The sequence below is a fragment of the Pedobacter changchengzhani genome, from assembly GCF_004354365.1.
GTDB lineage: Bacteria > Bacteroidota > Bacteroidia > Sphingobacteriales > Sphingobacteriaceae > Pedobacter > Pedobacter changchengzhani.
Genome location: NZ_SJCY01000007.1, coordinates 1 through 57,671, shown reverse-complemented (window position 1 = coordinate 57,671; position 57,671 = coordinate 1). Strand labels below are relative to the sequence as shown.

Below are 57,671 nucleotides of genomic sequence, written 5' to 3'. Positions count from 1 at the left end.
TCTCAATTCTCACATCTCATCACTCAACACTAAAAAAAATGGCTAAAATACTTTTAATCGAAACCGCTACCAAGGTGTGTTCTGTTGCTTTATCAGTTGATGGAAATGTTGTGGCACTTAAAGAAGAAAGCGGACAAAGCCTGCATGCCAGTAATTTAACGTTATTTATTGATGAGGTGATTAAAAATTCACTTTTGGAATATAAAGATCTGGATGCGGTTTGCGTAAGTAAGGGGCCAGGTTCTTACACAGGATTAAGAATTGGTGTGTCATCGGCTAAGGGTATTTGTTTCGCTTTAGATATTCCGTTAATTGCGATAGAAACCTTATTGATGATGGCTGCGGGCTTTTTGGAACAGCATACAGATTATAAAGGCTTGGTTACGCCGATGATTGATGCACGAAGGATGGAAGTTTACACTTCGGTTTTTGATGCAAAGTTGAATGTTTTGGAGCCAACAAGTGCAAAAATTATCGATGCAGAGAGTTATTCAAATTTCCTAACCGCAAGCGAGCTAACCTTTATTGGCGATGGAGCAGAAAAATGTGCCATTACATTGAATCACTCAAATTCAAAATTCAACCTAGATAATTTCAACTCGGCAACGAACATGAGCAAATTAGCCGAAAGCGCTTTTCATAATAATAAATTTGAAGACGTAGCCTACTTTGAGCCGTTTTATTTAAAGGATTTTGTAGTTACGCAACCTAAAGCTAAACTTGTTTAATTGTGCGCTAAAATAAAGATTTAAACCATCTGAATAAACTTCCGTTATCCTTATCATTTATTCCCGGGATCATATCGCTAAATTGTGGGTGATTAACCACATTACCAAATTTTATTCCAATACCCATATAGAAAGACGCTCCGTTATGGCCTGTCCCCGAAAGTCTATCGTTTAGCAAACCGTTTGCGAAGTAACCTGTTCCGATCAAATTTTCGGTACCCATAAAAAATTCAAAGTTTGGGGTTTGATATTTGCCCTGCAAACCTAACATAAAAATTTTATTGAAATTATAAGTGGGTGTTACACTTGCCGAAAGGTTGTCGTAATTAAATGTGTTTACAAAAGCTACATCGCCACCTTTGTAAAATAAGTTTTTCGAAATTGCTAATCCAGGTTTGTAAAAGCCAAATTGCTTTGAGAGATACACATCGATTTTTGCATTGGTTGGCGTTAAAAATTTCTTGGATGTGTTATTTAAAACAAAAATATCTTTAATTTCTTGATTGGTATTATCCTGATTGTAGTCGATATTTTCTATAACTTTATTGGCATTAAGTGTGTTCTGTTGTGGATTATTACGCCACCAGATAAACCCCAAATCTTTAATGTTTGCCATTAAAAATAAGCCTTTTTTAGTTTTGTAATTGGTGCCGAAACCAAACGACAGACCGGGATTTTTAAAATTCGGAATTACAGTGTTTTTGTTAAATTTTTCCGTGTCGGTTATTGTGCTTCGGTAATCACCATTTAAACCAATTCTAAGGTAATTGTCATCTCCATTAATGAATAAGCGAGAATTGTTGATATTTCCATCAATGTAAGATATTCCGGTTAATATGCTCAATTTAAGTCCAAAAGCTAATCTTTTATCCCAATTTTCGCGATAAGTAAAACTGAATTGGTGGTAGCTTTCTTGGTATCCGCTAGCATTAAAAATACCATTTAACTCAACGCCTTGTGGAAACCTAGTGTACGAATCAAAAATCGCTAAGTTTTCATTGGTATAATTTGCTTGTCCGTCGGTTCTAATCTGCCACGAAAAGCCCAATTCTTTTTGGTACTTATACGATTGAAAAATCCGAAAGGTTGCTACATAAATATTTGAATTTACAAAAGCGCGGTTTATATCCCCATGCCCAAGTGGTAAATTTCTTGTATCAAATGTGCCTTCTTGAATAAATCTTCGAACAACATTGTCGCTACTTCCGCTATTGGCCGCATTGATGTTAAAATAAGGAAGCAAAAAATTTGAAGAGAATTTTCGGGAAGAATCTAAAGTAAACGACTTTTGCGAAGGATTTTCGAAAGCATCGAACATAGATTGGGTACCGAACAATGCATATTGTTGTGCAAGGGTTGTGGTGTAAACAGAAATAAATGTCGCAATAAGTAAAAGTTTTTTCATCGAATCCGAGAATTGGGTTAATTATAGCTATAAACGATTGGTTAAGGTATCTGGTATTTGTGGTTTTACATATTTGTTTAAAAGCATGTTCGTCATAAATCTATTTTTATCGGCAGCCATTTGATAATAAAAAGTATCAAAAGATTTTAATGAAGCTTCTTTGCTTAAATTTCTATAAAATGAGTTTTGTACAGCATTTCTAAAAATTCCATCACTATTTTTTAAGTTAATGTAAAAACTAACGTTGGCTGTGGTCGAAATTTGGTTAAGTGCATCCAAATATTCAGCAGATTGTATAAGGAATCGGCTATTTTTGTAATCGTTTAAAAAGGACTGTAAAGTACTTGGATTGTTTGCCACAACCAAATTATTATCCACTATGGTGTAAAAAGGTTTGTTAAATTTCTTAAAAGGTTCGCCAAAATAGCTATATAAAATACCATCGGTTTTAAACGCTTTAATATCATCGTTGTAATTATTGCTAATGTCTAAAAGCAATTGTTTAACCTTATCGCCATTTGATAAAGAAATTGCACCTAGTTTTTCTCCAGTACTGAGTTGAAAAAGTATAAATTGGTTTTTCGCATATTGCGGAAAAATGGTGTTTAAATTTACACGGTATTGGTTTTGAATATTCGAAATATTTTTTTCGATTTTTTCGTTCTCATTTTTTTCGACAAACCAGTTCTTTAGTTTTTTGTGCCAATTGCTGTAATCGGCAAAGGCATAAAGCACGTAATTTGCCGAATTTTTTGGTAAAATATTGGTAATGGAAATAACTTGTGGCGAAATGTTTTCAAATAATTTTAAGTAATTATCAGCCGATTTTATATCAGTATTGCCATTAAATAGAATTTTCTCTTTACTGAAATTATAGTTTAAAACAGCGTAGCTATTCTGTTTGTTTAAAAAATTTAGTTCGCCATTAATATTACCCGCCAAAATAATTTTTAGCAAAGCGGGCGCCTCATTAAAATTGAGATAAGTTGTTGCTAAAACAGTTTTCTTATACTGATTATTGGCCTTAATGTAATCTGCAAAATCATTCCTTTTCGGATCCTTTAGCGCATTTTTTACGAGTTGTAAAGAAGAAGATGCGGTAACAACATTGTTTTTAAAACCAATATAAACCTCAACACTATCACTTAATTTAAGATCGTAAATTTCATTAGCCTGTGTTAATGGATTCTTTAACTTGCTTTTAAAATTTTCGATTTTTTTATGCGTTTCAATTTGAGCGGTAAAAAGAAAGTTTATATCCTTTTTTTCATCAGGTAGTACACTTAAATAAACTGGCTGATCATTTATAAACGAATTATATAAATCATTATCTACAATGGCTTTTTTGAAATTCATTAATAGTGCCATTTTATCTATACCCAAAAGTTGTTGTAGTAAAGTCTGACTTTCAGTAATTTGGTAAAAGCTTTTATCATTCTGGAAAGTGAAAATTATCGAAGCCTGATTGGTAGCTACCAATAAAGCAGTGTCATTTTTATCATTTTCGCTGTTCAGCCTCGAAAAGTAAAAGTACGTCAATCCGGCGATGCCGAAAACCAGTACAACCAATAAAATAATTATTTTTCTCATCTGTTTGTGCAACAAATTTAAATTATTACATCCATTTGTAAGAAGTTCTTTGTCATTTTATTAATTTAGCCATGCTTTAAGCATTAACTATGAATAAACGTATTATTTTAACGGCTTCCTTTTTTGGCGCTATAGCTGTTTTATTAGGTGCTTTCGGCGCTCACGGGCTAAAAAATTCGATAGACGCCCCTTCATTGGCAATTTGGCAGAAAGGTGTAGAGTATCAATTTTACCACACATTTGCCCTACTTTATCTCTCTACTTTTGCACGTTACCGAAATAAACTCATTAATATTGCCTATTTCTGTTTCACTTTTGGAATCATTTTATTTTCGGGCTCGTTATATTTATTGGCTACGCGTAGTATTTTGAATTTAAATTTTACAGAATTTATTGGTCCAATTACACCTATTGGTGGCTTGCTTTTTGTTTTGGGCTGGATTATGCTTTTCTTCGCCGCCTTTAAAGATAAATAATGGAGCATTTCGATTTGGATATTTTTACAGAAAGAGAAACACTTTTTGTTGAAGTGGTTTTGCCACTATCTTTAGCGAAAAACTATACGTACCGCGTTCCGTTTGATTTAAACGATCAAATTGAAATTGGTAAAAGGGTAGTTGTGCAGTTTGGAAAACATAAAATCTACACAGCGTTAATTCGATCTATTACCCAAACGCCGCCACAGCATTATGAGGCCAAATATATTATTGATGTTGTAGATGCTTCGCCAGTAATTACGCAAACCCAACTTAAATTTTGGAGCTGGATGATGCAATATTACATGTGTAACGAAGGCGATGTAATGTACGCTGCTTTGCCTGCAAGTTTAAAATTGGCCAGCGAAACCATTTTGATGTTGAGAGCTGATTTTGACGAAAGTATTGAGTGCTCAGAAAAAGAGCAAATTATTATCTCAGCATTAAAAAAACAACAAAAAATTACCGTAAATGATGTAGCTAAATTGTTGGGACAAAAAACAATTTATCCCATTATAAATCGCTTATTAGAAAAAGAAATTATTTTAGTTGCTGAAGAGGTAATTCAAAAATATAAACCCTTACTTAAATCTTATATTTTATTAAATGATTTTTACAAGGAGGAAGAAAATTTAAAGCAACTTTTTAGCGTTTTAGAAAGAGCACCAAAGCAATTGGATGCGTTGTTAGCTTATCTGAAATTAAATAAACTCGGATTACCAATTTCGAAAGAGCAACTTTTAGAAGAAAGCAACTGTGGCGTAGGTGCGTTAAAAGCATTAACAGATAAGGAAATATTTGCATTGGTTAAAAAACCCATTAGTAGGTTGGTAGCAAATGAGGATGATTTTAGCATAAACTTTCAGCTAAATGCCGAACAGCAGTCTGCTTTTGATAATATAAATTTACTTTTTAACCAAAAGGAAGTGGTGTTGTTGCACGGTGTAACGGCATCAGGAAAAACACAGGTTTACATTAAATTAATTGAGGCTATAATTGCTAAAACGGATGGGCAAGTTTTGTTTCTATTGCCAGAGATTGCACTTACTACGCAAATTGTAGAACGTATTAAGAAGTATTTTGGGAATACGATTGGTGTTTACCATTCAAAGTTTAACAACAGCGAACGTGTAGAAATTTGGAATAAAGTGCTTAACGGAACTTTTAAGGTGATTTTGGGCGCAAGATCGGCAGTGTTTCTTCCTTTTCAAAATTTGAAGTTAATTGTTGTTGATGAGGAGCACGAACCATCTTATAAGCAATACGACCCAGCGCCACGTTATCAAGCGCGAGACGCTGCAATTTACTTAGGTTTTTTACATCAAGCTAAAGTGGTTTTAGGCTCTGCAACGCCATCGCTAGAGAGTTATTACAATGCTTTGTCGGGCAAATACGGTTTAGTCGAAATGAAATCTCGTTTTGGTGGTGTACAGTTGCCCAATCAACAGGTAGTTAGTATAGCCGAAGAAACGAAGAAAAAGACCATGGTGTCATATTTTTCGAGCGTGCTGATGAAGGATATAGACCTCGCATTAGCAAAGAAAGAACAGATTGTACTTTTTCAAAATAGGAGAGGCTACGCCACCATTTTAATTTGCGCTACCTGTGGCTACACGCCAAAATGTATCAATTGTGATGTAAGTTTAACCTATCATAAAAGTAGCGGCAAATTGCATTGTCATTATTGTGGTTATCAACAAAGTAGTGTAAGTGTTTGTCCGGCTTGTGGCTCGGTACATGTAGAGCAAAAAGGTTTTGGCACAGAAAGGATTGAGGAAGAGTTGAAATTACTTTATCCGGATGTTACCATAGCCAGGCTAGATATGGACAGCACGCGGACTAAAAATGGTTTACAGCAAATTTTAACAGATTTTCAAGATAAGAAAACGGATATATTAATTGGCACACAAATGGTTGCCAAAGGTTTAGATTTTGATAACTTAAGTTTAATTGGCGTTATAAATGCCGATACATTATTGAGCTTCCCCGATTTTAGAGCTTACGAACGGAGTTTTCAACTATTGGCGCAAGTTGCAGGCAGGGCGGGTAGAAGAGCCGACCAAGGCAACGTGTGCATACAAACTTACGATGCCAACAACCGCATTATAAAGCAGGTAGTGGAAAACGATTATATCGGGATGTACAATGATGAGATTTTGGAGCGCGAAAAATTCTCCTATCCGCCTTTTTCTCGAATGATATTCTTGTACATTAAACACAAAGATGCCAATGTTTTAGATCGTGCTGCGTTGAGTTTAGCAAAAACCTTAAAAGCAAAATTTGGAGCCCGCGTTTTAGGTCCGGAGCAACCATTGGTAAGCAGGGTGAGAAACCTTTACATTAAACAAATTATTATTAAGGCCGATAAAAATACTGCAATACCAAAGGTTAAAATTGCACTTAAAGAAACCCTGCTTGAATTTAATGCAACCAAAGAGTTTAAAAGTGTTTACATTCAAATAGACGTAGATCCTTACTAATATAATAATCAGTATTAGCCATTACCTTTTTGGCAAAGCCACATAAAAAGTAGAACCCAAATTTCTACCACTACTTTCTGCCCATATTTTCCCTTTGTGTAAGTCTATTAGCATTTTTGCAATGGATAAGCCCAATCCGTTTGATTTTTGATAACCTGAACCAATAGCAGATAAACGCGCAAACTTGGTAAATAATGAGTCAAGCTCCTCTTTAATAATGCCCACACCTTCATCTATAATGGATACAGTTACATAATCTTCGTCTTCATTAGTAATAAGCCGAATTTTACCACCTTTTTTCGAAAACTTTATTGCGTTCTCAATTAAATGTTCGAAAGCTAAACTGAGCCTATATTCGTCCCCATAAACATAAATTTCATTTTGTGAGCTTAAAATTAAGCTTTGCGATTGTTGTTTAAGTTTACTTTCAAGGTTGCGTTTTACGTTTTCCAATACATCTCGTAAATCAAGTTTAATTTTCTGCATTTTAACAATCCCATTCTCTGTTCTCGAAGATGATAAAATCTCGTTCATGCTACTTACAACAGCCTTTGATTGTTTATTCATTTTTGCCGACATGCTAATTACCTTTTCTTGATTGGATGCAAACTTTCCTATCAATTCCGAGTGCAGGCATAAGGTTGTCATTGGGTTTTTCAGATCGTGAATAAGCATGTGCACACGTTCATCGCTTATTTTTATCCAATTTCTAAGAAAAACCCTGTTATTGAGTTTCTCCATAACAAGTTTTGCTAGTTTGGCTAAAATGCTTAATTGGGAATCAGAGACATTTTTAGGTTTTGTGTTTATTGCGCAAATGTTCCCGATTGTAAAACCATCTTCGGTAATTAACGGAGCAGATATATAACAATCTATTTGTTCATCATTTATATAAAATTTTTTGTGCTTGGTTAATTCATCCTCTAAAGTATCTTCAATCTTTAATGGCGCTGTTGAAAGCGAAAATAAGCTACCTTGAAATGTAATTTCCGCTTTGGGCGTATAACCCACAGCCGATTTAACGAATACCCGATCACCATCAAAAAACGAAATTAAAGCAATTGGAGCATTAAAAATTTGGGAAACAATTGCTGTAATTAAATCAAATTCTATTTCTGGTTCCGAATCTAAAATTTCAAAACTAGCTAATTTATCTAAAAAATTTTCTTCGTTATTCGACTTTTGGCTTGAATCTATCATTTGATTGAATCGTTTTAAATTTAAGTGTAAAATTTTTTAAATTAAATTGCTTAGTTAAAGTATTGATCTATAAAAAATTTTACTTTTATTAAAACAATGTAAACATTAGTTTGCGAAATGAGTTTTATTAAAGTACATATTTATAACCTTGATTAATTTCCAATGAGATTAGCAATTGAAAGAAAGTCAGTAAAAGTATATCCAGATTCGAAAAGAGTAATTGCACGTTTTTTTTTTAATGGAGAAGATAGAGCGCTCGAAGTTATTAGAAAAGTTTTAGAGTTTTCAGACGAAAAAGTGTTCTCATTAATTTCTCCAATTTTACAAGAATACTCTAAACGGCACCGAAACATTACTAAAATATTAACGCGTCATTGTAAAAAGCTAAAAAAGCAATTTGTAACCTTAAATGTAGATTACAACGATTTAAAAGAATACAAACAACTGTTAATAGGTGCGTACTTTACACACGAATATTCGATAGAATCGGCTGCGTTTTTTAATCCTTCTATTGTTGATGATCCCGATCAAACCGATTTAGTAGAGGGCGAAAAGAGGGTTATTATAAGTTTTAGAGCAGTTGGCGAAGGTCATATTTCTTCTATTGTATTTAGGAGAGCATTATTTGATGCCAATAATAACATACACGTTTTGCCGGTTGGAAATTATGTAGATGAAGCAGAAGTGGTTAAAAACGCCATTTACGTCAAAAAGCTTTTTCTAAAAAAGGCCGCTTATGCGCAAATAGATGCTTCGGTGTTAGAAGAAATTGAACCTTTGTTGGATGATAAGTTTGAGTACACCAGCTTGAGCAATATTATTAAGGATTCTAAAACGTTACATAAAGATAATCCTCAAAGAATCGTCGAATTTAATAAGGTACTTTGGCTGTCTGATACTTTTCATACAATCAGTTTTTCAAAAGATACAGATATTTCTGATCGCGTTATTTTTCCAATTTCGGAGTTTGAGCGAAAAGGAATAGAAGATGCCCGCTTTGTTAAGTTCACAAAAGATGATGGTTCTACAGTTTACTATGCAACTTACACAGCATTCGACGGTGCGCTTATCATACCAAAATTAGTACAAACCACAGATTTTTATGAGTTCAAGGTAATTCCCCTTTATGGAGAAGGTGCTCAGAATAAAAATTTGGCTTTGTTTCCGAGGAAAATTAATGGGAAATATGTGATGATGAGTAGAATTGATGGTTGGAATAATTACCTCATGTTTTCGGACAAAATTAATGTTTGGGAAAACCCGATTTTATTACAGGAACCTAAATTTTGCTGGGAACTGGTGCAAATTGGAAACTGCGGTTCGCCAATTGAAACGGAAAAAGGTTGGTTGGTAATTACCCACGGTGTAGGTCCGATGAGAAGATATTGCATTGGTGCGGTTTTGCTCGATTTGGAAGACCCGACAAAAGAAATTGGACATTTAATTGAACCTTTAATCATTCCGAACAATGATGAACGCGAAGGCTATGTACCAAATGTAGTGTATTCTTGTGGCTCTATCGTAAATAACGGCGAGTTGATTATTCCTTATGGATTGTCGGACTGGAGTTCATCTTTCGCAACCGTTAATTTAGAATTGCTTTTAAATAAACTAATTGAAGATAAAGAAAGTTTAAAGAATCAGTAAGCCTGGTTTTTGATATATAGGTGCATAAAAAAGCATGATTCTAATTAAGGAATCATGCTTTTTCTGCAAACGGCGATTAAGCTAACTTATTTGTCTCCATCAATGGCGATGACAAAGTTTCATATTCCATTTCTGCTGCTTTTAATACTGTTAAGTGCGATATGAAATAAGCCAACGTACTTTCTGCACCCTGATTTCTGTTCACGCTATTGCGTTGTAAACCGTCAGCACAGCCATTCGTTTCATTGTCGTACAACGGGATGTGTAAGCTGTTTTCACCCAAAAACCATTTGTAACTGGTGTGCATTTTTTGAAGATATTGCTCATCTTTAGTTACCTCAAATGCCTTGTAATAAAGTAAAACCATTGCCATGGTTTCTATAGCCTGTTGATCGTAAATTGGGTTTACACCGTTTTTCCGCATCCAACCGTCGTTGCCAATCGGACTTAAATAACCATGTTCGAAAGAAAAACCATCTAAAAATTTAATACTTTCCATTGCAATCTCATACGATTCTAAATTGCCCGTAGCTTGATAATGGTGTAGTAAAGCAAGCGGTAAAATTGCATTATCGTAAGTTAAAATATCTTCAAACCAATGCCAATCTCCATCTTTATTCGCCCTATATGCGTTTTTTAAAGACGCGGTTAAATTGTTCAGTTCATTCACTAAAAGTTCATCTCCACCATGCACCATTAAATATTCTGATACGCCGATAATTGTGTTTGCAATTCCTCTGATATATTTTAGCGTTTTAAAATGTGGTATTGCGTTAGAGAATAATTCTTTCCCAAATTCTCTATATGAATTATTAGCAACACTATTAATCAACTTTCCTAACGACCAAATCGTTCTTCCAAAAGAATCTTCAGATCCAATTTCATCTAAATAATTGCGGTTAAAACTCAAAAAATTTCTAAAATTCCCATCATCTTTTTGCATGTACTGAATGTAACTCAGGTATGTTGGAATTAATTCCCTCGCATTTTTGCTTTTATCATGCTCATAAGCCATTAAGGCCATTATTAACGCTCTAGCGTTATCGTCTATACAATACCCTTCTTTCAAATTCGGAATGCCAAAACGAGCATGTTGGATGATTCCCGTATCATCCGTTAAACGGAATATATGGTTAAGATTTAATTTTGGCATACTTTCCACATCAATAATAGGCGGTGAAGTCCGTTCAGCCAAAGGATTGTTTTTGGCATCATTTAATACGTCCATATAATTGTTGCCAATTGCCGGCCAACGCAATGTTTTACCATATTGATAAGCTTTTTCTCTTAACGCGCTATATTTTTCCGAATCGCCTAATAATGAATTTACAATATCTGCTAACTGATCATAATTTTTGAAGTCAAATAGCTTTCCTCTACCGTCGGCCAATAACTCTTGTGCGTGCCAATATGGTGTAGAAATTACGGCTGCACCTGCGCCAACTGCATAAGATAATGTTCCGCTTGTAATTTGCGCTTCATTTAAATATGGTGTTATATACAAAGTGGATGCCGTAAGGTAACTGTGAAGCTCTTCTTCTGACACAAATTTATTTACAAATGCGAGGTTTTTTTCCACGCCCAAATCAACCGCTAATTTTTTAAGGCTATCGCGATATTCTTCTCCATTGTGCCTAACAACTCCTGGGTGTGTGTTGCCTAAAATAACGTACAAAGCATCAGGATGCTGAGCTACAATTTTTGGCAACGCCTTAATAACCGTTTCTAAACCTTTATTTCTGCTAATTAACCCAAAAGTGAACAATACTTTTCTGTTTTGAAACAACTCGCTTTTCGATATTGGATTATCTATTTTAGGCTCTAAATTAGGCACTCCATGAGCTATTAATTGTATTTTAGTAGAAGGAATTTGGTAAATACTGTTTAAAAATAGAACAGCTTTTTTACTCATCACCACAATTTTAGATGCTTTTGCCGCAATTTCTTTAATAATGGTTTGTTGCATAAAATTCGGCTCTTTTAAAACCGTATGCAAAACTGTAATAAATGGCTTTTTTAAATTGTTAATTAACGAAAGCAAAAATACGCCACTATTTCCGCCATAAATACCAAATTCATGTTCGATAATGCAGGTGTCAACATCACTTTCATTAATAAATTTGGCAGCATCGATATAATCTTGTTGATTTTGTTGCCTAATTAAAAATTTAACTTCCTTCGGATACTTAAATTCATTTAAATCATCCGTTTCATTTAATGCTACAATAAAGCTCTTTATAGGATCATAATCGCTATTTAAGCTTAACGCATTTACTAAGTTCTGGTTGAAGGTAGCTAAGCCACATTCGCGAGGCGGATAAGTTGATAAAAAAGCAATTTTCATGTTTCTTAAAGTTTTTCAAAGGTTAGTACTATTATTAACAGCCGATTACGATAGAAATATCATTGCTATAAAAAGCTGTTTTGGCAAAGGGGATTGATATTAAAACAGACTTAAACGTAAAATGTTTCGGGTATTTTAGATACAGTAAATTTTTACAATAAAAAACAATATAGATTAGTGATTTGTTAATTTTTATAACAAAACTAATGCTTTATGAGATCTATTTGGAAAGGTTCGATTGGTTTCGGACTTGTAAATATTCCCGTTAAATTATATTCAGCTGTGCAAGATAGTAGGTTAGACCTAGATATGCTAGATGAGCGCGACCACGGTAAAATTAAATACTTAAAGGTGAATGAGCACACAAAAAAAGAAGTGCCTTTCGAAAAAATTGTACGTGGCTATTTTTTAAAGGATAGATATGTTATTCTAGATAAGCACGATTTTGAAGATGCATCACCAGAAAAAACAAAAATTATTGAGCTGGAGAATTTTGTAGATGTTACTTCTATCAATCCGATTTATTACGAAACCTCTTATTATAGCGAGCCCGAAAAGCAAGGTAAAAAAGCGTACGCACTCTTACTGCAAGCCCTTTTAAAATCGAAAAAAGCTGGTGTAGGGAGGTTTGTGTTGCGCAATACCGAAAATTTATGTGTTATTCACCCAATGGGAGGGGTAATTGTAATTACCAAAATACGCTTCCAACAAGAAATTCGAGATGCTTCGGAAATTGCATCCCCCGAAGGCGTTACCATTACAAAAAAAGAAATGGACGTGGGTATGGCGCTGATTAAACAGTATAGCTCAAAATTTGACCTCAGCAGTTTTAAAGATAATTATACCGCAGAACTTTTGAAAGTGATTAAAGCAAAAGCTAAAGGTAAACGGGCTACAGTTAAAAAAATGCAACCTCATAAAGCAACAAGTGATGATTTATACGACCAATTAATGCAGAGTTTAAGTGTTAAAAAGAGGGCTTAAAATACTTTTTTACCAATTACTAAAACAGCCAAATAACATTTCAAACAAAACTTTATTAAATCTTAATCTGTTGTTAAATTTTAAGATCATTTGAGTTTTTAACCAGAATAATCCATATTACTTAATTTAAAATTATGAAAACTTCAAAAACCACCGCCGAAGAAAACAAAGCAACTGCGCCAAAAGGTGCTAAAGCTAAAGGACCTGACGAGATGAATAGTACCACTGGTAAAGATGCAAAACCTTGCGAGGTAAGTAAAAAGGCAGGTCACGACAAAAAGAATTAGGTCCTAAAACTAGTTGTTTCCCTGTTTTTGTGAACGTTTTATAGCATAATACACAGATAACAATGGTATTTCATGGCTGAATCCAATTAACAAACTTGTTGTTTATTTCAGTAGCGCATAAACTTTGTCCATAAGTTCATCTATGTTAAATGGTTTTGCCATAAATCCATCGGCATGTAGGTTATCCAATGGATAATTGTTTTCGTTGTATCGTGCAGAAATCATTAGAACTGGAATGTGGCAAGTAGCTGGCGTTTCTTTAATCTGCTTTAATAGCATTCTTCCATCAATATCTGGCAGCATGATGTCCATAACAATTACATCAGGTTTGTACGATTCTACACGATTAAAAAACTCGGCACCTTTATTTAAACCCGCTACATTAAAGGCTTCACTTTCTAAAATGAGCGTAATTACGTCTAAAATTGCGTGGTTATCTTCTACAACCAATATATTTTTCTTCGCCAAACTTAAGAGATGATTAGTGGATTATTAGCAAAGATATGAGAATTAATAAATTAGAATAATTATTATTTTCACAAATTTTCGAGATGTTTTGATTCGGGCGCTATTGCCAATGCATTAAGGCGAACATTAGAAATATATTGGGTATTTACCGTTTTTAAGGAATATCCATCGAAAATGAAATATTTTTATCAACATCTAAAAATTTGGAAGGAATTTGTATCTTTTTTTTGAAAAATGGGATGAAATCAATCTAAATTACCTTGTTACAACATGTTTGATTTGGCATTTTTACATTTAATTCAAGTTGGCTCATTTCTTCTTGTAAAGTTTAAATTTTAAGTGATTTTATAAAAAATTTTTCCGGAAATGTGAGCTTGGTGTTAAGCTACAACAAACTGACTTGACGAAAAGACACCTTGCTACGAAATAGCAAGGTATATGCTTTTTTTGACTCGAAACCTTTATAATTGATTTGTTATGTTAGCTAAAAGGCATTTAGAACACTATTATGTTTTAAATCGCTTTTTTACGGAATTGCCCTTTAGTCGCAAATGCAAATTTTTAAAAAAGAGTACGCGAGTTTGACTTGCTAAATCTTTCAAGATTGTTTTACCTGCATAAATGTTTAGCAAGAAGCAACAATTCGGTATAATTAAGATTTCAGTCGTCCCAATTATTTTTTTGATGATCAGGATTTTAAAGGAAACAGTGAAGCTGTTAAAATTTAATTAAAAATGAAATTTACTTGGGTTAGGAGGTGATACACGCATAAAAATGTGCAAAACTTATTTAAAATAAATATTTCCAATTTGTTGATAATTCAACCTAAATATGTATAATTGAAAATAAATAAATTTTTAAACCCTAAAAACATCAATTAGCGATGGAAAAATTCTCAAAAGTTAAAGCTGCGGTTGCTGCTATCGAAGCAGATGTAGAAAAATTTTATAGTGCTGGCAATGCAGCTGCTGGTACACGTGTACGTAAAGCTATGCAAGACTTAAAAGTTTTAGCACAAGAAATTCGTGCAGAAGTTACTGAAAAGAAAAACTCTGAAAAATAGTATTTCGCGAGTATGAACAAGAAGGGGTTTAACTACGGTTAGGCCCCTTTTTGGTTTTACGACCATCGGTTTGCGATTAATTTTAGATATTATATATTTCAGCGCACAGCTGCCAACTCAGCATTAAAAGAATAAACTAAAAAATGATATTTGCGTTCGTCACTATTGCAATTTTGATTGTATTTTTCATCATTACCAACATACCGGTATTCGGTAAATTGCCAGCTGGTGAAAGGAAAAAGTTAATTTCTCAATTGCCAAATTATAAAAATGGCGCTTTACAAAATTTGAGCGTAACACCAATGCAACCGGAGGGTGTAAGTCTTTTTGATATTTTAAAATCATTTCTTTTTGGCAAGCATCCAAATAAAAAACCTAAATATTCTTTACCATCTGTAAAGCCTGATTTAACAAATTATAACAATCCAAAGCCAGAAATAATATGGTTCGGGCATTCGTCTTATTTGATAAAACTGCCGAACATGAATGTTTTAGTAGATCCGGTTTTCAGCGATACTCCGTCTCCATTCTCATTTGTAAGCACCAAAGCTTTTGCGGGTACCAATATTGTAAAGGCTGAGGATTTTGATAGTTTAGATGTAATTCTGATTACGCACGATCATTATGATCATCTCGATTACCCAACAATACTAAAACTGAGTAAAAAAACTAAAACTTTCGTTTGTTCATTGGGTGTTGGTGCTCATTTAGAAAAGTGGGGAATTAACAAAGATAAAATTATCGAAATTGCATGGCATCAAACTGCCGATTTAGGTAAACTTAAATTTACGGCAGTGCCAGCGAGGCATTTCACAGGAAGAAAGTTTAAAAGAAACCAAACCTTGTGGTCGGCATTTGTTATGGATTTTGGAAATTTTAAATTATTTTTAGGTGGAGATTCTGGTTACGATACGCACTTTAAAGAAATTGGTAAGCAACACGGTCCATTCGATTTGGCGTTCCTAGAATGTGGTCAGTATAATGCATATTGGCCATTTATACACATGTTCCCTGAAGAAACTATACAAGCGGCAATCGATCTTGGTGCAAAGGTGTTAATGCCCGTGCATTGGTGTAAATTTACTTTATCGATGCACCCTTGGAACGAACCTATACAAAGAGCAGTTGAAGAAGCAAAGCTTTTAAATGTAAAAATCACAACGCCCATGTTGGGAGAAACCGTAATAATTGATGAATGTTATCCATCTAAGCGTTGGTGGGAGAATATTTTCTAAACAATATTAAAGGCACAATGTTTATTATCTAAACCCATTGTTATGAAAACAGATGTTGTAGAAATCTTCCAAACACTAAGAGCATGTTTGCAACCTTATGCAACCCGTGGCTACACTGCTCATAAAAATTCTGAAAGTGATTTTGAGCTATGGAGCGAAAAAAACATGGTGGATGAAGGTGAAAAAGTTACTGAGCGATTTTTCGCAGGCTTAAGGATAGACGGAGATGCCGTAGTTGTAAAAACTGGCCTAGATATGGATGATAAAGATGCTGATGCATCAAGGTTAAAAATTGAAAACCTATCCAACGAAAAGGTTAAAGAAGTTGAAAATTTGATTGCAATTACACATAATCACTTCAAAGAAAAAAAATGGATTTGATAGGGAATATAAATTTATGTATTTTTAAATTTGTAAACGGAATAAGAAATTATTCCGTTTACTTTTTTACAAGCTTTTGGATAGGGACATTAAATCACAAATCGTACAACATGTAAACTGGCGGGAGGATGTACTTTCTGAATTGGTTAAATCTTGTATTGATTTTCATTTGGAGAATAATTCAACTTCCAGAATTTTCTTAACAAAATCTATTGTAATCATTCTACTTGATATTGGTACTGATTTTTTGCCCGAAAATTTGATTCAAATCCAAAAGGAAAATCAATTGAAGAACATTAAAACCATTTATTTGTGGGAAGATGTTTGGTTAACTAAACCAATATTGGTTATATCAAGACTCAGATCTTTATGTGGGATGAACATTCGTGTGCATGGTCGAAAAACAAAAGTTGTAAAAATTATTAAACCGCTTGCCGATCTTTTTTTAGATGAAAATCATTTACAGGGCGCAGTTAGTAGTCGGTATAAATTAGGGTTATTTTTTAAAGATGAATTGATTGCAGTGGCTACATTTTCGGCATTAAGAAAAATGAACCATACCGAGAATTACAAATCGGTGGAGTTGATTCGCTTTGTGGTAAAAATGGGTTACAGCGTAATCGGAGGTTTAAGTAAACTAATAAAGGCATTTTATTTAAGCTTCGGGCCGAATGATGTTATGACTTATGCTGATCGTGACTGGAGTGTTGGTGAGGGGTATTTAAAGTTAGGTTTCGAATGCACTTCTATTTTAGAACCACATTATTTTCTTTTGGATAAAAATTTTAGCAGGCAATTAAGTAGAATAGTTATTACACAAGAAGAAAATACCGTTTTTAACACTGGTAGTTTAAAGTTTGTATTAAAATTTTAGCAATGTTGGTAAATCCATTACTCGTAATATTAGGCGCCACTGCCTCGGGCAAAACAAAATTAGCGGTAAAGTTGGCTTCGCAGTTAAATGGCGAAGTGATTAGTGCAGACAGTAGGCAGGTTTTTAAACACATGGATATCGGCACTGGAAAAGACTTAAATGAGTTTACCCTAAACGGTATGGAGATCAACCGCCATTTAATTAATATTTTAGAGCCAGGGCAGCAATATAATGTCGATGCGTTTAAAAACGATTTTTATGATTCATTTTCTGCCATCACGAAAAAAAACAAACTTCCAATTTTGTGTGGTGGCACAGGTATGTACATACATAGTTTATTTCAAAACCAAACCTACACATCAATTCCTGCCGACATACAGTTACGAACAATGCTCTCAACTTTAACAAAAGAGGAGCTAGTTGCAAAACTTGAGTGCTATCCACAAAACCATATTAAGCATGTGGATGTATCTTCTAATAAAAGGTTAATTAGAGGTGTAGAAATAGCTGAATATTTGAGGTTTAATACATTGGAAGAGGTAAATAAGCCTAATATTAATTATTTAACTGTTGGTTTAAAGAATGAAGTTGAAAACACCCGAAAAAATATTTTGATACGATTAGATCAGCGCTTAAAAAACGGATTGATAGAAGAGGTTGAATCGCTTTTGGCTATGGGATTATCTCATGAGAAACTCGTTTTCTATGGGTTGGAATACAAGTTTCTTTCTAATTACTTAAATGGCTTTCTTAATTACGAAGAATTAAAGTCGAAGTTGGGCATAGCCATTTGCCAATTTGCAAAAAGACAGCACACTTTTTTTAGAAAAATGGAAAAAGACGGTGTTAAGATCCATTGGGTAGATGCTTCTAAACCAACGGATGCTTTGGTTGATGAAGTTATTCAATTGTCTCAAATTGAGGATAATTACAGTTTTTAAACTTATTTATAATCATTAAAGTTTGATTAACATCACTTTTTAAAAGCCTCTTTGGCACAGCATTTGCATATATGCAATTATAAATAAATCAGAAAAATAATTTCAAAATGAAAACAATTACTAAAATTCTAGCTACTTCAGCAGCTGTAGTGGCCTTATTCTTTACAACAAATGCAAATGCACAATCTACTCCAAAATTAGGAATTGGTTTAAATGTTGGTGTACCTACCCAAACTAATGGTAGCGTGGCAATTGGTGGTGATGTACGTTACCAATTTGATATTGATAAACAACTTTCAATCCCTGTTACTGCAGGTTATACCAATATTTCTTACAAAAATTCTATAGCTAGCTCAGGTTACATTCCAGTAAAAGTTGGCGCTAAATATTTCTTTAACGACACTGGTGCTGGTGTTTATGGCTTAGCAGAGGTTGGTGCAGCTTTTAATACAGGTAGCGAAACTGGTACATCACTGGTTTACTCACCTGCTTTGGGTTACGCTTGGAGTAACGGTTTAGACTTAGGTGTTAAGTATGAAGGTAAGAGCAAAAGTTCAAACAGTGTTATTAGCACAGGTTATGTTGGTTTGCGTTTAGCTTACGGTTTTACTTTGTAAAACATAAATGTTACAATTTAAGTGCCTTTAAATTATTTAAAGGCACTTTTTTTGTTTTATAATATCTACCTTTGTCATTCTCACAATTTTACAAACTAATTCTGTAGGCTAAAAAAAAATAATTTACTTGTAATAAAACGAATACTTTTTCGTCTATTTGATGTGATTAACTATTTAGTGTTAAATTAAAATTAATGAAAGACAATATTAAAATTCTTATTGCAGACGATAACCAATTATTACGGGTTGTAATGAAGAATTTTTTTCTTGAAGTCTGTTCATCATCTAAAATACTGGAAACCGGTGATTTGGAACAGACTTATAATACGCTAAAAACAGGTCATTTGGATTTTTTATTATTGGATATTAACATGCCGACTGGGGATGCAACGCCAGAAGTTGTAAAAGGTATTTTGGCTAATTATCCAAGTTTAAGAATATGCATGTTTTCGGGGAACGAAAAAAGCAAATTAGAGCAAATTTATCTTGAGGCTGGCGCAATGGGATTTATCCAAAAAGACGAAAAAATGAAAAAATCTTTAAAGGATTTTATTGATAAATTTTTAGTTAATTAAGCAATCCTGTTAGTTATTTAAGTCAATTTACCCGCAATTGAGGCACCCGCCAAAAGAAGTTCATTCGTTATTGTTTTTGTATATTCTGTAATTTCTGCTTTGAAGTCTGATACGGATGACCCCGATCGTATTTCTTCCAACCTTTTTTCCCACTGTCCGGTTAATTCCGCCTGCGCAATTTGTTTATCTTTAACAACATCATACACTGCTAAACCTTTATTGGTAGGGATTAAATTTCGTTTTTCTCTACTAATATATTCCCTCGTGATTAATGTTTCTATAATAGAAGCTCGTGTAGCCGGTGTGCCTAAGCCACTGTCTTTCATCGCGTAGCGCAATTCTTCATCCTCAATTTCTTTACCAGATGTTTCTAAAGCTTTTAAAAGTGAAGCTTCATTGTACATAGGTTTAGCTTTAGTTTGCTTTTCGAGTAAACTTTTTTCGATAATGGGCAATTGCTCATTTACAACAACTTTGGGTAAGCTAGCGTTTTCTTCATCTTTTTTATCGTCTTCAGTTTCGTTAAAAACAGTACGCCATCCGGCAGAACGTATAACCGTACCGCTTGCAACAAATGTTAAGCCAGACTGAACAGTTATTTTAGTAATCTCTTTTATACATTCCTGATGAAAGGCTTCTAACATTCTACCCACAACCATGTCATAAATTGCCTGTTTATCGCTACTTAAACCATAAGCGTCTTCGCCTGTTGGTAAAATTGCATGGTGATCGGTTACTTTCTTGGCATTTACACTACGCTTATTTAATGGTACAGTTTGTAAAAAAGTTGCTTGTTTGCCAAAATCTTTATGGGTTGTAAGCTTTGCAATTAAGCTAGGTACACCGGCAAAAACATCATCGCCAATATATCTAGATCCCGTACGGGGATAAGAAACCAATTTACTTTCGTAAAGATTTTGCAAAAGACCGAGCGTTTGATCTGCAGTAAATCCTTTTTTCTTGTTGGCTTCTTGCTGTAAACTACTTAAATCATGTAAAAGTGGTGGTGGTTCCTTTCTAGGTTTTGCTTCAACGGCGGTAATATTTCCTCCATTTGGGAAACCAGAAGGTACATCTTCTACTAAGACAAATAATTTTTCTGCGTCTTCTTTGCTTTTATAATTGGATGTGGATACGGCCTTAAAAGTTTGTTCATCTTTTACCAACTGAATACTCATTTGATAGTAAATCTGCGGAACGAAATTCTTGATTTCTAAAAAACGCGAGCAAATCATTGCTAACGTTGGTGTTTGCACCCTTCCAAGTGAGAGTACGGTTCGGTTACCTGCCGATATACTGAGCGCCTGCGTTGCATTCATGCCAACTAGCCAGTCTGATTCAGAGCGACAGTGTGCAGAATTGAACAATGTATCGTAATCACTCCCGGGTTTTAAATTTCTAAATCCATCCTTTATGGCTTCGTCCGTTTGCGATGAAATCCATAATCGTTTAAAAGGTTTTTTGCATTTTAGAAAATAATAAATGTATCTAAAAATTAGTTCACCCTCACGTCCGGCATCCGTAGCCACAATGATTTCGGTTGCCTCATCAAAAAGTTTTTTTATGGTATTAAGTTGTTTCCGCACCGCAGGATCTTCAACAAAACCATCTTTTGTTTTAATTTTCCTAATCGCTAATTTGAATTTTGCGGGCAACATGGGTAAATGTTGTTTTCTCCAGCCAATAAAACCATAATCTTGTGGAGGTGCCAATTGCAACAAATGCCCAAACGCCCAAGTAAATGAATAGCCTTTTCCTTCAATATATCCATCTTTTTTTGTGGTTGCTCCAAATACTTTAGCAAGTTCACGTCCAACAGATGGTTTTTCTGCGATTACAATCTTCATTTACTAACCCTTTTGTTAACCTCAAATATCACAAAAATTATCTGCGTAACAATCAAAATTTTACTCACACTATAAAGGTTTGAAAGCCAAACCCTTTAGTGTTTTACGGGAAAAGTTTGACATAGAAAAGCTCAATTTAAATTAATCCATAACTGCTGCCAGAACGCTATTTTCACTTAAGATCAAACTGGCAGCCAACTGCTCATTTAAAAACTGTGATTGATAATGTTGGGCTGAATTGTTGATAAATAACACTGTATGCTCAGAAATGGTATTGATAACCTGGTTTGCTAAATTTGCAGGCACAGCAGGGCAACCCTGACTTCTGCCTAACCTACCCAATTGATTAATGCTTTCTTGAGAAACGTAATCTGCGCCGTGCACTACAATTGATCTTTCTCTCGCATGATCGTTAAATCCTTCATCCATGCCATCTAATTTGAGCGATCTGCCGTGTTTACCGGTGTAGGTTTCACCAGTTAAGTAAAAACCTAAACTACTTTCATTCGAATCTTTTTCGTTAGAAAAATTTGTTGTTTGGTTTCCGCCACTATTTTGGCCATGCGCAACCCATGTATTTAAAATTAATTTCTTTTGGCATAAATCAATGATATAGAATCTTTTACAACTGCTTAACTGATCGAAATCTGCTATTGTTAATATTGCTTTATCGTTTAAAAGCCCCGAATATTTCATGTTGTAATAGCCCGTGAGTGCTTTTTCGAAAACAGATTTTTCTAAACCTGTACGGTCTAAACCAATGGCTTGGTAAAGTTTTGTGATGTATTGGTTGTATAAACTGTCTTTGGAGATTTTAATGACAGTTTCTTGTTGGGATTGTGGATGCTCCGCGACCTTCCAACTGATTCCTGCAATGCCGATACTCACTAAAATTATCATGACAAAGCCCCAATTGTTTTTATTCATTTATGAGATGTTTGGTTAAATAAGCTGCATTAAATACGCTGATAAGTTAATTTCATTGTGTCTAATTAAAAAGACAGCTTGTTTTTCTACTTCCTTTACAATGAAATGACTAAACTTGCAAAAATAGAGCTTTAAGGAATTTTCTATTTAATAATCAAATACTTATGTAGAGAGGGCTATGCTTTATAAAATAATGTTTACACTTACGAATTTTGTAAAAGCAAATGTTGTGAGGAGATTAATGAATGTAAATGCTTATTTTTGAAATCTAATTACACACAATGTCTGATAAAAATCAAGATTATTCCTTTTGGACAAAGTATAAAAGATTTGCCTCTACAGAAATTATTATGTATTTAATTATGGTTATTGGAATTGCATTAGGATTAATTATTTTGAGTTAAGAAATAGCCTCAAATAATCATTAAATATTTAATACAATTTGCAATTATATTTAAAAATCTTAAACGCATTTAAACAACTAATCAAACCTTTTTAGCACTTTTGAATAAAATCATATTTTTAGGTGCTTTCTTGTTATGGTTATTTAAGCATCAAACTCATATTAAAACGCATGAAATTAAATTTAAAACGCCCTTTGGCCTTTTTCGATCTTGAAGCTACCGGTATAAATGTTGGTGCCGATCGAATTGTAGAAATTGCAATTTTAAAAGCAATGCCCGACGGAAGTGAAGTGGTTAAAACCTGGCGTGTAAATCCAGAAATGCCAATTCCATTGGTAACATCGTTAATTCATGGTATTTACGATGAAGATATTGCCAATGAACCAACCTTTAAAATGCTTGCCGAAGAAATTGCAACTTTTATCGGCGAGGCAGATTTAGCAGGGTACAATTCTAATAAATTTGATATCCCGATGCTGTTAGAAGAGTTTTTGAGAGCTGATGTGGATTTTGATATGAGCAACAGAAAATTTGTTGATGTGCAAAATATTTTCCATCAAATGGAACAACGTACATTAAAAGCTGCTTACAAGTTTTACTGTAATGAAGATTTGGTTAACGCACACGCTGCAGAAGCTGATGTTATTGCAACTTATAAAGTATTGCTTGGACAGTTGGAAATGTACAAAGAAAAGGAATTTGAGAGTAAGCAAGGTGTAAAAAGTATTCCCGTTGTAAATGATGTAGATGCATTGCACATATTTACGAACATTAACAAACCTGTAGATTTTGCGGGGAGAATGGTTTATAATGATAACGATGAAGTTTGCTTTAATTTTGGTAAACATAAAGGTAAAACTGCGCAACAAGTTTTTGCTACAGAACCGAGTTACTACGCTTGGATGAAAAATGGTGATTTCCCTTTATATACCAAAAAGAAACTTGATGAAGAATGGGCAAAGTTTAATGCTAAGAAAAACGAAAATAAGGCACCAAGAGTAGTTACACAAGTTGCAAAACCTTATCAGCCAAAACCTCAGCCTAAAGTTGAGAAAACCGCAGAGCCGATAAATACAGATATGTTAGAGCAACTTAAAATGAAATTTGGGAAGTAAATTGAAATAAGAAATAATAAACTGAGTTTTTATTTATGACGACTACCAAATTTTTGAAACAAGCTTTTTTGATAAATTACTTAATTTCTGTAATCACTGGAATACTTAAAATAGCACACGTTTCTGGAGGACAACTATTATACGGCGTATTTGTAGTATCTACTGTAATCTATATTATAATCGCACTTTACGAAATTTATGTTGCTAATAGGCCTACACCAGCCGAAAAAGCCATGTGGACGGTTGCTTTTGTTGTGCTAAGTACGCTAGCAGGATTTCTATATCTTATTAATGGGCGTGCAAAAATGCAACGTGAGTATAAAATTTTAAAAAGGTAAGTGTAGTTATTATCATCCAAATTTGATGCATCGCTTGATAATGTTTTTTTGCAATTAAATCTGTGTTTATTTGTGTTCATTTGTAGTTAAATTATAATCAATGAAATTCTTTAAAATTCTTTTACCGTTTTTTATATTCTGCTCCATTTACGCGCAGGCGCAATTGCCAATTGAGCCTGTTTTTAAACAAGCTTATGAGAAACAAACCCGAGATGGAAATGGAAAACCGGGAAAAAACTATTGGCAAAATAGTTCTAAATACAAGCTTAAAATTAATTTCAACCCGGTAAGTAGGTTGCTAAATGGAAATGTAAACGTTGTTTATACAAATAATAGTCCCGATACATTAAAACAGATTTGGTTTAAGATTTACCCCAATCTTTATAAAAAAGGAACGCCTTATGAACAAGGAACGCCAAAAGTTGCGAAGATTTCTGAAAGCGATTTAGGAGCAGGCGTAAATATTAAAAACATTGCAACCGGTGGTAAAGACCTCACAGATTATGCAATAGACGGAACTAATATGACGGTAAATGTACCTGCCGTTTTGCCCGGTAAAACAATAACTTTTGCTATTAATTACAGTTATATATTAAATAAGGGCTCTCACATCCGCACAGGTCAGGTTGATGAAGGTTCATATTTCGTAGCCTATTTTTTCCCTAGGATAGCAGTTTACGATGACATTGATGGATGGAATAAGTTTCCATATACTGGTGATGCAGAATTTTACAACGATTTCGATCAGTTTAATGCAGAAATTACTGTTCCAAATGGTTATGGCGTGTGGGCAACTGGCGATTTGTTAAATGCCAGCGAAGTGTTTCAAAAGGAAATTGTAAAAAAATTAAATAGCGCAAGTGTTAATGATGGCGTTGTTGATGTGATTACCGAGCAAGAATTAAAAGATAAAAAAGTTACACAGATTAAGGGTTTTAATACCTTTAAATTTGAAGCTAAAAATGTTACTGATTTCGTTTTCGCACTAAGCGATCACTATATATGGAAATCGACAAGTGTGGTAGTGGATTCGACCACTAAAAGAAGAACTCGTGTGGATGCAGTATTTAATCCAATTCATAAAGATTATTACGAAGTGATTGATTTTGCCCGTAAAACTGTTGATATTATGAGTCATACTTTTCCTAAATGGCCTTATCCATACAACCATGAAACAGTTTTTGATGGTTTAGATCAAATGGAATACCCAATGATGGTAAACGATAATCCAGTAGAGGATAGAAATGGATGTATTACCCTTACCACACATGAAATTTTTCATACCATGTTTCCGTTTTACATGGGTATTAATGAAACTAAATATGGATGGATGGACGAAGGATGGGCATCGATGGGCGAGTGGGTACTTTCTACCATTATTGAACCAACTTTTACTGATGATTACGGTATTGAAGCAACAGCATCTGCTTCAGGTACAAAAAATGATGTGCCAATTATGACGCTTACGCCAGATTTAAAGGGCGCTGGTTCGTTTACAAATACTTACCCTAAGCCAGCTTTAGCCTACCATTTTGTTAAAGATTATTTAGGTAATGAACTTTTTACTAAAGCTTTGCATAACTACATAAACAATTGGAACGGTAAACATCCTATGCCTTATGATTTTTTTTACAGTATAAATGAAGGTTCGGGCAAGAATTTAGATTGGTTTTGGAAGAGATGGTTTTTTGAGGATGGAATTGTAGATATGGCGATAGAAAATGCCGTGAAAACGAATTCTGGCTACATCATAACAATCGAAAATACAGGAAAGAAACCAATGCCTATTGATTTAGAATTGATGTACGAAGATGGTTCAACAGAGAAAAACCACAGCACCATTGCAGCTTGGGAAAATGGAAATGATACCTATGATATCAATATAAAAACAACTAAAAAATTAAAGAAGATTGTTATGGGCGATGCTTTTACGCCTGATAAGGTAAAAAGCGATAACACTTTTAAAGTGAATTGAAATTTTTATTTGCTTTTGCCTTTTTGGATTAAATTAAATAATTTATCAAGCGATTAAGAAAGATTTCCAAAGATAATCCTCATAAAAATGTCCAATTAAAATCGTGAATCTTAAAAATTCAGATTCACGATTTTAAAAAATCAATATTTCTTTTTAATCCAGCAAATTTTGTCCGCTTTACTGCCGAGCCTTTAAAAACCTTTTTAAAAACCTCATCGGTTATTTCTGTTATTTCTTTCTCATTCAAGTCTAAAATGCCGTTTTCGGGTTTAAATGCATCTTCATCATGTGCTTTTGAAAACCTGTTCCACGGACAAACATCCTGACAAATATCGCAACCGAACATCCAGTTTTCCATCTTATTTTTGAACTCAGCGGGAATTTCATTTTTTAATTCGATGGTGAGGTAGGATATGCATTTACTGCCGTCAACCACTTGTGGTGCGAGTATTGCATCTGTTGGGCAAGCATCAATGCAACGGGTGCACGTACCACAATGATCTGTTTGGAAAGGACTGTCGTAATCTAACTCCAAATCGATAATTAATTCGGCCAGAAAGAAAAAAGATCCATTGGTTTTGCTAATTAGGTTTGCATTTTTCCCAATCCACCCAATGCCAGATTTTTTTGCCCAAGCTCGATCTAATACGGGTGCCGAATCTACAAATGCTCGTCCAGAAACTGCTCCAATATTACTTTCAATAAAAAATAATAGTTCTTTAAGTTTATCTTTAATTACAGCATGATAATCTTGCCCGAAAGCATATTTAGAAATTTTAGGCGCATTTGGATCCGATTGTTTATCATCCGTATAATAATTTAAGGATAAAGATATGACTGATTTTGCATCATCTACCAACAGCGTCGGGTCTAAACGCTTGTCGAAGTAATTTTCCATGTACTTCATTTCCCCATGGAAGTTGCCTTTAAGCCACTTTTCCAACCTTGGGGCTTCGTTTTCTAAAAATTCTGCTTTAGAAATGCCACAATCAATAAACCCTAAACGTAATGCTTCTTGCTTAATTAAATTACTATTTTTAGTGCTATTGTTGTACATCTATTTACAAAGATAACGGTTATCATTTAAAACCTTTTTATTTATAACGTGTTGTATTATTGAAAACTAAAAGAATTTAAAAAACAATCTCTACATGGAAAATACTGAGCCAAAAAATAATGATTTAGGGCAAGATGCACCGAAACCAATTGAAAACGATTATGAGTTACACAAGGCAAATCCGGGTCCGGCAGAGCCTGCCGTAACAGAAAAAAATGAAAATGGCGCAGGAAAAGCTTTAATTTGGGTTATCCCGATATTGGTGATAGCGCTGTTGATTTGGTGGTTTATATTTAGAAAATAATAGTAAGTTTTAGGTTAGTAAAATGCCGGTTAGTGATGTGACCGGCATTTTTTTTTATTTTCTTTAGTAGGGTTGACAACTTTGTTTCTCTAGCCCTATAAAGTTGTAAACCCTCAATTTTTTATTTCAAAAGTTTCACTTCGTATAAATCGGTACGCCTATCTTTCAAAACCTTAACCGTTCCGTAGTGGTGTAATTCATCTAAAAGGTGCAAATCAACATCAACTACCAAAACCATTTCCGTATTTGGCGTAGCTTCAGCTTTTACTGCATTGGTTGGGAAAGCAAAATCCGAAGGTGTAAACACAGCCGATTGTGCAAATTGAATGTCCATGTTATTAACTTTTGGCAAATTACCTACACATCCTGCAATTGCTACGTAACATTCGTTTTCTATGGCTCTTGCTTGTGCGCAATGTCTCACTCGTGTGTAACCATTTTGCGTATCTGTTAAAAATGGAACAAACAAAATCTGCATGCCTTGTTCTGCATAAATCCTACTCAATTCTGGAAATTCAACATCATAACAAATTAAAATACCGATTTTACCACAGTCGGTATCAAAAACCTGCACTTTATCTCCGCCAATCATTCCATAATATTTCTGCTCGTTCGGGGTGATGTGGATTTTTCTATACTCATCAATTTTACCAGTTCTATGGCATAAGTAGGTAACGTTATATAGTTTTCCATCTTCTAAAAGAGGCATACTTCCGGTAATAATATTCGCATTGTAGCTTAGGGCATATTCATGCATTTTATGTACAATTTCTGGGGTAATTTCTGCAAGCTTACGCATGGCCTCAATTTCTGGTAAATGATTATAAGGCTGTAAAAGCGGTGTGTTAAAAAGCTCAGGAAACATGACGAAATCTGATTTATAACCACTTAATGCATCTACGAAAAATTCTACTTGTTCATAAAATGTTTCTATACTTGGAAACAAACGCATTTCCCATTGCACTAAACCTAATCTAATGGTCATCGCAGAACGTGCTGATGCATCTATACCTTGATAATAAATGTTATTCCATTCAATCAAAGTGGCATATTCTTTCGATTCATGATCTCCCGGTAAATAGTTTTTTAATACTTTTCTTACGTGGAAATCATTCGAAATTTGAAATGTCAAAGTCGGATCGTAAATTTCTTTGGCTTTTACTTTATCAATATATTGTCGTGGAGATAATGTTTCTGAGTATTTGTGGTAGCCAGGAATTCTTCCTCCGGCAATTATACTTTTTAAGTTTTCGTTTTCACAAAGTTCTTTTCTAGCTTCATAAAGTCGGCGGCCTAAACGTAAGCCTCTAAATTCCGGACTTACAAAAATTTCAATTCCGTACAAGGTATCGCCGTTGGGATCGTGTGTGGTAAAAGAAAAATCTCCGGTAATTAATTTATAGGTGTGTTTATCGCCGTACTCATCATAATCTACAATAATGGCTAAAGAGCAAGCCACAACTTTATCGTCAACAGCAATACAAAGCTGACCATCAGGAAAAATTTTAATAAGCTTTTGAATGGTGGATTTCTGCCAAATTGAACCGCCCATTGTATCGTAAGCTTGGGTCATAGATTCTTTAAGATCGTCATAATCTTCGATCGTTAATTTACGCAATTCAATATTCATAATTTGTTGGTTTTACATTTATTCAACAGGAAATTCGCCCGAATGTTTGATGAGCGCAGATTTAAGGCCAATAATTTAGTGCATAAAAAAAATGGATTATCTATTTGAACTACAAAAGGCACAAAAAAGGTTGAATAAAAATGTATACCAGCTACATCTATCCGTGTATCCAATTTTTTCAAATCCAAAAATTTTGTGTGCTTTTTATCTTTTGTCGTTTATGTTTTTTGTTGTTGATTCAGTGACACTAGATATAATACTGCATTTTAAATCCGCGGGAACATGAAAGGAAGTTAAAATAGTTTCCCTGTTTGACCTGGATAGTTTTTCTTTAAATGTTTGTATGCAGCTTCGGTAACCTCTCGACCACGAGAAGTTCGCATAATATATCCTTCTTGAATTAAAAATGGCTCATAAACTTCTTCAATCGTACCCTCATCTTCTCCAACTGCAGTTGCGATTGTTTTTAATCCAACGGGCCCGCCTTTAAATTTATCAATGATGGTAACCAAAATTCTATTGTCCATTTCATCCAATCCATGCTCATCAACATTTAACGCATTTAGGGCATAACGTGCAATTTCGGTATCAATATTTCCGTTGCCTTTTATTTGCGCAAAATCTCTAGTTCTACGTAGAAGTGCATTTGCTATTCGGGGTGTTCCGCGACTTCTGCGAGCAATTTCGTAAGCGCCTTCATCGTTAATTGGTGTTTTTAGAATATCTGATGACCGTAGAACGATGGTTGTTAATAATTTTGCATCGTAATAAGCTAAACGTGCATTTATACCAAAACGAGCCCTTAGTGGCGCTGTAAGTAAGCCCGATCGGGTAGTAGCGCCCACTAATGTGAACGGATTTAAAGATATTTGCACCGAACGTGCATTTGGACCGGTTTCTAGCATGATGTCGATTTTGAAATCTTCCATTGCCGAATACAAATATTCTTCCACCAAAGGTGATAACCGGTGTATTTCATCAATAAAAAGAATATCACCAGTATCTAAACCAGTTAATAAACCCGCTAAATCGCCTGGTTTATCTAATACAGGACCAGAAGTAACTTTAATTCCGGCGCCCATTTCATTGGCAATAATATAGGAAAGGGTAGTTTTTCCTAATCCGGGAGGGCCATGCAAAAGAACATGATCTAACGCCTCACCACGAAGTTTTGCTGCTTGAACAAAAATCTTAAGATTTTCCATCACTTTCTCTTGTCCAGTAAAATCTTCGAAAGCTTGCGGACGCAAAACTCTTTCTATATCTCTATCGGTTGGTGAATAATGGCTTCCCTCGGGGTCAAGGTTTTCGTTCATTTCTCTTAGTATCTAGTAGCGGGTATCAAGTATCAAGATTTGATTCTATGATATACAAAATTACATTTTTAATATTTTAATAGTGTTGTTCTTCGGAAGATTATTAGAGCGCATCTGCTCGATACTCGATACTCAAATCTTGATACTTTAGGCGAATTTCTCAGATACAACCAATTCTTTCGATCCTGCTGTGTATTTATAAAAACCTTCTCCGCTTTTTACACCTTTTTTTCCAGCCATTACCATGTTAACTAATAACGGACAAGGCGCATATTTCGGATTTCCGAAGCCATCTTGCATCACTTTTAAAATCGCTAAACAAACATCTAAACCAATAAAGTCGGCTAATTGCAACGGTCCCATTGGGTGAGACATTCCAAGTTTCATCACGGTATCAATTTCATAAACACCTGCAACATTTTCATAAAGCGTATAAATTGCTTCATTAATCATCGGCATTAAAATACGATTGGCTACAAATCCCGGATAATCATTTACTTCAACTGGCACTTTTTCTAAACTTGCTGCAAGTTGCATAATGGTTTTTGTGGTTTCGTCGCTGGTTTGGTAGCCACGAATAACTTCAACCAATTTCATCACCGGTACGGGATTCATAAAATGCATACCAACCACTTTGTCGCCTCGATTGGTAACAGAAGCAATTTTAGTAATTGAAATAGAAGAAGTATTCGATGCTAAAATTGCATCAGCAGGTGCAGAACTATCAATTTCCCTAAAAATACTCAGTTTTAGATCTACATTTTCTGTGGCTGCTTCTACAACTAAATCTGCGTTTTTAACGCCTTCTTTTACGTTCGTAAAATTGGTAATGTTATTTAAGGCATCTGCTTTTTGATTTTCAGAAATCGAGCCTTTAGCAATCTGCCTATCTAAATTTTTAGTTATAGTTTGAATTGCTTTTTCTAAAGCGATTTCGTTAACATCAATTAAACTAACCTTATAACCAAATTGCGCAAAAGTATGGGCTATGCCATTACCCATTGTGCCTGAGCCAATTACTGAGATATTTTTAATCATCTAAATTTTTATTGAAACGAACTTACAACTTAACACGTAAAACTAATTATGGTGCCAATCTGGTTTTAATCCAGCTGCCTTTTACCAATTCAAAGTTTATTCTATCGTGCAAACGGCTTCTGCGTCCTTGCCAAAATTCTATTCTGGTTGGTTTAACAATATAGCCACCCCAATGTGCAGGCTTTACAATTGTTTTACCTTCACTTTTCGAATGTAAATCTTCAAATTTTTCTTCTAAAAATTTTCGATTTGGTATAACTTGACTTTGAGGAGAAGCTACTGCACCAATTTGACTTGCAAATGGGCGGGTAATAAAGTATTCTTCGGAAGTCTCTTTATTCAATTTTTCAACTGTTCCTTCAATCCGAATTTGTCTTTCTAAATCTCCCCAAAAAAATACCAAAGCCGCATAAGGATTTCTTTTTAACTCTTTTCCTTTTGCACTTAAATAATTGGTAAAAAATCTAAATCCATCGTCATCAACACCTTTTAAAAGTACAATTCTGGCATCAGGTCGGCCAGCCTTGTCGGCTGTGGCTAATGTCATGGCATTAGGTTCATATATTTCTGCTGCAACCGCTTGATCGAACCATTTTTTAAATTGGGTAATTGGATTATTATGTACGTCAGTTTCATCTAACGTTGCGCTTTTATAATCTTGGCGCAGGTTTTGTAGAATTTCATTTGTAACTTGCATGTACAAAAATAAGCAAATTTACGGCGCTTTAAACCATTATTATCATGCTAAACAATATAAGTCCAAAAATAGGAAGATTATTAATTTCAGAGCCCTTTATGGCTGACCCTAATTTTAAGCGCTCGGTGATTCTGATTACAGAACATAATGAAGATGGTACAGTTGGTTATATATTAAACCAAGCTGGTAATTTATTGGTTAAGGATGTTGTGGAGGGCTTAACTGAAGCCCATAATTTAATTCATTTTGGGGGGCCAGTCGCCACTGATACGATACATTTTATCCATCGCTGTTATGATAAACTTTTAAGTGGTGACCCAATTGGCGATGGCATTTATTGGGGTGGTAATTTTGAAACCCTTAGAATATTGATGGAAACTGGTGCGATAGAAGACAACGAAATCAAATTCTTTATGGGCTATTCTGGTTGGGATGTGGGGCAGTTAGATAGCGAAATTAAAGATAATGCATGGATGGTGAGCAATATACCTTACGTTGATATTTTATTTAACGATGATGATGAACAACTTTGGCGTGATGTGATTGTTAACCTTGGACCAAAATATGCCCATGTGAGCAATTTCCCAAGTGATCCGAGTTTGAATTAGTTTTTAGTCTGGGAAGTCAGAACGCACGTAAGTCGGGAAGTTTTGTTGTAAAATAAACGGACTTTCCGACTTTCGGACTATTCACTCTCCATCTCTTCCGCAGTTTCCGCTACTTTTCTTCTCAACTCATCTTTGTAGGCCTGCATTTTTTTGGAAAATATTATTACCAATTTACAAAGCTATTCTCTTTCGTAACCTTCGTAATAATAAGATTGCTCTATGCCCTTAAAGATAATTTCTCTATTGTTTATATCACCTGTTAAGTTAGCGGCAAGCAATGTCTTTAATTCTAGATCGTTAATCGGACTACGCTCCATGGCTTGTAAATAAAGTGTTTTATCTACAAACTGCCAGTTTACTAATTTTTGAAGTCTATTTTTAAGTATCATATCTAGCCAAATACGCATTGTTCTGCCATTGCCTTCCATAAACGGATGAGCTATGTTCATTTCTACATATTTTCCAATAATTTCTTCAAAAGTGTTTTCGGGCATTTGTTCAACTTTTATTAAAATTTCAGTCAAATACAATGCCGTTGCAAAACGAAAACCTCCTTTCGATATATTGAGTGTGCGTATTTTTCCTGAAAAGTTATATAAACAATTAAAAAGATATTTATGTAATTGCTGCAAACCTTTAGTTGTACCAATTTCTATCTTATTAATATCTCCTGTTTCAAACAAAAGATAAGCGTTTTCTAGGCTTTTCTTATCTATATTTTTCATCTTTAAAATTAGGTGATTACAGTTGCATCTGCTTTACTTCATCCAGTGAAAAAATCTATCAATTGTCCATATCTTGCGCACTTTCTTCTACTTTTCTTCTTAACTCATCCTTATATGCTTGCATTTTTATTGTCAAAGAATCATCAACGGTAGCTAAAATTTGTACCGCCAATAAACCAGCATTTTTTGCTGCGTTAAGCGCAACTGTTGCTACAGGAATACCGTTTGGCATTTGTAAAATGGATAAAATACTATCCCAACCATCTATAGAATTTGAAGATTTTACAGGCACGCCAATAACAGGAACTGTGGTGATAGAAGCAACCATACCCGGTAAATGTGCAGCGCCACCAGCGCCGGCAATAATTACTTTTATACCACGAGATGCAGCCTCTTTAGCATAAGTAAACATACGATCTGGCGTACGGTGAGCGGAAACCACAGTCATTTCAAATTCAACTCCAAATTCTTTAAAAACCTCGGCAGCATCATTCATAATGTGTAAATCAGACTTGCTTCCCATTATAATACCTACTAATGCCCCAACTCCTGAAGTCGCTTTTTCCTTTACAGTGTTTAACCCCTCCGCCCCTAAAGGGGGACTTGAATATCCAGTGTTCATATATGTTATTTAATCTGTTTTTCTAAAATTTCGCTATTTCCTCCATGTTTTTAGCTCCCCTTTAGGGGACTGGGGGGTTTAAGCGATCACCCTCAACGTCTTTTGCACATATCGGGCTTTTTCTATCGCCTTCTTTCTATCAATATCTACAATGGTAACGTGGCCCATTTTGCGGAAAGGCTTTGTGTATTTCTTGCCGTATAGATGAACAAAAACACCATCAATACCTAAAATTTTCTCTAAATTTTCATACTTAGCAATACCTTCTGATCCCTTTTCCCCAAGTAAATTAATCATCACTGCATTCGTAATACTGGTGGTATCGCCTAAAGGCAAGTTAAAAATCGAACGCAAATGTTGATCGAATTGTGAAACATAATTTCCTTCGATGGTTTGGTGCCCGCTATTATGCGGACGAGGAGCAACCTCATTCACCAAAATTTCTCCATCTCTACAAACAAACATTTCTACAGCTAAAATACCAGTAATGTTCATGCCTGCAGCAATATTTTTGGCAATAAGGTCTGCTTTCTCTTGTAAACTTTCTGCATAAGTAGATGGCGAAATTAAAAACTCTACCAAATTGGCTTCAGGATTAAATTCCATTTCTGCCATGGGGAAGGTTTTCATATCCCCGTTAGAATTTCGGGCAACAATTACTGCAATTTCTTTCTCAAAATCAACCAGTTTTTCGATAATGCAAGGCGCATCAAAAGCCTTATCTAAATCGTTGGCGTTGTTAATTTTCATTACGCCTTTGCCGTCGTAACCATCTTTGCGCAGTTTTAAAATGTAAGGAAAAGGGATTTGGCTGTTCTCCATATCCTCTTTCGTATTAACAATTTGAAAAGGAGCTGTAGGAATATCATTTTCTTTAAAAAACTGTTTTTGCACACCTTTATCTTGAATCAAACGAATAACTCTCGATTGCGGAAATACCTTTTTACCTTCTTTTTCAAGTTGTTCTAAGGCATCAATATTTACTTTTTCAATTTCTATGGTAATGATATCAGCTTTCTTCCCGAAATTATAAACCGTATCAAAATCGGTAATAGAACCAACTTCAAAATAGTTTGCAATGTGTTTGCAAGGTGCATCGGGGTCAGGATCTAAAACCAAAGAAGTAATATTATAGTTAATAGCTTGCTGAATAAGCATTCTACCCAATTGTCCGCCACCTAAAATACCTAATTTTAATTCACTTATCTGCTTTGCCATTTATTACTAATAGATTTTTGACTTGCAAAAATAACAAAAATTTAATGTTAAGGTGGTTTATAAATTTAAAGTATATCTTTTTTTTGAAGCACAAAGTAAGTGCTACTATTAAAAATTAGTCCCGCCATTTGCTTTACTCACCCGAAAAAAAATCGGGTTTCGTGCTCGCTACTGTCGGGGCTATTAATTTCGGCCAGTGCAGTAAACTTAAACTACAAACTTATAACTTTGCAAAATGGATGCAGATGCAATAATTATTGGTGCGGGTGCCTGTGGGCTAATGTGTGCGGTACAGGCAGGCTATCTCGGTAAAAAAGTTATTGTGCTCGAAAAAAATGAAAAGCCAGGCGCCAAAATCTTAATTTCTGGGGGTGGGCGATGTAATTACACCAATCAATTTACCACAGCAGAGCAGTTTATCTCCGAAAATCCACATTTCATAAAATCGGCATTTAATCAATGGACGGTTGGTGATACCATATCTTTTTTCGAAACTTATGGTATTGAAGGTAAAGAAAAAACGCTGGGACAATTGTTTCCTGATGATAAAAATGCGAAAGATGTGGTTGAAGTTTTTACTGCTACATGTGCTGATTTAGGGCAAGAAATTAGGACTAAGGCCGATGTTAAAGTCATTGAAATATTAGCTGATGGATTTAAAGTTACTTATGAAAAGAATGGAAAAACAATCACGTTAAAATCCGAAAAATTAGTCATCGCCAGTGGCGGTTTACCAATACCAAAAATGGGCGCGACTGATTTCGCTTTGCGTTTTGCCAGGAAAAATAATTTAAAAATTATAGAAACAGCGCCAGCTTTAGTGCCGTTAACTATTACAGGTAAAGATGAAGAGTGGTTTGCACAGCTTTCGGGCAATTCTGTTTTTTGCGAGGTTAGCAACGATGAAATTTCATTCGAAGAAAATATATTGTTTACACATTGGGGTTTAAGCGGACCAGCTATTTTACAGATTTCATCTTTTTGGCGTAGGGGCGAGGTGATTAATCTAAATCTTCTTCCAAATGAAAACATTGCTTCTTTGGTTGATGGTGAGCGTAAATCGAATGGAAAAACTTTATTGTCAACTTTGTTGAATAGATTTTATACTAAAAAATTAACCGATGCTTTAGGAAAGTTTTTACCATTAGAGAAACCTGTTGCATCACTAACTAAAACTGAAATAGAATCGATTTCAAAAACCATCCATGAGTTTAAAGTTAAACCTGCGGGCGATAAAGGATATGATAAAGCAGAGGTGATGCGCGGTGGAATTGATACAAACGAAATTTCATCTAAAACTTTGGAATGTAAGAAAATTCCAAACTTGTTTTTTGGCGGTGAATGTTTAGACGTTACCGGTTGGTTGGGTGGTTATAACTTTCAATGGGCGTGGGCAAGTGGCTTTGTTATTGCGCAGAATATTTAGGTTTTTTTGATTTTCCGTCTTTGCGAGGAACGAAGCAATCTTAAATCGTTTTGCGAACAAAGAGAGATTGCCACGTCGTTCCTCCTCGCAAGGACGCAGTGGGGAACGCATGCAGACTACAAATAAACATTTGGCAAAATTTCCCAAGCCCAAGGTTTTTTAAAAGTTTTGAAAGTTCTTAATTGGGTAAAAAACAAAATTTCGGTGCTTTTCCTGTTTCCAATATCTCGCCTGTGCAAATTGCCAACCGTTGTAAAAAGTTGTCGGGTATTAAAATCGTAAATCCTTTCTGTCATATCGCCTGTATTTTGGTTAAAATAAAGGTTTATTGCACTTGTTAAAAACCAATCGTCATTTTCAAATTTAAAAGTGTAACCCATTTCCCAGCGCCATTCTGCACCTCCTCTAAAACGTAAAAACAGCTGTTGGTCTTTTATTACTATTTGCTGTAGTGGGTCGCCAAGTCGGCCACCTTCTTCCGATCGCAAAATGAAATCGTTGTTTTGTACGGATAAGTGGTAAATCCCAGTAAATTTATCTTTAAAATAAATGACTAAAATTCGAGGTTTTTGAGTTTCTTTTATAATATCTGATTGGTTATCGCCATAAGCTCTTGTTTCATCAATAACTTTATCGGATTCAAAAATCAATGCTAAATCATCAACACCATCATTGTTTAAATCACCTTGGGCAGTTTCAATTACAGTCCAATTTTTTGGCGTAAACTGTTGTGTAGATGAACCTTCCTGCTTAACCTTTGGGAAAATAAAGGATTTTTGAGCAAAAGTATTTTGAGCAAAAGTATTTTGAACAAAGAGTATAGATAGTAAGAGAAGCAATAACCTCATTCAATAAAAGTAAATTAATGTTGATTTGTTTATACAACGTGATTTAAGCGTTTTTAGTTTGTTTAGGGTTTTTTTGCGTTATGAACAAGCCTGCGGTTAAGTAAACCTTATTGCAGCGAACACCGAACAGCAGCCTTTTTCGGCTGTTGTGGAGGTAAAGCGGAAAGAAGGACTGCAGAAGCCTTTATGAACTGACTTACGTTTTCATATAAAATAATTTCAAAAGCTAAAAGGCAACATATATCTTAAAAAATCACGTAATTTGTATTTTATAAAATTCCTTTTGAAGACAGATCTTTTTATTATTACGCCACCTTTTACACAACTAAATACTCCATATCCGGCTTCGGCTTACATAAAAGGGTTTTTAAATACAAAAGATATTAGCGCTACCCAAGCCGATTTAGGTATTGAAGTAATTATAGAATTATTTTGTAAAAAAGGTTTGACGCGGATGTTTTCCAAAACGAAGCCTCTCCTTACGCCAAATGCTAAGCGTATTTTTGCTTTACAGGAAGATTATATAAAAACAATAGATGCTGTTGTTGCTTTTCTACAAGGTAAAAACCCAACGTTAGCTTTACAAATTTGTGGCGATGATTTTTTGCCACAAGCATCGAGATTTGAGCAATTAGAAGAATTAGATTGGGCTTTTGGTGCAATGGGTACGCAAGATAAGGCCAAACATTTAGCAACGCTTTATCTCGAAGATATTTCGGATTTTATTGTAGAATGTGTTGATGAAAATTTCGGTTTTAGTAGATATGCAGAACGTTTGGGCAGAAGTGCAAATTCATTTAATGAGTTGTATAATGCTTTAAATCAAGAGCTAAGCTATATTGATGAGATTTTAATTGCCGTATTGAAACAGTATATTGAAACTGTGGAGCCTAAACTTTTTTTAATTTCAGTACCCTTTCCAGGGAATTTATACAGTGCTTTCCGTTCGGCACAATGGGTTAAAAAAAATCATCCCGAGATTAAAATTTCGATGGGTGGCGGTTTCCCGAATACCGAATTGCGCTCTCTTACTGATGCCCGTGTTTTTGAGTTTTTCGATTTTATTACTTTGGATGATGGCGAATTGCCAATAGAACTACTTGTTCAGAATATATTGGGCAACATTCCTAAAGAAATGCAAATGTACAAGCGTACGTTTATGCTCGAAAATGGAGTAGTTGTTTATAAAAATGATTCGTTTAGGAAGGATTATAAACAAGCTGATGTTGGCACGCCTGACTATGCCGGCTTGCCTTTGGATAAGTATATTTCGGTAATAGAAATTGTTAACCCCATGCACCGAATGTGGAGCGATGGACGTTGGAATAAATTAACGATGGCGCATGGTTGTTATTGGGGTAAATGTACTTTTTGCGATATTTCTTTAGATTATATTAAAATTTATGAACCTGTTGCAGCGAAACAAATTGTAGATCGGATTGAAGAATTATCAATTGCAACGGGCCAAAATGGCTTTCACTTTGTGGATGAAGCTGCACCGCCTGCTTTAATGCGTGAGGTGGCTTTAGAAATTCTCCGTAGAAGAATAGCCATTACCTGGTGGACAAATATTCGTTTTGAGAAAAGCTTTTCGGCTGATTTGTGTTTACTGCTAAAAGCTTCGGGATGTATTGCGGTTTCTGGTGGATTAGAAGTTGCTTCTGATAGGTTATTAAAACTGATTGATAAAGGCGTAACGGTTGAGCAAGTAGCTAAAGTGACTCGTAATTTTACCGAAGCTGGCATTATGGTGCATGCTTATTTAATGTACGGTTTCCCAACGCAAACGGTACAAGAAACGGTTGATAGCTTAGAAATGGTTCGCCAGTTATTTGAAAATGGTGTTTTGCAGTCGGGTTTTTGGCACCAATTTGCTATGACCGCGCATAGCCCAATTGGTTTATATCCCGAAAAATTTGATGTAAAAAAAGATACTGAGGTTATTGGAACATTTGCCAACAACGATTTGAATTATATTGATAAAACAGGGATTGATCACAATAAATTTAGCTATGGATTAAAAAAATCGTTATTTAATTTTATGCATGGCATCTGTTTCGATTATAAATTGCAAGATTGGTTCGACTTTAAAATTCCGAAAACTACTATTGTTGCTAATTTTATTGAGAATGCGCTTAAACCCTTAACCCCTGAAGGGGAATATTTTAATGTCAAACCAACAGCCAAAGTGGTTTGGTTAGGTGGTACGCCCGATGCTGAATATTTTACTAAGACTAAAAAGGGTAATTCTTGGGAAACTGCTTCGCTTACGTTTCATGATAAAAAACAAAGTTTTACCATCCAAACCAATAAAATAGAAGGTGAGTGGTTGTTGTCAATCTTGGATAAGATGTCGTTAAGTTCTTCACCTCTTCAAGGTAGCAAAGGGTTGACTTTCAATGAGGTTAAAGCAGATTTTGAAACCGAAATGGAAAACTTCGAATTATTTTGGTTTTCTAAGCCAATTAACACGCTGAGAGAATTTGGGTTGTTGGTTTTGTAGGTTTTTTAATTGTGGTTGGTTTTGTTAATCTGGATTTGCAATCCAGTTCTATAGAGAGGCGGATTTAAATCCGCAGATCGTAAAGTCGAGATTGCAAATCTCGACTAGCGAAAGCTTAGTTTCTGTTGGTTTTGTTGGTCTGGATTTGCAATCCAGATTAATGAGTAGCGGATTTCAAATCCGCAGATCGTAAAGTCAAGATTGCAAATCTCGACTAACGGGCACCCTTTTTTATTCCACCATCATAATTTAGTATATTTGTTAAATGCAAGATGCAGTTAAAAATAAAAGTGTATTGATAGCACGACTGAAAGATAATAATAAGCAATTGAAATCTTTCGGTGTTGTAAGCATGGGTATATTTGGCTCATTTATTACTGGAAAATTTAATTCAGATAGCGATGTAGATCTTTTGGTAGATTTTGATCCGAAGCAAAAAAGCTATGACAATTTTATGGATTTGTCTTTTTTTTTAGAAGACTTATTGGGACGAAAAGTAGAATTGGTAACTCCACAATCATTAAGTAAATATATTGGCTCACATATATTAAAGCAAACTGAATATGTTGCCATCTAATATTGAGCTATTAAAGCATATTCTTGAAGAAATTTCTTTTGTTCTTAATGCAGTACTAGATAAAGAGAAGGATTTGGTTATCAATGATCCAACTTTGTCAAGGGCCATTATCAGAAGTCTTGAAATTATTGGTGAAGCCAGTTCGAAAATTGATTCTGATTTTAAATTATTATATCCTCAAATTGAATGGAGGAAGTTATCCAATACTCGTAACCGATTAATTCATGATTATTTCGGAGTTGATTATGATATTGTTTGGGATATTATCGTTTCTAAATTACCCGATCTTGAAGAAGAAATTCGATTTATAATTTCTGGTAGAGTATAATTAACTTTTGTTGGTCTGGATTTGCAATCCCGATCTATACAGGCGGATTTCAAATCCGCAGATCGTAAAGTCGAGATTGCAAATCTCGACTAGCGAAAGCTTAGTTTTTGTTGGTTTTGTTGGTCTGGATTTGCAATCCACATTAATGAGTAGCGGATTTTAAATCCGCAGATAGCAAAGTCGAGATTGCAAATCTCGACTAGCGAAAGCTTAGTTTTTGTTGGTTTTGTTGGTCTGGATTTGCAATCCACATTAATGAGTAGCGGATTTTAAATCTGCAGATCGTAAAGTCAAGATTGCAAATCTCGACTAGCGAAAACTTAGTTTTTGTTGGTTTTGTTGATCTGGATTTGCAATCCCGATTTATACAGTCGGATTTTAAATCCGCAGATAGCAAAGTCAAGATTGCAAATCTCGACTAGCTGGATTTTGGCTGTATTATATGTTCAGTAACCAAGCGCACAATGAAAAGCCTAAAATTATTGTAGCATACCAGAGACAAAAGCAAATTCATTCATGTTATTTACCACCTAATCACATCCCGGCACAGTGTAAGTCCAAGTTTCTTCCCCACCAACCGGAACAGAATAGCCTAAACCTCTGCTGTTTTCAAACCATAATTTGCCTCTCAATTTCTCTCTTGTACCAACCTCGTTTAAGGTAGCACTATCGTATAATCGCCCGTTTATCATCACGTACTTTATCTTTTCTGAGTTTCTAATATCGCTTAAAGGGTTTGCATCCATAACCACTAAATCGGCTAATTTGCCAACCTCAAGCGATCCAATTTCTTTGCTCATGCCCAAATAACTGGCGCCATTTAAAGTTGCTACTCTCAAAGCCTGCATTGGTGTCATACCTCCTTGTACCATCATCCAAAGTTCCCAATGTGCGCCTAAACCTTGTATTTGTCCATGTGCACCTAAGTTTATTTTAGTGCCTGCATCGGCAATTTGTTTTGCTGCTTTTGCAACATCTATGTGGTTGTAATCTCCATATTCTGATGTGGTTCTTCTCCTTGCACGCTCATCAATTATTGCCCGTGGCGTATAAGTCATTAACTTTTCGTTTTCCCAAACGTTGGTTCTGTCGTACCAATAATTTTCGCCCCATTGGCCACCGTAGGCCACGATTAGCGTTGGCGTATAAGCAACGTCTGTATTCTTCCAAAAATCTACAACATCTTTATAAATAGGCACAACAGGAATACTGTGTTCAATTCCTGTATGTCCATCAGCAATCATGTTCATATTGGTAAAAAATGTCGATCCACCTTCGGGAACAACCTCCATTTTTAACTGTCTCGCCGCTTCTAAAATCTGTTGTCGTTGATCTCTTCGCGGTTGGTTGTACGATTTTACCGAGAAAGCTCCAACCGCTTTCAATCTACGAAGGTTAGACAATGCATCATCCAAACTATTAATCACCACTTTAAAATCTCCATCTGCACCATATAAAATAGAACCTGTTGAATAAACCCTTGGGCCAATCATTCTACCTGCTTTTAGCATTTCACTTTGGCTAAAAACCATTTCTGTATTGCTCGATGGATCATGAGAAGTGGTTACGCCAAAAGCCAAATTTGCCATGTAGCTCCAATCACTTTGTGGCGAAATACCATCAGGGCTTGTACGTAAATGTGCGTGCACATCAACAATTCCGGGGATTATCGTTTTGCCATTAACATCGATAATTTTTGCATCTGCAGGAATATTTACAGCGTCTGTTTTACCAATTGCTATTATTTTATTTCCTTCGGTGATGATGGTTCCATTCTCAATTACTTCATCACCTTTCATTGATATAATTCTTGCACCTTTTAAAGCGACAATACCGGTTGGTACATCGGTTTTTAAAACTAAATTAATATCAGCCGAAGTAACTTCAGGTTTAGGAGAAGCACCATCGAAGTTAAAAGCACTGTTCACATCAATCGTAAAATATTTTGGCCCCAATGTCCAATGTAATTTCTTACTATCGGTTGCCCATTGAATGTAAGTTCCACCGTCGTTGGTTATTTTAGCTACCGGGATTGATTTATTTCCTGCAGAAGCATCTTGGGCTGTACCAACATTAATCATTGGTGTGATATATACATTAAAAAGCTCTGTAAAAGCTAAGTATTTATTATCTGGACTGATTACGAACTGATTTGCATATTGAGAAGTGAAGTGCACCCGCTCGTTTCCGCCATTTAAATCTACACTCTTCAACGCTTTTTTTCCGTCGGCATAGCTTTGATAATAAATGCGAGAATCGGTATTATTAAATTGAGGTTTAATTCCATTATCAATAACTAAAGTTTTACTTCCGCCGGTAGCTGGCATGATGTAAATTCCAGTTCCTCTACCAAAATTGTAACCCAAAACGTCGTTTCCACTGCCTTTTCTAAAAACAATTTTATCGCCTTTGGTAGAATATTGCGGACTGTAATAAAAACCCTTTTCATCGGTTAAGGTAATCGTTTTCCCCGATTTTATTTCTGTTTTTTTAATCGCCCCTCTTAATTCATCATTCCATGTGGTGTAAATAACAGATTTTCCATCTGGACTAAAATTGGGTTCAAACTCGAAATCTAAACCAGTAGTTAACCGTTCTGGAGTTCCGTTGGGCATTTCTTTTTTATACAAAAAACCTGCTGCGTTAAAAATAACGGTATTCCCATCAGGAGATGTAGTTAATTGCCTCAACATTTTAGCTTTAAACTCGTTACTAAAAACTTGTTGTTCAAAATGTAGCGATTGTTGCACGGTTTGAACGCTATTTACTTGAAAAGGAATTTCGTCTGTTTGTAAGGTAGATAAGTCGGTTTTTCTAATCTTTCCTTTGGCGTAAAAAACTAACGATTTATTATCTGGTGTCCACGCAAAGTTTGGATATACACCAAATATTGCCCAAGTTTCTTGCTGATCGTGAGAAAGATCTTGATAAATAGGCCATTCTTCACCGGTTTTAATGTTCTGAACAAAAAGGGTCGATTTTAGTCTAACGCGTTTTACGTAAGCCATCAAACTTCCATCTGGAGAAATTTGCGGTCTGCAAGCACCGCCTTGTTCATCAATTAAATTTGTAAGTTTTCCGGTACTTAAATCTAGCTGTCTTATTGCGTAAATGGTGCCGTTTGGATCTTTACTATATTGAAAATTTGGACCCGGACTTACATCTTCGCTAAAATAAACATATTTCCCATCAGGCGAAATGTTCGGTTCTCCAGCATCTTGCTGATCATTTTTACGCTTGGTTAACTGTACACCATCGCCTCCGTTAATATTGTACATCCACATTTCGCCCGCACCTAAAGATCGGGTGCCTGTAAAATGCTTTCTAGCCACTAAATACTCGCTATTCGGCATCCAAGTTGCATTATTTAGCAACCTGAACGATTCTTTAGTAATTTGCTTTTTGCCAGAACCATCGCGGTTCATCATCCATATATTATCACCGCCACTTTTATCACTGGTGTAAGAAATGTATTTTCCATTGGGGCTAAAACGGGGTTGAACATCCCAAGCGATGCCACCACTTAATAATTTGGCACTGCCACCTGTAATTGGCATCGTGTAAATATCGCCCAATAAATCGAACACAATATCTTTACCATCAGCACTTACATCTAAATTCATCCATGTACCTTCAGTTAGGTTTAAGCTAAAGTTTTTTGTTTGGCCAATATATTTTTCTACATCCCACTTTTTATCTTGGGCTTTGGCCGATAAAAGGAGTAGAACTAAAGCAGAAAGAAAATAAATGTGTTTCATATTATGATATAATTAACGGAATAATTCGTGTATTTTTTGTTGTAACAGATTTTTGTCTGGCAATTGAGTTTTATATTCTGATACCATTGTTGGTGATAAGCTTCTGCTTAACGCATACTCAACAACTTGATTATCTTTATCCTTACACAGCAGAATACCTATACTTGGATTTTCATGATTTTTCTTCACATCTCTATCCAATGCTTCTAAATAGAAATTTAGTTGACCTAAATGTTGGGGCTGAAATTTGTCGGCTTTTAATTCAAAGGCAACTAAACACTGTAAACCACGATGATAGAAAAGTAAATCTATATAGAAATCGCTATTACCAACTTCAACTTTATATTCTTCTCCAATAAAGAGGAAATCCTTACCTAATTCAAGGATGAGGTTTTTCATCTGTTTTAATAATTCTTTCTGCAATTCACTTTCATTGAAAGGCACAGGTAGATTTAAGAATTCAAATACGTAGCTATCTCTAAATGTATTTTCTGCATTTGGGTGTAATTCTCTCACCAGTGGTGAGAATTTTGTATTACCAATCAAAGTTCTTTCGAAAAGGCTCGATGAAATTTGTCGCTCTAGCTCTCTTTTGCTGAGTTTTTCTGTTTTACAAATATTTAGATAAAATTCTTTTTCATTGATTTCTTTTGTTCTTGAAAGAATTATTAAATTATTCGTCCAACTAATTTCTCTCAACAATGTCGAGAGTTTTGGTAGATCCTGATAAGTCTCAAAAAACTGTTTCATTCTCCAAAGATTTTTATCAGAAAACCCTTTTAATTCAGGCTCAGTGCGTTGCAGATAATTAGCCAGTTGCTTTACAACAGATTGACCCCAATCAGAATTACTAATGCGTTTATTAATATATTCGCCAATATTCCAATATAAATCGATTAATTCTTTATTTACAGCTTTGATAGCACTGCTTCTCGATTTTTTAATTAAGCTTACTATTTCTGTAAATTGGACTTCAAGCATGCAATAGGTTTATTTAACAAAGTTAATAATCTTTTCTAAAGTTGAATTTCTATCAATTGTAATTATACTATTGCAATCCGTTAAAATTTTATAGTTTTGGTGTAGCCGATTTATGACAGCGACAGAGATTTTACAAAAATATTGGGGCCATCAAGCTTTCAGACCTTTGCAGGAAGATATTATTTCGTCGGTTTTAGATGGAAAAGATACCTTAGCGCTTTTGCCTACTGGCGGAGGAAAATCAGTCTGTTTTCAAGTTCCGGCATTGGTTAAAGAAGGTATTTGCATCGTAGTTTCGCCTCTTATCGCGCTAATGAAGGACCAGGTAGAGAACCTAAAAGCCAAAGGAATTGAAGCGATTGCCATTTACTCAGGCATGGGCAAAAGAGAAATTGATATTCTGTTGGATAACTGTATTTACGGCAAAATAAAATTCTTGTATTTATCGCCAGAACGTTTGCTTTCAGAATTGGTGCAAGTTCGGATTTCTTACATGAAAGTCAACTTAATTGCGGTTGATGAGGCGCATTGTATCTCGCAATGGGGTTACGATTTTCGTCCGCCGTACCAACAAATCCATAAACTCAGAACTATCCATCCTGATGTGCCTTTTTTGGCTTTAACGGCAACAGCTACAAATTTTGTTCGAAAAGACATTATTGAGAAACTCGAAATGGCAAATCCTGCTATTTTTGTAAAAAGTTTTGCTAGAGATAATTTAAGTTACTCTGTTTTTGCGCAAGAAGATAAGTACAAGAAACTGATTAGCGTTTGCAAAAATGTTAAAGGCACAGGTTTGGTGTACGTGCGGAACAGACGAGAAACCGCTGAAGTTTCTAATTTCTTAAACCGCAATCAAATTAAAGCTGATTTTTACCATGCGGGATTAGAAAGCAACATTCGTTTTGCCAAGCAAGCCGATTGGAAAGAAAATAGAACCCGAATAATGGTAGCTACAAATGCTTTTGGTATGGGGATAGACAAAGCCGAAGTTCGTTTTGTGGTGCATTTAGATTTGCCCGAAAGTTTAGAGGCTTACTATCAAGAGGCAGGAAGGGCAGGTAGAGACGAAAAAAAAGCTTACGCAGTGCTCTTGGCAAACCATTCGGATATTTTAAACATCGAAGCCCGATATATCAACAGCTTTCCATCGCCAGATGAAATTAGAAAAACCTACCATTATTTAGGCAATTACTTTCAACTTGCTTTCGGTGCAGGCGAAGGGTTAACCTTTACTTTTGATATAGCCGATTTTTGTAGGCGATTTAATATTGGTGTTTTGAAAACAATTTCGGCTTTAAAATTTTTAGAACATGATGGTTATTTAACTTTATCAGAAAGTATTTTTTTGCCATCAAGGCTGATGTTTATTGTTGGACATGAAGATGTTTACCGTTTCCAAATTGAAAATAAAGGATACGACAGCATTATAAAAACCATTTTAAGATCTTATGGTGGTGCTTTTGATGGTTATACAAAAATTAACGAAGCAGATTTAGCAAAAAAAATCGGTCTTTCGTATAACGAAACTGTTAAGCTTTTAAAAAAGCTCGAAGAAATAGAGATGGTATCTTACATCCAGCAAACCGATCAGCCTCAATTACAATATATTAGACCAAGAATTGATATGGATCATTTCGATTTGGATGTTAAATATTTATCCTTAAGAAAACAGATTTTATTAAAGCAAATTAATGCAGTAGTTGAGTATGCATCGACCAAAAAATGCCGAAATATTCAGTTATTAACTTATTTTGATGAGCATAATGCCCGCAAATGTGGTGTTTGCGATGTCTGTTTGGCTGAGAAAAGGATAGAAGATAGCGGAGAGTTATCAGGACGGATTGATTTTGAAGTAATATCTTTATTGCAAAAACAGCATTTCGATCTTGATGATTTGGTACAAAGCTTAAAAATCGGGACCGAAGAAAATAGGATAGATGCCATTAGAGAATTATTAGATGCAGGCAAAATAAAAACAGATGGTAAGAAATATTATCTTTAACCACTTAAACCGATACAAAGCTTAATGACAGAAAAAAATAACAAGAAAACCATTCGTTCATGGGCTTTCTTCGATTGGGCAAATTCTGCTTATAACTTAGTAATTACGTCAACAATTTTCCCGGCATATTATTCGGCAATAACCTCCGATAAGAATGATAAAACGATAGATTATGTAACTTTTTTGGGGATGAAGTTTGTAAATTCATCACTGTACAGTTATGCCATGGCTTTTGCTTTTTTAGTAATTGCAATCGCTTCGCCAATATTATCATCCATTGCAGATACCAGAGGTAACAAGAAAATATTTATGAAAATGTTTACTTACATCGGTGCTACTGCCTGTGGAATGTTAATATTTTTTAAATACGATTATGCTACCGGCGTTGGTAATTTAAACTTTAGCGTGCTTATGTTTATCATTGCTGCCATCGGTTTTTGGGGCAGTTTGGTTTTTTATAATTCATATCTGCCCGAAATTGCAACACCCGATAAACAAGATGCAGTAAGTGCTAAAGGTTTTACTTACGGTTATATCGGCAGTGTAATTTTACAAATTATCTGCTTTGTTTTTGTATTCTTTCCCAAGCAATTTGGCTTGGCCGATGAAGGTGCAGCTTCTAGATTATCGTTTCTTCTAGTAGGCGTGTGGTGGGTTGCTTTTGCACAAATACCATTTAAAAATTTGCCCAAAGGGAAACCAAATTTAAAAGCAAGTACAGGTAATGTTTTAACAAGTGGATTTAAAGAACTGCAAAAAGTGTGGAACCAAGTAAGAAAAATGAAACATATAAAAAGGTTACTTTATGCTTTTTTCTTTTACTCTATGGGCGTGCAAACAGTAATGTTAATGGCAACAATATTTGGCGAAAAAGAACTGCACTTGCCAACCGAAAAACTGATTGGAACGATATTGCTTTTACAAATTGTGGCCATACCGGGTGCAATGCTCATGTCATACTTGGCGAAAAACTTTTTTGGCAACGTTAAAGTGCTTATTGGCGTGGTAGTTATTTGGATTGGATGCTGTATTTACGGCTATTATATCCATACCGAAATGCAGTTTTATATTTTAGCCAGTGTTGTGGGTTTAATTATGGGTGGCATTCAGTCGTTATCACGTTCTACTTATTCCAAATTTTTACCGCAAGAAAGTCCAGATCATACTTCATATTTTAGCTTTTATGATGTGGCTGAAAAAGTGGCATTAGTGTTTGGGATGTTTAGTTTTGGTTTTATTGAAGAGTTAACCGGAAGCATGCGGAATTCTATCCTTGCAATAGCTGTTTTCTTTGTTGTTGGATTAATATTTCTTCTTTTTGTATTAAAAGTAGAGCCTAAAGAAAGTAAAGCCGTAAATTAGCAGTCTTAATTTTTACAAAAATCATCACCTCCGAATGAAAGTTGAATTGTTTATACCTTGTTTTGTTGATCAATTATATCCAGAAACTGCATTTAATACCCTTAGGTTATTAGAAAAATCAGGCTGCGAGGTGATCTATAATTCTAAGCAAACTTGTTGCGGTCAGCCGGCTTATAATGCGGGTTTTTGGGACGATGCAAAAGAAGTTGGGACAAAATTTTTAAATGATTTTTCGGAAAATACGTATGTCGTTGCACCATCAGCATCTTGTGTAGGAATGGTTAAAGGTGGTTTTAACGATTTATTTACAAATACCATCGTGCATAATAAATGTAGAAATTTACAGTCAAATATTTTCGAACTTTCTGATTTTTTAGTTAATGTAGTTAAGCGCGATTATTTTGGTGCAGAATTAGAAGGAAAAGCAGTTTACCACGATTCTTGCAGTGGTTTAAGAGAATGTAAGATTAAAGATGAACCTCGCCAATTGTTATCAAAAGTGCATGGTTTAGAAATGTTAGAAATGGTAGACACCGATATGTGCTGCGGTTTTGGTGGTACTTTTGCTGTTAAGTTTGATGCGATTTCTTCGGCAATGGCCGAACAAAAAGTTAATAATGCGCTCGATCAAAAAGCCGATTACATTATTTCAACTGATCTTTCTTGCCTTTTACATTTGCAGGGGTATATCGAAAAAAACAATTTACCGATAAAAACAATGCACATTGCCGATGTATTAACAAATGGCTGGTTAGAAACTACAGAATATTAGTCGTCATTACCCGTCTCCGCTACGCCTTATTCCATTATTTTGTTTAACATTATTTAACAAGTTTTAAAGTTAAACAGTAATACTTTTGTTTTGATAGATTAAACCAATTGCAATTTTTTTAATCTAAAATCTACATTTTAAAATATTAATGATGAAAAGAATTTTTGCCATATTTTTCCTTAGTTCGATTGCTTTGTGTGCAAGCGCACAGAAAAAATCGTCGGGTGCCATTCAGTTTGAAAGTACGATTGATCCTGCTGCAATGATGGCCGCAAGCGGTATAAAATTATCAGAACAAGTTGCAGCAAGAATACCTTCGAGCAGTAAATCTCAATTTGAATTGCTATTTACGGCAACAAACGCAAGTTATATGCCTGTAGAAGATAATGAAGATAGCAATGGCGCAGGTGGAGGAAATCGCGGTGGCTTTGGCAGAATGATGCGTTTTGCAGGAATGGGCGGTGCAAGAGAATATTATTATTCGTTTGCTGATAAAAAATTAACCGAAGTTTTTGATGTAAGCGATACCACTTACTATATGGCAAGTAAATTACAGCTTTCCACAAAAAATCAAATGCCTGCTTTTAGAGCAAATCCAAATGATTCAGGAAAGGTTAAACCAATGGTGCCACCTGTTATAGAGGTTGTGAAAACAGATTCTACCAGAAAAATTATTGGATTTAACTGTAAAGAAGTGATTGTAAAATCGACAAGAAAGGTGAAAATTTTAGATGTTGAGCGAAACGTTACCGATGAAACACATATTTGGTACACGACAGAATTGGGTTTTGATTTTTCTCCAAACCCAAACCTGTGGACGGAAGGAACCGTATTGGCAATTGATGCACGCGGAACCAGCACAACTGCGAAAAGTATCGAATATAGAAATGTATCTATCAAGGATGTAACGGCGCCTAAAAAAGCGAAGTTAATAACTGAAGAAGAATATCAGGCTAAATTAGAAGCGATGATGAAGCGTTTTAGAGGAAACAGAACTGGCGGTGGTGCAGTAAGAACCATTACCGTTAATTAATTTATCTTAAACACATCACAAAAGATACAAAGAACACAAAAGTTTTCTATTTAAAGGAATTGTATTAATGCATAGCTTGTAGCGTTTTGGTATTTTTATTCGCTATTTTTAGTGTTTTTTGTGGTTGAAATAAAAAAAATCTAATTTTTGTTAAGTTCTACTTTATATAAATTTTTTGAGGCTGTTTCTCAATTGAGCAGGCTTTTTCTATTTCAAACCGAATAGTTTTTTATATCTTTGCATCAAATAAAAAATCACTTTGTATGTGATTTAATTAACTTTTTTTATAAACAATTCCGACTTCTAAGTTAAAGATTTCGGGATAAATCATAGTTGTAGATGATTAATATTACTTTACCTGATGGCTCTTTCCGTCAGTATGAAAAGGGCACATCTGCCCATCAAATTGCATTGTCAATTTCCGAAGGTTTAGCGCGAAATGTATTGGCCGCCGAGGTTAATGGAGAAGTTTGGGATTCAACACGTCCGATCGAAACTGATTCGACTGTTAAACTCTTGACTTGGAATGATACTGAAGGTAAAACAACCTTTTGGCATTCTTCTGCCCACATTATGGCCGAAGCTTTAGAAGCTCTTTATCCAGGTACAAAATTTGGTATTGGCCCCGCTATCGAAACTGGCTTTTATTACGACGTAGATTTTGGTGAAAAAGAATTTTCTTCGGATGATTTCAAAGCCATCGAAACCAAAATAATTGAACTTTCTAAACAAAAAGAAGCTTTTACACGTACAAGTGTAGGCAAAGCCGATGCAATAAAATATTTTACCGAAAAAGGTGATGAATATAAATTGGATTTAATTGATGGCCTGGAAGATGGAAAAATTACTTTCTATAATCAAGGTCAATTTACCGACTTATGCCGTGGTCCACACATTCCACACACTGGTTTTATTAAAGCAGTAAAACTGATGAATGTTGCCGGTGCTTACTGGAGAGGCGATGAAACAAAAAAGCAACTTACCCGTATATATGGTGTAACTTTTCCAAAAGCGAGCGAGCTTACCGAATATCTGTTGATGATCGAGGAAGCGAAAAAACGCGATCACCGTAAATTGGGTAAAGAATTAGAATTGTTCATGTTCTCTGAGAAAGTTGGCGCAGGTTTGCCAATGTGGCTGCCAAAAGGAACTGCTTTGCGCGAGCGTTTAGTTAATTTCTTAACAAAAGCACAATCAAAATCTGGTTACGAACAAGTGGTTACACCACATATTGGCAATAAAAATTTATATGTAACTTCTGGTCACTGGGATAAATATGGTAAAGATTCATTTCAACCTATAAAAACACCACAAGAAGGGGAGGAGTTCTTTTTAAAACCGATGAATTGTCCGCATCACTGCGAAATGTATAAGTTCAAACCGCGTTCTTACAAAGATCTTCCGGTTCGTTTTGCAGAGTTTGGCACCGTTTATCGTTACGAACAAAGTGGCGAGTTGCATGGTTTAACCCGTGTACGTGGGTTTACGCAAGATGATGCGCACTTGTTTTGCATGCCAGAGCAAGTAAAAGATGAATTTAAAAAAGTAATCGATTTAGTGCTTTATGTTTTTAAATCGTTAGGTTTTGATAACTACACCGCACAAATTTCTTTAAGAGATCCAGATAATAAATCAAAATATATTGGTTCTGATGAAAACTGGAAACTGGCAGAAAGTGCAATTATCGAAGCTGCGGCAGAAAAAGGCTTAAATACTGTTATAGAATATGGCGAAGCGGCTTTTTATGGCCCAAAGCTAGATTTTATGGTTAAAGATGCTTTAGGGCGGAAATGGCAGTTGGGAACGATACAGGTAGATTACAATTTGCCAGAACGTTTTGAATTGGAATATACAGGAAGCGACAATTTAAAACATCGTCCGGTAATGATTCACCGAGCTCCATTTGGCTCATTAGAACGTTTTGTGGCTGTATTGATTGAACATTGCGCCGGAAATTTCCCGCTATGGCTAAGTCCTGAGCAATTTACAATTCTTCCTATTTCAGAAAAATATGAAGAATATGCAAAAAAAGTTTTAGATGAGCTAAATAATTCCGATATTCGCGGGCTGATAGACTTTCGAGATGAAAAAATCGGTCGGAAAATCCGCGATGCGGAAATCAAAAAAATTCCATACATGCTCATTATCGGTGATAAAGAGATGGCCGAAGGAAAAGTTTCGGTTCGTAAACATGGTGAGGGAGATTTAGGTGAGATGACGTTGGAGGAGTTCAACAATTTATTAATAAAAGAAATAACAGTTTAATTAAATTTACACATTTGGCATTAGGAAGACCAGGATTTAATAGGGGGCCACGTCCACCTTTTAAGAAAAAAGAAGCAGAACATAACATTAATCAGTTTATTAGATCGCCCGAAGTGCGTTTGGCAGGCGATAATGTTGAACCAGGGATTTATCCTTTGGCAAAAGCTTTGGCACTTGCTGATGAGGCAGAATTGGATTTGGTAGAAATTTCTCCAAATGCAGTACCTCCAGTTTGTAGAATTATTGATTACAGCAAGTTTGTTTACGAGCAGAAGAAAAAGCAGAAAGAGATAAAATCAAACGCAAAGCAAACGGTTATTAAAGAAATTCGTTTTGGTCCTAATACCAACGATCACGATTTTCAATTTAAATTAAAGCACGCAGTAAGCTTTTTAGAGAATGGTGAGAAAGTTAGGGCTTACGTGCATTTTAAAGGTAGGGCAATTGTGTATAAAGAGCAAGGTGAAATTTTATTGTTAAAATTCGCTCAAGCTTTGGAAGACATTGGCAAGGTAGAACTTTTACCTAAGTTAGAAGGTAAACGTATGTTCTTAACACTTGCTCCTAAAGTAGCAAAAAAATAAAAATAGGTTTATAAATTTTAAAAACAGGTTATGCCAAAAATGAAAACCAATTCCAGTGCTAAAAAGCGTTTTTCGCTTACTGGAACAGGTAAAATCAAAAGAAACAAAGCATACAAAAGTCACATCTTAACTAAGATGAGTACTAAACGTAAACGTGCGCTTGGAAATGCAGGAATTGTAACAGCTGCAGATTCAGGAAATGTTAAACGTATGCTTTGCATCGGAAAGTAATTTATTAATTTCACCAGGTATCAGGCTTTAAGTTTCCGATTAAACGGAACGCCGCTTGCCAAAAAACAACAACAACATGCCACGTTCGGTAAACGCAGTAGCTTCGAGAAGAAGACGGAAAAAAGTCCTTAATATGGCCAAAGGCTATTGGGGCGCAAGAAGTAAAGTTTTTACGGTTGCTAAAAACACAGTAGAAAAAGGTTTGCAATATGCTTACCGTGACCGTAAGGTTAAGAAAAGAGAATTCCGCGGATTATGGATCCAACGTATTAATGCAGGTGCTCGTCAGCACGGTATTTCTTACTCTCAATTAATCGGTAAATTAGCTTCAAAAGAAATCGGTTTAAACCGTAAAGTATTGGCAGATTTAGCAATGAATCATCCAGATGCTTTCAAAGCTGTAATTGATGCAGTAAAATAGAAATTTTCGCTTTTGCGATTACAATATTAAAAGTTCCGATATTTTATCGGGACTTTTTTTTGGTTTATGTCCTTCTTGCGCAAGCTGTAATGCAAAAAAATAGGTAAAAAATATTCGTAATCCTTATTGCTATCTCGAAATAAATAACTTTAAGGGAAGTGTAATAGCAAGGGTAAATGTAACCCATTCTCTGAGAAAAATCGTGATAGGATGGGGAAGGTTTTGCTAATTTATGCAGAAATGGCATTGCTTGCACAACCATTGTCTTACACCACTAAATGAAATAAATAACGTGAATAACCGTCAGCCATTTTTGAGGAAATTTGCTGTTAGCGGTATGTGCTTCTATTCTTCCAATGTCTGCATAATATTGTTGTCCCACAATTTTTTTGCAAATTCTAAAAACTCTTTTGGTCCGTCAGCAAATGTTTTATCGTATTTGTAGTCGCCACCTCCATAGTGTTTAGTTCCATCGTCATCAGTTCCCTGAAAAACTTTGTTCTGTCCTCTTATTGCAAACTTTTGTTGTCCTTGATACATGATAATTTTCATGTCACAAGGGCTTACGTCTCCGTGGCAAATCGTTTTATACATAACCCAAATTTCACCAACCCCGTCTTTATTAAGGTCTGTAACCTGAAAAGAATTTCTTATAAATTTGGCTTCTATGTCAACAGGGCAGTCGGAAATGAAGTCGTAAACTTTCCAAGTCTGAACAGCACTGTGATTCTTTACTATAAAATGATATGCAAAAAGTTCAGCGTCTCCGCTATCGTTTTCGTGTTTGAATTTTTTGCTTTCATAAATTCCTGTTTCGGTTAGGATAGCAATGTTGTAACCTAAACTGTCAACCCAAGAAACAGCTGTTTTAATTTGCCCTTCATACTTAATTCCTTTCGGGATTTTGGTCAGTTCAAGTTTTTTAGTCACAATTTTTGCTTGCCCGAAAACTGTCAGCGAGATAAATGCTGTCAGTACGAAAAGAAAAAGTTTATATGTCAGTTTGTTTCTCATCATTCTGTTGCTAGTTTAACTGCAGCTATTGCCTCTCCTAGGTTTCCTAAATCATATTCAATTTTATCCATTCGCGAATGAGTTTGTTTTTTTATAAATTTAGTTGAACAATGTTTCTGAATATTCTTTAACGTATTTACCTTTATGGAACTTCCATTTAGGATTATCATTAAAAATTTGCTCAAACAGGTCTTTGCTCATTGAATACCCAAAACTATGAAATACCATAGTTAAAATCATATCATAAGCTCTGAAAACTAATTTATTAATCTCGTTAAACATTTTTGAAGATTCAAAACCTACTGTATTTCCTAGTTCATAATTTCTTACTTGTTCATCTATTTGCTTTTTTGAAGGATGTACATATGCACAAGCTTTATAAAAGAAATCTTTGATTTCACTTTGAAACTGTTCTTTTGTATTAACCGAAAATGGGGTTGAGTATTCATTAACTATATCAATCGAAGAATTTGGTATTTCGTCTCTTAAATATTCTGTTTTAACCTCAAAACTTTCGCCCATTTTAACATAATCAACAACAACATATTTTGTAATCATTTCTATTAAATAACGCAACTCTCTTTTAACGGTGTTATGAATTCCATTTCCGACTAAAGTAAGTATAGCAATAGCCGATTGTATTAAATCATCTATAGCTCTAATGCAAAGAAACTTGTTGTATATGGCTCCACCTCTTGTTGAATAAAAAGATATTGCTCTTAATGTATCAATATAGTCGGCTGAAATATCCTTGATATATTTTAATTCTTGCTGATATTGTTGTGAATTGTATGTTTTCTCAATCCAATCACTTTTTGTTGATATAAAGTTTTCTAAAATCTTTTTTCTTAATTCTTCAATTGGGTCTTCCATATTGGTTTTAGTTGTTAATTAGTTTAAATTCAACTTTTCCAGCTAATTCCGTTAGTTTCTTTTTTCCAAAACTTACTAATTCGCACATTTCAGCGTCACATCTAGAAATCAGATATAGTTCTCCATTCTGCTTAATGTATCTTATTTCTAAATGCGGTTTTCTCGTTATAATCCATAAATTGGTTAAGAATTGTGATGAATGAATTCCTCTCATTTTAGCATCTCCGTTTGTCAAATCTTTTAATGTCAGAATAGCTTTTGGGATGTTCTTATATTCTAAATCTATAATCTCAAATCCTTGGCTCATAATTCCAGATGATATTGTCAGAAAATCTATTTCCTCTCTAGCTTCCATATCACTTGGCTTTGTGAAACTTTTAAACTCATTCATATTATCGTAACCAAATATTTTATGAGCTAAATTTAATATTTCTGTTGAACGCATACATTGTTCTAACCTATCATATAATTCCTCTCTCTTTAGAACAATTTTGTTCTTCTTTTCTCCTGTCCCGTATTCGCAGTGAATAAGTTCTTTTTTTATTGAATAATTATGATGAGCAGAAATATTTCTCCAATCTGAAAACCTGATATTGTCAGGAACAGTTTTAAATAAATTTGGACAATTTGAATTATTTATTAATTCGTCAATAACGTTCCCTAATTTAAGTTCGATTACTTTTTGAATATCAAAGGTCTTGTTTCTCAATACTCGATTAATCATAAGTTGTTCTAAATACAATATTTTAGAAATTCCTTCTATAATATCTGAAATGTCTTTAAGAGAAGTTTGAGCGAACTCTTCTAATTCAAGGTTTTTTTTATCAACTTCTAAATTTAAAAAACTCCAAAATTTATTACCTGCTTCTATGTGCTTTGGTGATAAAGAAGCTAATATTTCAATAGTTCTTTCTTTGTTGATTTTTTTCGCCGATTTGTAATTGCTTAAAACCAAAAGCAAGTCTCTTTCAATATTAGGATATATAATTGAAACGCGCATTATATTTATCCAGTCAGGAACTAAATATTTAACCGCGATTTCATCAAGAATGTTTTTGTTCTCAAAATAGGTAGAGAATGTTTCAATTATTTCCTTTTTTATACTTTCAGGCGTATATCCGTTTTCAAACAAGAGAGGTAATGGACTTTTATCTTTAAGTCCGATTAGTATTCTCTTAAATTTCTTTAAATCTTTCAAAAATGAAGTTGGTTTTCAAATTGTGGCTAACGTTTTGAAAATTTGTGCATAAATGGCATTGCTTGCAGAACCATTGTCGCACCGCACCAAATTAAGTAAATAAAGATGAACTGACGTAAACCACCGTCAGCCATTTTTGCACAAATTTGCTGTTAGCGGTTGTTGTGTGTCCTGCGTTACCAAGGGTACAAGATATAAAAGTTCTTTGAAATGGTAACAAAACTTTGTTAGAGATGATAGGCTTTAACTGACTTTAGAAACGAGCCAATATTAGATAATTGGAGGTCTCACAGAAAAAGGAAGTCAAAGAATTGGACTATCAGATAGGACTTTCAGGAGTTGTGTCTAAACCGCCCTGAGGTGCTGATTTTAAGAG

At 34.8% G+C, this 57,671-nt stretch carries 52 protein-coding genes; 31 read left to right on the top strand and 21 right to left on the bottom strand.

The features are described from left to right. Positions 1-38: 38 nt before the first annotated feature. Positions 39-728, top strand: a complete 690-nt coding sequence (gene tsaB / locus EZJ43_RS10925; protein WP_133262754.1) for a tRNA (adenosine(37)-N6)-threonylcarbamoyltransferase complex dimerization subunit type 1 TsaB — start codon at positions 39-41, stop codon at positions 726-728. A gap of 7 nt (positions 729-735) precedes the next feature. Here the strand turns inward: tsaB and EZJ43_RS10920 are convergent, their stop codons facing one another. Both EZJ43_RS10920 and EZJ43_RS10915 read right to left on the bottom strand, forming a co-directional pair. Further along, entirely contained in the window at positions 736-2,133 is a 1,398-nt protein-coding gene (locus tag EZJ43_RS10920) for a DUF5723 family protein (protein ID WP_133262753.1), read from the bottom strand. A gap of 27 nt (positions 2,134-2,160) precedes the next feature. Beyond that, entirely contained in the window at positions 2,161-3,723 is a 1,563-nt protein-coding gene (locus tag EZJ43_RS10915) for a hypothetical protein (protein ID WP_133262752.1), read from the bottom strand. 89 nt (positions 3,724-3,812) lie between these two features. On the opposite strand from EZJ43_RS10915, the gene EZJ43_RS10910 reads away from it, so the two are divergent. Beyond that, on the top strand, positions 3,813-4,199 hold the full coding sequence (locus tag EZJ43_RS10910) for a DUF423 domain-containing protein (protein ID WP_133262751.1): 387 nt from the start codon (positions 3,813-3,815) through the stop codon (positions 4,197-4,199). Further along, complete coding sequence (gene priA, locus EZJ43_RS10905) at positions 4,199-6,679, top strand: replication restart helicase PriA (protein ID WP_133262750.1); 2,481 nt, start codon at positions 4,199-4,201, stop codon at positions 6,677-6,679. The genes EZJ43_RS10910 and priA overlap by 1 nt, the downstream gene beginning before the upstream one ends. 21 nt (positions 6,680-6,700) lie before the next feature. Here priA and EZJ43_RS10900 read toward each other — a convergent pair whose 3' ends face one another. Then, entirely contained in the window at positions 6,701-7,879 is a 1,179-nt protein-coding gene (locus EZJ43_RS10900; RefSeq protein WP_133262749.1) for a GAF domain-containing sensor histidine kinase, read from the bottom strand. A gap of 162 nt (positions 7,880-8,041) precedes the next feature. Between EZJ43_RS10900 and EZJ43_RS10895 the strand changes: the two genes are divergently transcribed. Then, entirely contained in the window at positions 8,042-9,526 is a 1,485-nt protein-coding gene (locus EZJ43_RS10895) for a glycoside hydrolase family 130 protein (RefSeq protein WP_133262748.1), read from the top strand. A gap of 76 nt (positions 9,527-9,602) precedes the next feature. On the opposite strand, the gene EZJ43_RS10890 is transcribed toward EZJ43_RS10895, so the two are convergent. Continuing rightward, the gene (locus EZJ43_RS10890) at positions 9,603-11,870 is read right to left on the bottom strand and encodes a glycosyltransferase family 4 protein (RefSeq protein WP_133262747.1); all 2,268 of its coding nucleotides are present in this window, start codon (positions 11,868-11,870) and stop codon (positions 9,603-9,605) included. A 213-nt stretch (positions 11,871-12,083) separates the two neighbouring features. On the opposite strand from EZJ43_RS10890, the gene ku reads away from it, so the two are divergent. Further along, on the top strand, positions 12,084-12,854 hold the full coding sequence (gene ku, locus EZJ43_RS10885; RefSeq protein WP_133262746.1) for a non-homologous end joining protein Ku: 771 nt from the start codon (positions 12,084-12,086) through the stop codon (positions 12,852-12,854). Positions 12,855-12,988: 134 nt separating this feature from the next. Beyond that, positions 12,989-13,141: a hypothetical protein gene (locus tag EZJ43_RS17165; protein ID WP_165953146.1), complete on the top strand. Its 153-nt coding sequence runs from the start codon at positions 12,989-12,991 to the stop codon at positions 13,139-13,141. Positions 13,142-13,243: 102 nt separating this feature from the next. Here EZJ43_RS17165 and EZJ43_RS10880 read toward each other — a convergent pair whose 3' ends face one another. Next, complete coding sequence (locus EZJ43_RS10880; protein WP_133262745.1) at positions 13,244-13,609, bottom strand: response regulator transcription factor; 366 nt, start codon at positions 13,607-13,609, stop codon at positions 13,244-13,246. Positions 13,610-14,492: 883 nt separating this feature from the next. Between EZJ43_RS10880 and EZJ43_RS10875 the strand changes: the two genes are divergently transcribed. The 7 genes from EZJ43_RS10875 (at position 14,493) to EZJ43_RS10845 (ending at position 19,295) form a co-directional block, all read left to right on the top strand. After that, the gene (locus EZJ43_RS10875) at positions 14,493-14,672 is read left to right on the top strand and encodes a histone H1 (protein WP_133262744.1); all 180 of its coding nucleotides are present in this window, start codon (positions 14,493-14,495) and stop codon (positions 14,670-14,672) included. A gap of 143 nt (positions 14,673-14,815) precedes the next feature. Next, positions 14,816-15,907 (top strand): MBL fold metallo-hydrolase, encoded by a 1,092-nt coding sequence (locus EZJ43_RS10870; protein ID WP_133262743.1) that lies wholly within the window; start codon positions 14,816-14,818, stop codon positions 15,905-15,907. A 42-nt stretch (positions 15,908-15,949) separates the two neighbouring features. After that, a complete protein-coding gene (locus EZJ43_RS10865) occupies positions 15,950-16,288 on the top strand; it encodes a hypothetical protein (protein ID WP_133262742.1) in 339 nt (112 codons plus the stop codon). A gap of 76 nt (positions 16,289-16,364) precedes the next feature. Then, positions 16,365-17,162: a hypothetical protein gene (locus EZJ43_RS10860; protein ID WP_133262741.1), complete on the top strand. Its 798-nt coding sequence runs from the start codon at positions 16,365-16,367 to the stop codon at positions 17,160-17,162. A 2-nt stretch (positions 17,163-17,164) separates the two neighbouring features. After that, the gene (miaA, locus tag EZJ43_RS10855; RefSeq protein WP_133262740.1) at positions 17,165-18,103 is read left to right on the top strand and encodes a tRNA (adenosine(37)-N6)-dimethylallyltransferase MiaA; all 939 of its coding nucleotides are present in this window, start codon (positions 17,165-17,167) and stop codon (positions 18,101-18,103) included. Positions 18,104-18,210: 107 nt separating this feature from the next. After that, a complete protein-coding gene (locus EZJ43_RS10850; RefSeq protein WP_133262739.1) occupies positions 18,211-18,720 on the top strand; it encodes an outer membrane beta-barrel protein in 510 nt (169 codons plus the stop codon). Positions 18,721-18,914: 194 nt separating this feature from the next. After that, positions 18,915-19,295, top strand: coding sequence for a response regulator (locus tag EZJ43_RS10845; RefSeq protein ID WP_133262738.1), 381 nt, complete (start codon positions 18,915-18,917; stop codon positions 19,293-19,295). A gap of 17 nt (positions 19,296-19,312) precedes the next feature. Here EZJ43_RS10845 and EZJ43_RS10840 read toward each other — a convergent pair whose 3' ends face one another. Both EZJ43_RS10840 and EZJ43_RS10835 read right to left on the bottom strand, forming a co-directional pair. Then, positions 19,313-21,142 (bottom strand): DNA topoisomerase, encoded by a 1,830-nt coding sequence (locus tag EZJ43_RS10840; RefSeq protein ID WP_133262737.1) that lies wholly within the window; start codon positions 21,140-21,142, stop codon positions 19,313-19,315. A 141-nt stretch (positions 21,143-21,283) separates the two neighbouring features. Beyond that, on the bottom strand, positions 21,284-22,069 hold the full coding sequence (locus EZJ43_RS10835) for a murein L,D-transpeptidase catalytic domain family protein (RefSeq protein WP_133262736.1): 786 nt from the start codon (positions 22,067-22,069) through the stop codon (positions 21,284-21,286). Between the two features lie 281 nt (positions 22,070-22,350). Here EZJ43_RS10835 and EZJ43_RS17545 point away from each other — a divergent pair, with 281 nt between their 5' ends. From EZJ43_RS17545 to EZJ43_RS10820, 4 genes are all read left to right on the top strand, one after another. Then, positions 22,351-22,473, top strand: a complete 123-nt coding sequence (locus EZJ43_RS17545) for a hypothetical protein (RefSeq protein ID WP_262708860.1) — start codon at positions 22,351-22,353, stop codon at positions 22,471-22,473. A gap of 170 nt (positions 22,474-22,643) precedes the next feature. Beyond that, on the top strand, positions 22,644-23,588 hold the full coding sequence (locus EZJ43_RS10830) for a 3'-5' exonuclease (RefSeq protein ID WP_133262735.1): 945 nt from the start codon (positions 22,644-22,646) through the stop codon (positions 23,586-23,588). 35 nt (positions 23,589-23,623) lie between these two features. Continuing rightward, positions 23,624-23,926 carry a hypothetical protein gene (locus tag EZJ43_RS10825; protein WP_133262734.1) on the top strand — a complete coding sequence of 101 codons (303 nt, stop codon included), beginning with the start codon at positions 23,624-23,626 and terminating at the stop codon, positions 23,924-23,926. Positions 23,927-24,026: 100 nt separating this feature from the next. Then, positions 24,027-25,901, top strand: a complete 1,875-nt coding sequence (locus tag EZJ43_RS10820) for a M1 family metallopeptidase (RefSeq protein ID WP_133262733.1) — start codon at positions 24,027-24,029, stop codon at positions 25,899-25,901. Positions 25,902-26,025: 124 nt separating this feature from the next. Here EZJ43_RS10820 and queG read toward each other — a convergent pair whose 3' ends face one another. Beyond that, complete coding sequence (gene queG, locus EZJ43_RS10815; protein WP_133262732.1) at positions 26,026-26,958, bottom strand: tRNA epoxyqueuosine(34) reductase QueG; 933 nt, start codon at positions 26,956-26,958, stop codon at positions 26,026-26,028. Positions 26,959-27,052: 94 nt separating this feature from the next. Here queG and EZJ43_RS10810 point away from each other — a divergent pair, with 94 nt between their 5' ends. Continuing rightward, positions 27,053-27,262 (top strand): hypothetical protein, encoded by a 210-nt coding sequence (locus EZJ43_RS10810; protein ID WP_133262731.1) that lies wholly within the window; start codon positions 27,053-27,055, stop codon positions 27,260-27,262. A gap of 121 nt (positions 27,263-27,383) precedes the next feature. Here the strand turns inward: EZJ43_RS10810 and EZJ43_RS10805 are convergent, their stop codons facing one another. The 4 genes from EZJ43_RS10805 to pdxH all read right to left on the bottom strand — a co-directional run bounded on the left by EZJ43_RS10805 (position 27,384) and on the right by pdxH (position 31,943). Then, positions 27,384-28,892: a bifunctional GNAT family N-acetyltransferase/carbon-nitrogen hydrolase family protein gene (locus EZJ43_RS10805; RefSeq protein WP_133262730.1), complete on the bottom strand. Its 1,509-nt coding sequence runs from the start codon at positions 28,890-28,892 to the stop codon at positions 27,384-27,386. 293 nt (positions 28,893-29,185) lie between these two features. Beyond that, entirely contained in the window at positions 29,186-30,208 is a 1,023-nt protein-coding gene (gene ruvB / locus EZJ43_RS10800; RefSeq protein WP_133262729.1) for a Holliday junction branch migration DNA helicase RuvB, read from the bottom strand. A gap of 147 nt (positions 30,209-30,355) precedes the next feature. Continuing rightward, complete coding sequence (locus EZJ43_RS10795) at positions 30,356-31,246, bottom strand: 3-hydroxyacyl-CoA dehydrogenase family protein (protein ID WP_317126395.1); 891 nt, start codon at positions 31,244-31,246, stop codon at positions 30,356-30,358. A gap of 46 nt (positions 31,247-31,292) precedes the next feature. Next, the gene (pdxH, locus tag EZJ43_RS10790; protein WP_133262728.1) at positions 31,293-31,943 is read right to left on the bottom strand and encodes a pyridoxamine 5'-phosphate oxidase; all 651 of its coding nucleotides are present in this window, start codon (positions 31,941-31,943) and stop codon (positions 31,293-31,295) included. A gap of 44 nt (positions 31,944-31,987) precedes the next feature. Between pdxH and EZJ43_RS10785 the strand changes: the two genes are divergently transcribed. Beyond that, positions 31,988-32,551 carry a YqgE/AlgH family protein gene (locus EZJ43_RS10785; protein WP_133262727.1) on the top strand — a complete coding sequence of 188 codons (564 nt, stop codon included), beginning with the start codon at positions 31,988-31,990 and terminating at the stop codon, positions 32,549-32,551. A gap of 179 nt (positions 32,552-32,730) precedes the next feature. Here the strand turns inward: EZJ43_RS10785 and fic are convergent, their stop codons facing one another. The 3 genes from fic to EZJ43_RS10770 form a co-directional block, all read right to left on the bottom strand. Beyond that, the gene (fic, locus tag EZJ43_RS10780; protein WP_133262726.1) at positions 32,731-33,276 is read right to left on the bottom strand and encodes a protein adenylyltransferase Fic; all 546 of its coding nucleotides are present in this window, start codon (positions 33,274-33,276) and stop codon (positions 32,731-32,733) included. A gap of 58 nt (positions 33,277-33,334) precedes the next feature. Then, complete coding sequence (gene purE / locus EZJ43_RS10775) at positions 33,335-33,799, bottom strand: 5-(carboxyamino)imidazole ribonucleotide mutase (protein WP_243718082.1); 465 nt, start codon at positions 33,797-33,799, stop codon at positions 33,335-33,337. Between the two features lie 177 nt (positions 33,800-33,976). Continuing rightward, positions 33,977-35,116 carry a 5-(carboxyamino)imidazole ribonucleotide synthase gene (locus EZJ43_RS10770; RefSeq protein WP_133262724.1) on the bottom strand — a complete coding sequence of 380 codons (1,140 nt, stop codon included), beginning with the start codon at positions 35,114-35,116 and terminating at the stop codon, positions 33,977-33,979. A 235-nt stretch (positions 35,117-35,351) separates the two neighbouring features. On the opposite strand from EZJ43_RS10770, the gene EZJ43_RS10765 reads away from it, so the two are divergent. Then, positions 35,352-36,542 (top strand): BaiN/RdsA family NAD(P)/FAD-dependent oxidoreductase, encoded by a 1,191-nt coding sequence (locus EZJ43_RS10765; RefSeq protein ID WP_133262723.1) that lies wholly within the window; start codon positions 35,352-35,354, stop codon positions 36,540-36,542. 116 nt (positions 36,543-36,658) lie between these two features. Here EZJ43_RS10765 and EZJ43_RS10760 read toward each other — a convergent pair whose 3' ends face one another. Beyond that, positions 36,659-37,390: a hypothetical protein gene (locus tag EZJ43_RS10760; protein ID WP_133262722.1), complete on the bottom strand. Its 732-nt coding sequence runs from the start codon at positions 37,388-37,390 to the stop codon at positions 36,659-36,661. Positions 37,391-37,673: 283 nt separating this feature from the next. Between EZJ43_RS10760 and EZJ43_RS10755 the strand changes: the two genes are divergently transcribed. From EZJ43_RS10755 to EZJ43_RS10745, 3 genes are all read left to right on the top strand, one after another. After that, complete coding sequence (locus EZJ43_RS10755) at positions 37,674-39,893, top strand: B12-binding domain-containing radical SAM protein (protein ID WP_133262721.1); 2,220 nt, start codon at positions 37,674-37,676, stop codon at positions 39,891-39,893. A gap of 265 nt (positions 39,894-40,158) precedes the next feature. Continuing rightward, a complete protein-coding gene (locus tag EZJ43_RS10750; RefSeq protein ID WP_133262720.1) occupies positions 40,159-40,470 on the top strand; it encodes a nucleotidyltransferase family protein in 312 nt (103 codons plus the stop codon). Continuing rightward, positions 40,457-40,798 carry a HepT-like ribonuclease domain-containing protein gene (locus tag EZJ43_RS10745; protein WP_207924614.1) on the top strand — a complete coding sequence of 114 codons (342 nt, stop codon included), beginning with the start codon at positions 40,457-40,459 and terminating at the stop codon, positions 40,796-40,798. The genes EZJ43_RS10750 and EZJ43_RS10745 overlap by 14 nt, the downstream gene beginning before the upstream one ends. Before the next feature lie 530 nt (positions 40,799-41,328). On the opposite strand, the gene EZJ43_RS10740 is transcribed toward EZJ43_RS10745, so the two are convergent. Beyond that, entirely contained in the window at positions 41,329-44,556 is a 3,228-nt protein-coding gene (locus tag EZJ43_RS10740; protein WP_133262719.1) for an amidohydrolase family protein, read from the bottom strand. A gap of 12 nt (positions 44,557-44,568) precedes the next feature. Then, positions 44,569-45,537: a PDDEXK nuclease domain-containing protein gene (locus EZJ43_RS10735; RefSeq protein ID WP_133262718.1), complete on the bottom strand. Its 969-nt coding sequence runs from the start codon at positions 45,535-45,537 to the stop codon at positions 44,569-44,571. A gap of 112 nt (positions 45,538-45,649) precedes the next feature. Here EZJ43_RS10735 and EZJ43_RS10730 point away from each other — a divergent pair, with 112 nt between their 5' ends. The 8 genes from EZJ43_RS10730 (at position 45,650) to rplT (ending at position 54,210) form a co-directional block, all read left to right on the top strand. Then, positions 45,650-47,542, top strand: coding sequence for a RecQ family ATP-dependent DNA helicase (locus tag EZJ43_RS10730; RefSeq protein ID WP_133262717.1), 1,893 nt, complete (start codon positions 45,650-45,652; stop codon positions 47,540-47,542). A 24-nt stretch (positions 47,543-47,566) separates the two neighbouring features. Next, positions 47,567-48,904 (top strand): MFS transporter, encoded by a 1,338-nt coding sequence (locus tag EZJ43_RS10725; protein WP_133262716.1) that lies wholly within the window; start codon positions 47,567-47,569, stop codon positions 48,902-48,904. Between the two features lie 34 nt (positions 48,905-48,938). After that, complete coding sequence (locus EZJ43_RS10720; protein ID WP_133262715.1) at positions 48,939-49,676, top strand: (Fe-S)-binding protein; 738 nt, start codon at positions 48,939-48,941, stop codon at positions 49,674-49,676. 151 nt (positions 49,677-49,827) lie between these two features. Further along, positions 49,828-50,709 (top strand): hypothetical protein, encoded by an 882-nt coding sequence (locus tag EZJ43_RS10715; RefSeq protein WP_165953145.1) that lies wholly within the window; start codon positions 49,828-49,830, stop codon positions 50,707-50,709. Positions 50,710-51,048: 339 nt separating this feature from the next. Then, complete coding sequence (gene thrS, locus EZJ43_RS10710; protein ID WP_133262713.1) at positions 51,049-52,974, top strand: threonine--tRNA ligase; 1,926 nt, start codon at positions 51,049-51,051, stop codon at positions 52,972-52,974. Between the two features lie 14 nt (positions 52,975-52,988). Further along, entirely contained in the window at positions 52,989-53,558 is a 570-nt protein-coding gene (infC, locus tag EZJ43_RS10705) for a translation initiation factor IF-3 (RefSeq protein ID WP_133262712.1), read from the top strand. A gap of 30 nt (positions 53,559-53,588) precedes the next feature. After that, positions 53,589-53,789 (top strand): 50S ribosomal protein L35, encoded by a 201-nt coding sequence (gene rpmI, locus EZJ43_RS10700; RefSeq protein WP_133262711.1) that lies wholly within the window; start codon positions 53,589-53,591, stop codon positions 53,787-53,789. A gap of 76 nt (positions 53,790-53,865) precedes the next feature. Further along, positions 53,866-54,210 (top strand): 50S ribosomal protein L20, encoded by a 345-nt coding sequence (gene rplT, locus EZJ43_RS10695; protein WP_133262862.1) that lies wholly within the window; start codon positions 53,866-53,868, stop codon positions 54,208-54,210. Between the two features lie 345 nt (positions 54,211-54,555). Here rplT and EZJ43_RS10690 read toward each other — a convergent pair whose 3' ends face one another. The 3 genes from EZJ43_RS10690 to EZJ43_RS10680 form a co-directional block, all read right to left on the bottom strand. Then, positions 54,556-55,227: a M949_RS01915 family surface polysaccharide biosynthesis protein gene (locus tag EZJ43_RS10690; RefSeq protein ID WP_133262710.1), complete on the bottom strand. Its 672-nt coding sequence runs from the start codon at positions 55,225-55,227 to the stop codon at positions 54,556-54,558. A gap of 96 nt (positions 55,228-55,323) precedes the next feature. Next, positions 55,324-56,097, bottom strand: coding sequence for a hypothetical protein (locus EZJ43_RS10685; RefSeq protein ID WP_133262709.1), 774 nt, complete (start codon positions 56,095-56,097; stop codon positions 55,324-55,326). 7 nt (positions 56,098-56,104) lie between these two features. After that, positions 56,105-57,295, bottom strand: coding sequence for a hypothetical protein (locus EZJ43_RS10680; RefSeq protein WP_133262708.1), 1,191 nt, complete (start codon positions 57,293-57,295; stop codon positions 56,105-56,107). Between the last annotated feature and the right edge of the window lie 376 nt (positions 57,296-57,671).

Coding starts and splice junctions, on each gene's coding strand:
- tsaB (WP_133262754.1), top strand. CDS start 39: ATGGCTAAAATACTTTTAATCGAAACCGCTACCAAGGTGTGTTCTGTT.
- EZJ43_RS10920 (WP_133262753.1), bottom strand. CDS start 2,133: ATGAAAAAACTTTTACTTATTGCGACATTTATTTCTGTTTACACCACA.
- EZJ43_RS10915 (WP_133262752.1), bottom strand. CDS start 3,723: ATGAGAAAAATAATTATTTTATTGGTTGTACTGGTTTTCGGCATCGCC.
- EZJ43_RS10910 (WP_133262751.1), top strand. CDS start 3,813: ATGAATAAACGTATTATTTTAACGGCTTCCTTTTTTGGCGCTATAGCT.
- priA (WP_133262750.1), top strand. CDS start 4,199: ATGGAGCATTTCGATTTGGATATTTTTACAGAAAGAGAAACACTTTTT.
- EZJ43_RS10900 (WP_133262749.1), bottom strand. CDS start 7,879: ATGATAGATTCAAGCCAAAAGTCGAATAACGAAGAAAATTTTTTAGAT.
- EZJ43_RS10895 (WP_133262748.1), top strand. CDS start 8,042: ATGAGATTAGCAATTGAAAGAAAGTCAGTAAAAGTATATCCAGATTCG.
- EZJ43_RS10890 (WP_133262747.1), bottom strand. CDS start 11,870: ATGAAAATTGCTTTTTTATCAACTTATCCGCCTCGCGAATGTGGCTTA.
- ku (WP_133262746.1), top strand. CDS start 12,084: ATGAGATCTATTTGGAAAGGTTCGATTGGTTTCGGACTTGTAAATATT.
- EZJ43_RS17165 (WP_165953146.1), top strand. CDS start 12,989: ATGAAAACTTCAAAAACCACCGCCGAAGAAAACAAAGCAACTGCGCCA.
- EZJ43_RS10875 (WP_133262744.1), top strand. CDS start 14,493: ATGGAAAAATTCTCAAAAGTTAAAGCTGCGGTTGCTGCTATCGAAGCA.
- EZJ43_RS10870 (WP_133262743.1), top strand. CDS start 14,816: ATGATATTTGCGTTCGTCACTATTGCAATTTTGATTGTATTTTTCATC.
- EZJ43_RS10865 (WP_133262742.1), top strand. CDS start 15,950: ATGAAAACAGATGTTGTAGAAATCTTCCAAACACTAAGAGCATGTTTG.
- miaA (WP_133262740.1), top strand. CDS start 17,165: ATGTTGGTAAATCCATTACTCGTAATATTAGGCGCCACTGCCTCGGGC.
- EZJ43_RS10850 (WP_133262739.1), top strand. CDS start 18,211: ATGAAAACAATTACTAAAATTCTAGCTACTTCAGCAGCTGTAGTGGCC.
- EZJ43_RS10845 (WP_133262738.1), top strand. CDS start 18,915: ATGAAAGACAATATTAAAATTCTTATTGCAGACGATAACCAATTATTA.
- EZJ43_RS10840 (WP_133262737.1), bottom strand. CDS start 21,142: ATGAAGATTGTAATCGCAGAAAAACCATCTGTTGGACGTGAACTTGCT.
- EZJ43_RS10835 (WP_133262736.1), bottom strand. CDS start 22,069: ATGAATAAAAACAATTGGGGCTTTGTCATGATAATTTTAGTGAGTATC.
- EZJ43_RS17545 (WP_262708860.1), top strand. CDS start 22,351: ATGTCTGATAAAAATCAAGATTATTCCTTTTGGACAAAGTATAAAAGA.
- EZJ43_RS10830 (WP_133262735.1), top strand. CDS start 22,644: ATGAAATTAAATTTAAAACGCCCTTTGGCCTTTTTCGATCTTGAAGCT.
- EZJ43_RS10825 (WP_133262734.1), top strand. CDS start 23,624: ATGACGACTACCAAATTTTTGAAACAAGCTTTTTTGATAAATTACTTA.
- EZJ43_RS10820 (WP_133262733.1), top strand. CDS start 24,027: ATGAAATTCTTTAAAATTCTTTTACCGTTTTTTATATTCTGCTCCATT.
- queG (WP_133262732.1), bottom strand. CDS start 26,958: ATGTACAACAATAGCACTAAAAATAGTAATTTAATTAAGCAAGAAGCA.
- EZJ43_RS10810 (WP_133262731.1), top strand. CDS start 27,053: ATGGAAAATACTGAGCCAAAAAATAATGATTTAGGGCAAGATGCACCG.
- EZJ43_RS10805 (WP_133262730.1), bottom strand. CDS start 28,892: ATGAATATTGAATTGCGTAAATTAACGATCGAAGATTATGACGATCTT.
- ruvB (WP_133262729.1), bottom strand. CDS start 30,208: ATGAACGAAAACCTTGACCCCGAGGGAAGCCATTATTCACCAACCGAT.
- EZJ43_RS10795 (WP_317126395.1), bottom strand. CDS start 31,246: ATGATTAAAAATATCTCAGTAATTGGCTCAGGCACAATGGGTAATGGC.
- pdxH (WP_133262728.1), bottom strand. CDS start 31,943: ATGCAAGTTACAAATGAAATTCTACAAAACCTGCGCCAAGATTATAAA.
- EZJ43_RS10785 (WP_133262727.1), top strand. CDS start 31,988: ATGCTAAACAATATAAGTCCAAAAATAGGAAGATTATTAATTTCAGAG.
- fic (WP_133262726.1), bottom strand. CDS start 33,276: ATGAAAAATATAGATAAGAAAAGCCTAGAAAACGCTTATCTTTTGTTT.
- purE (WP_243718082.1), bottom strand. CDS start 33,799: ATGGGAAGCAAGTCTGATTTACACATTATGAATGATGCTGCCGAGGTT.
- EZJ43_RS10770 (WP_133262724.1), bottom strand. CDS start 35,116: ATGGCAAAGCAGATAAGTGAATTAAAATTAGGTATTTTAGGTGGCGGA.
- EZJ43_RS10765 (WP_133262723.1), top strand. CDS start 35,352: ATGGATGCAGATGCAATAATTATTGGTGCGGGTGCCTGTGGGCTAATG.
- EZJ43_RS10760 (WP_133262722.1), bottom strand. CDS start 37,390: ATGAGGTTATTGCTTCTCTTACTATCTATACTCTTTGTTCAAAATACT.
- EZJ43_RS10750 (WP_133262720.1), top strand. CDS start 40,159: ATGCAAGATGCAGTTAAAAATAAAAGTGTATTGATAGCACGACTGAAA.
- EZJ43_RS10745 (WP_207924614.1), top strand. CDS start 40,457: ATGTTGCCATCTAATATTGAGCTATTAAAGCATATTCTTGAAGAAATT.
- EZJ43_RS10740 (WP_133262719.1), bottom strand. CDS start 44,556: ATGAAACACATTTATTTTCTTTCTGCTTTAGTTCTACTCCTTTTATCG.
- EZJ43_RS10735 (WP_133262718.1), bottom strand. CDS start 45,537: ATGCTTGAAGTCCAATTTACAGAAATAGTAAGCTTAATTAAAAAATCG.
- EZJ43_RS10730 (WP_133262717.1), top strand. CDS start 45,650: ATGACAGCGACAGAGATTTTACAAAAATATTGGGGCCATCAAGCTTTC.
- EZJ43_RS10725 (WP_133262716.1), top strand. CDS start 47,567: ATGACAGAAAAAAATAACAAGAAAACCATTCGTTCATGGGCTTTCTTC.
- EZJ43_RS10720 (WP_133262715.1), top strand. CDS start 48,939: ATGAAAGTTGAATTGTTTATACCTTGTTTTGTTGATCAATTATATCCA.
- EZJ43_RS10715 (WP_165953145.1), top strand. CDS start 49,828: ATGAAAAGAATTTTTGCCATATTTTTCCTTAGTTCGATTGCTTTGTGT.
- thrS (WP_133262713.1), top strand. CDS start 51,049: ATGATTAATATTACTTTACCTGATGGCTCTTTCCGTCAGTATGAAAAG.
- rpmI (WP_133262711.1), top strand. CDS start 53,589: ATGCCAAAAATGAAAACCAATTCCAGTGCTAAAAAGCGTTTTTCGCTT.
- rplT (WP_133262862.1), top strand. CDS start 53,866: ATGCCACGTTCGGTAAACGCAGTAGCTTCGAGAAGAAGACGGAAAAAA.
- EZJ43_RS10690 (WP_133262710.1), bottom strand. CDS start 55,227: ATGATGAGAAACAAACTGACATATAAACTTTTTCTTTTCGTACTGACA.
- EZJ43_RS10685 (WP_133262709.1), bottom strand. CDS start 56,097: ATGGAAGACCCAATTGAAGAATTAAGAAAAAAGATTTTAGAAAACTTT.